41 protein-coding genes, 1 tRNA gene, 4 pseudogenes and 2 riboswitches are annotated in these 47,903 nt (G+C 44.7%); of the genes and pseudogenes, 28 read left to right on the forward strand and 18 right to left on the reverse strand.

Going from position 1 to position 47,903, the window contains the following annotated elements:
• Positions 1–17 precede the first annotated feature (17 nt).
• The 5 genes from GBH70_RS10455 (at position 18) to tsaD (ending at position 2,956) form a co-directional block, all read left to right on the forward strand.
• Positions 18–91: transfer RNA gene (locus GBH70_RS10455), tRNA-Met, on the forward strand.
• Positions 92–326: 235 nt separating this feature from the next.
• Positions 327–782, forward strand: coding sequence for a tRNA (adenosine(37)-N6)-threonylcarbamoyltransferase complex ATPase subunit type 1 TsaE (tsaE, locus tag GBH70_RS10460; protein WP_151680994.1), 456 nt, complete (start codon positions 327–329; stop codon positions 780–782).
• Positions 779–1,480, forward strand: a complete 702-nt coding sequence (gene tsaB / locus GBH70_RS10465) for a tRNA (adenosine(37)-N6)-threonylcarbamoyltransferase complex dimerization subunit type 1 TsaB (protein WP_151680995.1) — start codon at positions 779–781, stop codon at positions 1,478–1,480. Before tsaE ends, tsaB begins: the two co-directional genes overlap by 4 nt.
• A 3-nt stretch (positions 1,481–1,483) precedes the next feature.
• The gene (rimI, locus tag GBH70_RS10470) at positions 1,484–1,939 is read left to right on the forward strand and encodes a ribosomal protein S18-alanine N-acetyltransferase (RefSeq protein WP_151680996.1); all 456 of its coding nucleotides are present in this window, start codon (positions 1,484–1,486) and stop codon (positions 1,937–1,939) included.
• Positions 1,940–2,956, forward strand: a complete 1,017-nt coding sequence (gene tsaD / locus GBH70_RS10475; protein WP_151680997.1) for a tRNA (adenosine(37)-N6)-threonylcarbamoyltransferase complex transferase subunit TsaD — start codon at positions 1,940–1,942, stop codon at positions 2,954–2,956. It abuts the gene before it with no gap.
• On the opposite strand, the pseudogene GBH70_RS10480 reads toward tsaD, so the two are convergent.
• Positions 2,889–4,393 (reverse strand): annotated as a pseudogene (locus tag GBH70_RS10480) (IS1182 family transposase). The gene tsaD and the pseudogene GBH70_RS10480 overlap by 68 nt on opposite strands.
• A gap of 636 nt (positions 4,394–5,029) precedes the next feature.
• The gene (locus tag GBH70_RS10485) at positions 5,030–6,949 is read right to left on the reverse strand and encodes an ABC-F family ATP-binding cassette domain-containing protein (protein ID WP_151680998.1); all 1,920 of its coding nucleotides are present in this window, start codon (positions 6,947–6,949) and stop codon (positions 5,030–5,032) included.
• A 279-nt stretch (positions 6,950–7,228) separates the two neighbouring features.
• Between GBH70_RS10485 and GBH70_RS10490 the strand changes: the two genes are divergently transcribed.
• Together GBH70_RS10490 and tatC are read left to right on the forward strand one after the other, a co-directional pair.
• Positions 7,229–7,903, forward strand: a complete 675-nt coding sequence (locus GBH70_RS10490) for a redox-sensing transcriptional repressor Rex (protein ID WP_151680999.1) — start codon at positions 7,229–7,231, stop codon at positions 7,901–7,903.
• A gap of 160 nt (positions 7,904–8,063) precedes the next feature.
• Positions 8,064–8,828 carry a twin-arginine translocase subunit TatC gene (gene tatC / locus GBH70_RS10495; protein ID WP_151681000.1) on the forward strand — a complete coding sequence of 255 codons (765 nt, stop codon included), beginning with the start codon at positions 8,064–8,066 and terminating at the stop codon, positions 8,826–8,828.
• A gap of 140 nt (positions 8,829–8,968) precedes the next feature.
• Here the strand turns inward: tatC and GBH70_RS10500 are convergent, their stop codons facing one another.
• Both GBH70_RS10500 and GBH70_RS10505 read right to left on the reverse strand, forming a co-directional pair.
• Positions 8,969–9,166 (reverse strand): DUF4305 domain-containing protein, encoded by a 198-nt coding sequence (locus GBH70_RS10500; RefSeq protein ID WP_151681001.1) that lies wholly within the window; start codon positions 9,164–9,166, stop codon positions 8,969–8,971.
• Entirely contained in the window at positions 9,163–9,894 is a 732-nt protein-coding gene (locus tag GBH70_RS10505; protein ID WP_151681002.1) for a CPBP family intramembrane glutamic endopeptidase, read from the reverse strand. The genes GBH70_RS10500 and GBH70_RS10505 overlap by 4 nt, the downstream gene beginning before the upstream one ends.
• A gap of 310 nt (positions 9,895–10,204) precedes the next feature.
• Between GBH70_RS10505 and groES the strand changes: the two genes are divergently transcribed.
• The 3 genes from groES to GBH70_RS10520 all read left to right on the forward strand — a co-directional run bounded on the left by groES (position 10,205) and on the right by GBH70_RS10520 (position 12,580).
• A complete protein-coding gene (gene groES, locus GBH70_RS10510) occupies positions 10,205–10,489 on the forward strand; it encodes a co-chaperone GroES (protein WP_151681003.1) in 285 nt (94 codons plus the stop codon).
• A gap of 53 nt (positions 10,490–10,542) precedes the next feature.
• Positions 10,543–12,165, forward strand: coding sequence for a chaperonin GroEL (groL, locus tag GBH70_RS10515; protein ID WP_151681004.1), 1,623 nt, complete (start codon positions 10,543–10,545; stop codon positions 12,163–12,165).
• A gap of 196 nt (positions 12,166–12,361) precedes the next feature.
• Positions 12,362–12,580: a WYL domain-containing protein gene (locus tag GBH70_RS10520; protein WP_151681005.1), complete on the forward strand. Its 219-nt coding sequence runs from the start codon at positions 12,362–12,364 to the stop codon at positions 12,578–12,580.
• Positions 12,581–12,593: 13 nt separating this feature from the next.
• Here GBH70_RS10520 and GBH70_RS10525 read toward each other — a convergent pair whose 3' ends face one another.
• The 3 genes from GBH70_RS10525 to GBH70_RS10535 are packed head-to-tail and all read right to left on the reverse strand — an operon-like array spanning position 12,594 to position 15,737.
• Positions 12,594–13,037 (reverse strand): GtrA family protein, encoded by a 444-nt coding sequence (locus tag GBH70_RS10525; RefSeq protein ID WP_371862190.1) that lies wholly within the window; start codon positions 13,035–13,037, stop codon positions 12,594–12,596.
• Between the two features lie 4 nt (positions 13,038–13,041).
• Positions 13,042–14,031: a glycosyltransferase family 2 protein gene (locus GBH70_RS10530; RefSeq protein ID WP_151681006.1), complete on the reverse strand. Its 990-nt coding sequence runs from the start codon at positions 14,029–14,031 to the stop codon at positions 13,042–13,044.
• Between the two features lie 29 nt (positions 14,032–14,060).
• Positions 14,061–15,737 carry a DUF6044 family protein gene (locus tag GBH70_RS10535; protein WP_151681007.1) on the reverse strand — a complete coding sequence of 559 codons (1,677 nt, stop codon included), beginning with the start codon at positions 15,735–15,737 and terminating at the stop codon, positions 14,061–14,063.
• Between the two features lie 249 nt (positions 15,738–15,986).
• Between GBH70_RS10535 and GBH70_RS10540 the strand changes: the two genes are divergently transcribed.
• From GBH70_RS10540 to guaA, 6 genes and pseudogenes are all read left to right on the forward strand, one after another.
• A complete protein-coding gene (locus tag GBH70_RS10540; protein WP_151681008.1) occupies positions 15,987–17,051 on the forward strand; it encodes a dipeptide epimerase in 1,065 nt (354 codons plus the stop codon).
• A 77-nt stretch (positions 17,052–17,128) separates the two neighbouring features.
• The gene (locus GBH70_RS10545) at positions 17,129–17,683 is read left to right on the forward strand and encodes a cysteine hydrolase family protein (protein ID WP_151681009.1); all 555 of its coding nucleotides are present in this window, start codon (positions 17,129–17,131) and stop codon (positions 17,681–17,683) included.
• A gap of 27 nt (positions 17,684–17,710) precedes the next feature.
• Positions 17,711–19,177: a nicotinate phosphoribosyltransferase gene (locus GBH70_RS10550; RefSeq protein WP_151681010.1), complete on the forward strand. Its 1,467-nt coding sequence runs from the start codon at positions 17,711–17,713 to the stop codon at positions 19,175–19,177.
• A 99-nt stretch (positions 19,178–19,276) separates the two neighbouring features.
• Positions 19,277–20,104 carry an NAD(+) synthase gene (gene nadE / locus GBH70_RS10555; RefSeq protein WP_151681011.1) on the forward strand — a complete coding sequence of 276 codons (828 nt, stop codon included), beginning with the start codon at positions 19,277–19,279 and terminating at the stop codon, positions 20,102–20,104.
• 108 nt (positions 20,105–20,212) lie between these two features.
• A pseudogene (locus tag GBH70_RS10560) lies at positions 20,213–20,404 on the forward strand (AAA family ATPase); the annotation flags it as partial.
• Positions 20,405–20,553: 149 nt separating this feature from the next.
• Positions 20,554–20,655: riboswitch (purine riboswitch) on the forward strand.
• A gap of 86 nt (positions 20,656–20,741) precedes the next feature.
• Positions 20,742–22,295 carry a glutamine-hydrolyzing GMP synthase gene (gene guaA, locus GBH70_RS10565; RefSeq protein ID WP_151681013.1) on the forward strand — a complete coding sequence of 518 codons (1,554 nt, stop codon included), beginning with the start codon at positions 20,742–20,744 and terminating at the stop codon, positions 22,293–22,295.
• Between the two features lie 241 nt (positions 22,296–22,536).
• Here guaA and GBH70_RS10570 read toward each other — a convergent pair whose 3' ends face one another.
• Together GBH70_RS10570 and GBH70_RS10575 are read right to left on the reverse strand one after the other, a co-directional pair.
• Complete coding sequence (locus GBH70_RS10570) at positions 22,537–23,532, reverse strand: LacI family DNA-binding transcriptional regulator (protein WP_151681014.1); 996 nt, start codon at positions 23,530–23,532, stop codon at positions 22,537–22,539.
• A 16-nt stretch (positions 23,533–23,548) separates the two neighbouring features.
• On the reverse strand, positions 23,549–25,030 hold the full coding sequence (locus tag GBH70_RS10575) for a sucrose-6-phosphate hydrolase (RefSeq protein WP_151681015.1): 1,482 nt from the start codon (positions 25,028–25,030) through the stop codon (positions 23,549–23,551).
• 213 nt (positions 25,031–25,243) lie between these two features.
• Here GBH70_RS10575 and GBH70_RS10580 point away from each other — a divergent pair.
• The 6 genes and pseudogenes from GBH70_RS10580 to GBH70_RS10600 all read left to right on the forward strand — a co-directional run.
• Positions 25,244–26,662 (forward strand): annotated as a pseudogene (locus GBH70_RS10580) (sucrose-specific PTS transporter subunit IIBC); the annotation flags it as partial.
• Between the two features lie 90 nt (positions 26,663–26,752).
• Positions 26,753–27,208, forward strand: coding sequence for a PTS sugar transporter subunit IIA (locus GBH70_RS17595; RefSeq protein WP_269467544.1), 456 nt, complete (start codon positions 26,753–26,755; stop codon positions 27,206–27,208).
• 28 nt (positions 27,209–27,236) lie between these two features.
• The gene (locus tag GBH70_RS10585; RefSeq protein ID WP_151681017.1) at positions 27,237–28,115 is read left to right on the forward strand and encodes an ROK family protein; all 879 of its coding nucleotides are present in this window, start codon (positions 27,237–27,239) and stop codon (positions 28,113–28,115) included.
• A gap of 21 nt (positions 28,116–28,136) precedes the next feature.
• On the forward strand, positions 28,137–29,756 hold the full coding sequence (locus GBH70_RS10590) for a glycoside hydrolase family 13 protein (RefSeq protein WP_151681018.1): 1,620 nt from the start codon (positions 28,137–28,139) through the stop codon (positions 29,754–29,756).
• 434 nt (positions 29,757–30,190) lie between these two features.
• Positions 30,191–30,424, forward strand: a complete 234-nt coding sequence (locus GBH70_RS10595; RefSeq protein ID WP_151681019.1) for a hypothetical protein — start codon at positions 30,191–30,193, stop codon at positions 30,422–30,424.
• Between the two features lie 28 nt (positions 30,425–30,452).
• The gene (locus GBH70_RS10600; RefSeq protein ID WP_151681020.1) at positions 30,453–31,895 is read left to right on the forward strand and encodes a glycoside hydrolase family 1 protein; all 1,443 of its coding nucleotides are present in this window, start codon (positions 30,453–30,455) and stop codon (positions 31,893–31,895) included.
• Positions 31,896–31,932: 37 nt separating this feature from the next.
• On the opposite strand, the gene GBH70_RS17210 is transcribed toward GBH70_RS10600, so the two are convergent.
• The 3 genes from GBH70_RS17210 to GBH70_RS10615 form a co-directional block, all read right to left on the reverse strand.
• A complete protein-coding gene (locus GBH70_RS17210) occupies positions 31,933–32,448 on the reverse strand; it encodes an endonuclease I family protein (RefSeq protein WP_253693748.1) in 516 nt (171 codons plus the stop codon).
• Between the two features lie 57 nt (positions 32,449–32,505).
• On the reverse strand, positions 32,506–32,874 hold the full coding sequence (locus GBH70_RS17215) for a hypothetical protein (protein WP_151681021.1): 369 nt from the start codon (positions 32,872–32,874) through the stop codon (positions 32,506–32,508).
• Positions 32,875–32,965: 91 nt separating this feature from the next.
• Positions 32,966–34,444, reverse strand: coding sequence for a DASS family sodium-coupled anion symporter (locus GBH70_RS10615; protein WP_151681022.1), 1,479 nt, complete (start codon positions 34,442–34,444; stop codon positions 32,966–32,968).
• 187 nt (positions 34,445–34,631) lie between these two features.
• Here GBH70_RS10615 and GBH70_RS10620 point away from each other — a divergent pair, with 187 nt between their 5' ends.
• Positions 34,632–36,317 carry an MFS transporter gene (locus GBH70_RS10620; RefSeq protein WP_151681023.1) on the forward strand — a complete coding sequence of 562 codons (1,686 nt, stop codon included), beginning with the start codon at positions 34,632–34,634 and terminating at the stop codon, positions 36,315–36,317.
• A gap of 146 nt (positions 36,318–36,463) precedes the next feature.
• A pseudogene (locus GBH70_RS10625) lies at positions 36,464–37,545 on the forward strand (TIGR04053 family radical SAM/SPASM domain-containing protein).
• Between the two features lie 51 nt (positions 37,546–37,596).
• Here the strand turns inward: GBH70_RS10625 and GBH70_RS10630 are convergent.
• The 5 genes from GBH70_RS10630 to GBH70_RS10650 form a co-directional block, all read right to left on the reverse strand.
• Complete coding sequence (locus GBH70_RS10630; RefSeq protein ID WP_151681024.1) at positions 37,597–38,742, reverse strand: ABC transporter permease; 1,146 nt, start codon at positions 38,740–38,742, stop codon at positions 37,597–37,599.
• Positions 38,742–39,863, reverse strand: a complete 1,122-nt coding sequence (locus tag GBH70_RS10635) for an ABC transporter permease (RefSeq protein ID WP_151681025.1) — start codon at positions 39,861–39,863, stop codon at positions 38,742–38,744. Before GBH70_RS10635 ends, GBH70_RS10630 begins: the two co-directional genes overlap by 1 nt.
• A gap of 16 nt (positions 39,864–39,879) precedes the next feature.
• Positions 39,880–40,815 (reverse strand): ABC transporter ATP-binding protein, encoded by a 936-nt coding sequence (locus tag GBH70_RS10640; protein WP_151681026.1) that lies wholly within the window; start codon positions 40,813–40,815, stop codon positions 39,880–39,882.
• A gap of 141 nt (positions 40,816–40,956) precedes the next feature.
• Positions 40,957–42,060, reverse strand: a complete 1,104-nt coding sequence (locus tag GBH70_RS10645) for a sensor histidine kinase (protein WP_151681027.1) — start codon at positions 42,058–42,060, stop codon at positions 40,957–40,959.
• A 1-nt stretch (position 42,061) separates the two neighbouring features.
• Positions 42,062–42,700 carry a response regulator gene (locus tag GBH70_RS10650; protein ID WP_151681028.1) on the reverse strand — a complete coding sequence of 213 codons (639 nt, stop codon included), beginning with the start codon at positions 42,698–42,700 and terminating at the stop codon, positions 42,062–42,064.
• Positions 42,701–42,876: 176 nt separating this feature from the next.
• On the opposite strand from GBH70_RS10650, the gene GBH70_RS10655 reads away from it, so the two are divergent.
• Positions 42,877–44,094: an MFS transporter gene (locus GBH70_RS10655; protein ID WP_151681029.1), complete on the forward strand. Its 1,218-nt coding sequence runs from the start codon at positions 42,877–42,879 to the stop codon at positions 44,092–44,094.
• A gap of 68 nt (positions 44,095–44,162) precedes the next feature.
• On the opposite strand, the gene GBH70_RS17520 is transcribed toward GBH70_RS10655, so the two are convergent.
• A complete protein-coding gene (locus GBH70_RS17520) occupies positions 44,163–44,285 on the reverse strand; it encodes a hypothetical protein (protein WP_259370069.1) in 123 nt (40 codons plus the stop codon).
• Positions 44,286–44,727: 442 nt separating this feature from the next.
• Here GBH70_RS17520 and GBH70_RS10660 point away from each other — a divergent pair, with 442 nt between their 5' ends.
• From GBH70_RS10660 to glcT, 3 genes are all read left to right on the forward strand, one after another.
• Complete coding sequence (locus GBH70_RS10660) at positions 44,728–44,874, forward strand: family 1 glycosylhydrolase (RefSeq protein WP_151681030.1); 147 nt, start codon at positions 44,728–44,730, stop codon at positions 44,872–44,874.
• Positions 44,875–45,049: 175 nt separating this feature from the next.
• Positions 45,050–45,151: riboswitch (purine riboswitch) on the forward strand.
• A 136-nt stretch (positions 45,152–45,287) separates the two neighbouring features.
• Positions 45,288–46,616, forward strand: a complete 1,329-nt coding sequence (locus GBH70_RS10665; RefSeq protein WP_151681031.1) for an NCS2 family permease — start codon at positions 45,288–45,290, stop codon at positions 46,614–46,616.
• Positions 46,617–46,756: 140 nt separating this feature from the next.
• Positions 46,757–47,599: a glucose PTS transporter transcription antiterminator GlcT gene (gene glcT, locus GBH70_RS10670; RefSeq protein WP_151681032.1), complete on the forward strand. Its 843-nt coding sequence runs from the start codon at positions 46,757–46,759 to the stop codon at positions 47,597–47,599.
• Positions 47,600–47,903: the final 304 nt, after the last annotated feature.

The following is a 47,903-nucleotide window of genomic DNA, read 5'->3' on the forward strand; positions in this document are numbered from 1 at the left end:
GATATCTTTTATATTATCGCGGGGTGGAGCAGTCTGGTAGCTCGTCGGGCTCATAACCCGAAGGTCGCAGGTTCAAATCCTGCCCCCGCAATTGATTGATAACAAGTCAGGTCTAAACCCTGCTTGTTATCTATATTTTTATCCATGTTTTTTGCTCATTTCATCAAAATCGGTTAAACTAGAATTATGTTCAAGCACCCTTAGGAAAATTCCTAAGGCTTTTTTTATAAAGCGCTGTTTATTGTTGTACATTCCAAATATCGAAATGCCCAACAACATACTTTATAACTGGGCCTTTTATTAAGTTGTAGAGGGGACTCGGCTAAATGGGGATCTATAAACGAATATCCAACAGCCATGACGAAACGTTTTCCTTTGCGGAAAATATGGCCGCACATCTAAAACCGGGGGATGTCATTTTATTGGAAGGCGACCTGGGTGCGGGTAAAACGACTTTTACGAAAGGCATTGCAAAAGGGCTTGGCATTCACCGTACTGTAAACAGTCCGACTTTTACCATTATCAAAGAGTACCAGGGAAAAATTCCGCTTTACCATATGGATGTGTACCGTTTGGAAGATGCGCAGGAAGACTTGGGCTTTGATGAATATTTCGAAGGCGATGGTGTTACAGTCATCGAATGGGCACATTTTATCAAGGACCAGCTGCCCGAATCCTTTTTGGAAATCCGTATCCTCCGCCTTGAAGGCGACCAGCGATGCATTGAAGCGGAGCCGGTCGGGAACCGATACGTATCATTATGTGAGGAGTCTTTTGGATGAATATTTTGGCAATCGATACTTCAAATGAAGTGCTAGGCGTTTCATTAGTGAATGGCAATACAGTTTTGGCAGAATACATTACCAACTTGAAGAAAAACCACAGCGTCCGTGTCATGCCTGCCATTCAGCAGGTCATGGAGGAGTGTGGGGTACGCCCGGGCGAATTGGATAAAATTGTGGTGGCAAAAGGTCCCGGCTCATATACCGGCGTGCGCATCGGCGTGACCATTGCCAAAACGATGGCATGGAGTCTGCAAATTCCTTTGGTCGGTGTTTCCAGCCTTAAATTTATTGCGGCGGCAGGACGTTATTTCGACGGGTATATATCCCCGCTGTTTGACGCACGCAGGGGACAAATCTATACAGGATTATACCGTTATGAAAATGGGAATTTAGAAACGGTGATTGACGATTGCAATATTTTATCTGCTGAATGGGGTTCACGATTGTGTGACCTTAATCAGCCTGTTTTATTTATCGGCCAAAATGTTGCGCTACATGAAGCTGTCCTCGCTGAAAAGTTGCAAGGTAATATGGTTACGGCGGATTGGACGATGCATAATCCGCGGCCGAGCGAATTGGCGAAGCTCGGAATGGACGAGCCCGGGGAAGCAGTACACACTTTTGTTCCAAATTACATACGCTTAGTAGAAGCAGAAGCCAAATGGCTGGAAAAGCATAAACGGGAGAAAAGTTAGGATATGATAAAAATGGGAGATATCATTCTGCGGAAAGCCACGCTTGAGGATTTGGACGGGATTTACAATGTGGAGCTGCACTCTTTTTCGCTGCCGTGGACGCGGGAAGCTTTTTATAATGAACTGGTCCATAACCATTTTGCAACGTATTTGGTGCTGATCGACCAGGAAAGAGTGGTCGGCTATTGCGGTGTATGGGTGATCGTGGACGAAGCCCATGTCACCAATCTTGCCGTGCTGCCGGAATACCGGGGGCGGAAATTGGGGGAGGCCTTGTTAAGGAACGTTATGGAGTATGCAAGGCTCAATAATGCGAAAACGCTCAGCCTAGAAGTCCGTGTCAGCAATGATATTGCACGTTCTCTGTATAAAAAACTTGGGTTCCGGGAAGGCGGCATCCGCAAAGGTTATTATACCGATAATTATGAAGACGCAATTGTGATGTGGGTGAATTTATAAATGGAAAAAGATATATTGGTTTTAGGCATAGAAACGAGCTGTGATGAAACAGCCGCAGCCGTCATCAAAAATGGAACGGAGATCATTTCAAATGTAGTCGCCTCCCAAATCAATAGCCATAAGCGTTTCGGCGGCGTCGTACCTGAGCTTGCTTCGCGCCATCATGTCGAGCAAATTACGATCGTGATAGAGGAAGCGATGCGGCAGGCGGGAGCTTCTTTTCAGGATTTGGATGCTATTGCAGTTACGGAAGGGCCGGGACTGGTCGGTGCGCTGCTTGTTGGCGTAAATGCCGCAAAAGCGCTCAGTTTTACGCATCAGATTCCGCTTGTCGGCGTCCATCATATTGCAGGGCATATTTACGCAAACCGGCTGGAGCATGAAATGAAGTTCCCGTTGCTGGCGCTTGTCGTTTCCGGCGGGCATACGGAACTTATCTTGATGAAAGGGCATGCCGAATTTGAAGTCATCGGCGAAACGAGGGACGATGCAGCGGGAGAGGCTTATGACAAAGTGGCCCGGACATTAAATCTGCCGTACCCCGGCGGCCCGCAGATCGACCGGCTCGCCCATGAAGGTGAACCGAATATTGATTTGCCACGTGCTTGGCTTGAGGGCACATACGATTTCAGTTTCAGCGGTTTAAAATCGGCTGTCATCAATACGCTGCACAATGCAGCGCAGCGCGGGGAAACGATCAAGCCGGAAGACATGGCGGCGAGTTTCCAGCAAAGTGTGGTTGATGTGCTTGTCGGAAAAACAATAGAGGCCGCCAAAGAATTTGAAGTTAAAGAAGTGCTAGTGGCCGGCGGGGTTGCCGCGAATAAAGGATTGCGCGCCGCTTTGGAAGAAGCATTCCATAAGCTGCCGGACGTGGAGCTTAGCATCCCGCCGATCCATTTATGCACAGATAATGCTGCGATGATCGCCGCTTGTGGTACCGTGCTTTTTAAAAAAGGGAAAAGGAGTGCCCTTGATTTAAATGCTTATCCGGGGCTTGATATAGAAAATTTTTAGGGGGCTGTCCCAAAAGCCCCTTCTTAAACAAGAAAAACCGTTGAGAAAATAATTTTCTCAACGGTTTTTCTTGTTTCTGAAACAGGCGGTTCTTTTCCGCCTGTTTCAGAAGATTGTGGACGATGGCACCCAGCCCGAATTCGATATTTACTTTCTCAAGCCCCCGTAAAGAAAATCTGCGGAACGACCGATTGCCTTTGATATGACCGAACACGCTTTCTACCTCGATTTTCCTTCGAGCGTAGATTTGCTCGTCTTTTTCACGATATTCCCAGTTAGAAACATTTCGGATATCTTTTTTGTAAGCCCGCGTCTCTTCTTTCCTCATAGTATTGTAAGGAATCAATGCTTCGAACTCTTCCTCATGCGCATACAAATAGTTGGCTTCCCCGCCATAACCTGCATCCGCAATGATCCGTTTTGGCTTAGGCAGGCCGGATGCTTTCAGCTTCTCCAAATGCGGCACAAAGCATCTTGTATCAGTTGGCCTCTGGTGTATAGTGTATCCAAGAATAAGCTGGTCTTCCGTTCCAATTTGGACATTGTAACCCGGTTTCAGCTGGCCGTTTTTCATATGATCTTCTTTCATCCGCATAAAGGTGGCATCATGATCTGTTTTGGAATAACTGTTCCGGTCTCCAAAAATGCTTCATACTTCTTCAGCCGTGGTAAGTAGTCTTCTTTGAGTTTCTTGTAAATTTTTCGTTTCGACCGATAGACTGCCTTTTTCTCTTTCTTCAGTTCCTTGTCTTTTTCCTGCTCTGCGTCTGTTTCAGCTTCTTTGACTTTTTGCTCCACCTTTTTTGCAATTTTCTCCAGCTGCTCTGCACTAACGCGTTCAGCTTGTTCTTTCATTCTTTTAACTTTTTTTCATCTAATTCGATTGTCGATCAACTGAAACATCTTTTGGAGATTTTAGTGGAGTTTCTCTTCATATTTTTCTGTCACTTTTTTCTAGACAAACGTGTACTTATTGGCGTTTGCCTCGATCTTTGTGCCGTCCATGAAGTAGTTTTCCAGCGTGATATATTTTTGTTCCAATAAAAGATTGATGAGTTCGGTAAAAAGGGGCTCGATCATGTCTTTCATCCGTTCCGAACGGAATCGGTTGATGGTTCGGAAATCTGGCGTTTGTTGCCCAGACAGCCACATCATCGGAAGATTTTCAAGAAGGGCTTTTGCGATACCCCGGCAAGAATAACTTTTTTCAGTGTAAGCATAGAGAATTACTTTTGTCATCATTTTAGGGTGATACGAAGGACGGCCCCCGCCTTTATAATACGAGAAGAAGAAGTCGTCGCTGATTTGATTCACCATATCATTGACAACGCGGGCTACATGGCTTTCTGGAATCATATCACTAAAATCCATTGGAAGAATGAGTTGTCCCATGTTATAATCAATAAAGGTAGCTGAATAGAAAAAAACCGCCTCCATTCAATGTTTGTTCGACACCTACATTATAATGGAAAAGGCGTTTTTTTTTTGCACTTACTTCGTCTATTGCACGTTGATGATCGCGAAATTTACGAGACTCCTGCGGGAAAAGCGAGCAAGAAGAGACCCCGCAGCGAGTGACGTGAGGAACAAGCAAAGAGGCTCGCGACGCGTGCGGAAAGCGAGTGAATCTCGCGATCATCAACAACCAACGATAATAATTTTTTCACAAAGAAAGGGGCGCCCCTTCAGCCAGATTACCGTCTTTTGGGACAGCCCCTTTTTGTCGGAAGGTTATTCAGAAAAATTGTGCACAATCTGTGGAAAAACTGTTTATAATTTATCCGTTCTGTGAAAAACTTTTAAAAAATTTTTTGCACATCCTGTGATTAATGTGGATAAATCTGTTGATAATTGTGGATTTTGTGGAAAAATAAGTTAAAAAGCAAGAAACCAACAAACAAGCTGTGAATAAATCTGTGAATGATCGAGACGACCCGCTATCGAAAATTGTTGATATTTGTTGAAAAAATTCCGGCGTTAAAAAAGTTGTATAAAAAAAACGGTGGGATCATACCACAATTGGTATCAGCCCGCCGCTTTTCACAACTTCTTTTTCCACAGCGACCCGCATGCTTATTCCGCAATTTCCGCCCACTCATCCATCAGGGCATCCAGCTCGTTTTTCCTCTTTTCCAGTTCATCCGTTACTTCACGCATTTTCACATGATCTTGGAAAACATCCGGATCCGCCAGCTTTTCTTCCCACCCGCTGATTTCGGTTTCCAGCGCTTCGATTTTTGCTTCAATTTCTTCGATTCTCCGCTTTCTTTGGCGTTCCAGTTTTTTTGCTTCCTTATCCTGTTGATAAGTGCTTTTGGTCGGCTGCATCGCTTTTTCCGCTTCTTTTTCCGCTTTTTCCAGCCGCTCAAGTTCCAACATTTCTTCCCGTTTTTGCACATAATAATCATAGTCGCCGAGAAATTCCTGTGTGCCGTCCTTCGAAAGTTCGACGACTTTCGTGGCAATCCGGTTAATAAAGTAACGGTCATGCGAAATAAATAAAATGGTTCCCGGGTAATCAATTAAAGCATTTTCGAGCACTTCTTTGCTGTCCAGGTCAAGATGGTTTGTCGGTTCGTCAAGGATGAGAAAGTTGGCTTTTTGCAGCATTAATTTGGCAAGGGCAAGCCGGGCTTTTTCGCCGCCGCTTAAGGAGGAGACAGTTTTAAGCACGTCATCGCCTGAAAAAAGGAAATTCCCTAGTGCAGTACGGATTTCTTTTTCGGATTTAAGCGGGTATTCATCCCATAATTCCTGCAAAACGGTTTTGTTGGAAGACAAGTCCGCCTGTTCCTGGTCGTAATAGCCGGTTGTTACGTTGGATCCGAATTGGATCGTTCCTGATAGAAGGGGAAGTTTATTTAAGATGGTTTTGATGAGCGTTGATTTGCCGATGCCGTTCGGTCCGACAAGGGCAACGCTGTCTTCCCGTTTCACGGAAAGATTGATATTTCGCGCAACAGCTTCCCCACCATAGCCGATGGAAGCCTCCTGCACTTGGAGCACTTCGTTGCCGCTTTGTTTTTCGATTTCAAAAGAAAAATGGGCCGATTTTTCATCACCGAGCGGTCTGTCCATTAATTCCATTTTTTCAAGCTGTTTTCTCCGGCTTTGTGCCCGTTTTGTCGTCGTGGCGCGCGCGATATTTTTTTGGATAAATTCCTGCAGTTTCGTGACTTCTTCCTGTTGTTTTTCGTATTGTTTCAAATCCCGTTCGTACTGGGCAGCTTTCTGTTCCAGGTAGCGGCTGTAATTACCATAGTATTTCTTGATCGAATGCCTTGAAATTTCGTATACCTGGTTGACGACTTTGTCGAGAAAATAACGGTCGTGGGAAACGATCAGGATCGCGCCCTGGTAGCCCTGCAAATATTGCTCAAGCCAGGTGAGCGTTTCGATATCAAGATGGTTTGTAGGCTCATCCAAAATTAAAATATCTGGTTTGGACAGCAATAATTTTGCCAGCCCCAGCCGCGTTTTTTGCCCGCCACTTAATGTATGGATCGGGGTGCTGTAGTCGTACTGATGAAAACGGAACCCGTGCAGGATGGAGCGGATGTCCGCCTCGATCTGGTATCCGCCTTCCTCTTTAAAGCGGGTCTGAAGCTCATCATAAGCCTGTAAAATTTTTTCATATTCAGCCGGACGGTTATAAATGGAAGGATCCGCCATTTTTTGTTCAAGCGCCCGCAGCTGTTTTTCCATATTGAGCAGGCCCTTAAATACGGACATCATTTCATCCCAAATGGAAAGATTGGATTCCAACCCTGAATTTTGGGCCAAATATCCAATTTCGACCCCGTTCGGTTTCGTAATCGTTCCTTCATCATATGACAGCTGGCCGGCAATGATTTTCAGCAGGGTCGATTTCCCTGCCCCGTTTCTTCCGACTAAAGCAATGCGGTCTTTTGTCTGGATTTCCAATTTTATATTCGATAAAATAAGTTCAGCACCAAAATATTTTGTGACTTGTTGAACTTGCAGCAACATCATGGCCATTTTCACCTCTATATTATTGTAAGTGTACAGGATGCAGCTCTGCAACTCAACTGAGGCACGCGAATATTGTCAAAAATCTTTTCACATAAATCAATGAAAAATATGCAAATTTGTGATATATTTAACATGGTTGGAGAGAGAATGGGCGTAAGATTAAATTTTTTCAGAGACGGTTATTTTTTATTTATAAAAACAGGAGTAATATAAAATCATGGATTGGTAGCGCTGCCAAATATCTCGAAAACTAAAAGGAACCAACTTGGGGGATTTCACATGAAAGATGAATCAGCTAAAATACCACAAGCCACCGCGAAACGATTACCATTGTATTACCGTTATTTGAGAAATTTGTACACTCTTGGCAAGCAGAGGGTCTCTTCAGCGGAACTGAGCGAAGCGGTGAAAGTCGATTCGGCGACGATCCGCAGGGATTTTTCTTATTTCGGGGCGCTCGGGAAAAAAGGGTACGGTTATAATGTTAAATATTTATTGTCTTTCTTCAGCAAGACGCTTAACCAGGATGAAATGACAAATGTGGCGCTCATTGGGGTAGGAAACTTGGGAACTGCCCTTTTGAACTATAATTTTTCCAAAAACAACAGCGCTCGGATTGTGATGGCCTTTGATAACGATGAAAGCAAAGTAGGAAAACGGGTCGGCAATGTGCCGATTTACAGCATGAACGATTTAAAGGAGCGGCTTCGTCAGGAAGACGTGACGGTCGTGATTTTAACGGTTCCGGCCATTGCCGCGCAGACTGTGACAGATGAACTTGCGGATACAAACGTGAAGGGAATCTTGAATTTCACGCCTGCCAGGCTAAATGTCCCGCCGAATGTCCGCGTCCACCATATTGATTTGGCCGTGGAACTGCAAGCCCTCATCTACTTTTTGCAGCATTATTCAAATGATGCCGAAAATTCGAAAGAAAAAACCGTCAAATCATAGCCAAAACTCCCTTTTTCCGTTATCATAATGGGTACAGGGGGTGGCCCGAAGTGGGAACGGAATTCAAGGGAAAGCTGTCCGGTAGTTTTGGTTTGAAGGTGTTGCATAGCGGAGCCGAAAATGGGGAGGATCGAAAGGCGGAAATGAAAGGTGAACGGCCTTGAATCCGAAAAACATGACGGTTGCCGAGCATATTCAGGAATTGAGAAAGCGGCTGATTACGGTTCTCGTTTTCTTTGTGTTTGCGATGATTGTGGGATTATTTGCCGCCAAACCTGTGATCCGTTATTTGCAGCATGCTGAAGAAGCCGAAGTGTTAACGATGAACGCCTTCAGGGTGACGGATCCGATTAAGGTTTTTATGGAAGTATCTGTTGTCATTGCATGCTTGCTGACGCTCCCGGTGATTCTGTACCAGCTGTGGGCGTTTGTAAGCCCTGGCCTGTATGAGAAGGAAAGGAAAATCACATTAAGCTATATTCCCATTTCCATTTTGCTGTTTATGCTTGGCATTTCATTTTCTTACTTTGTTCTTTTTCCATTTATGGTGGAATTTATGATGGAATTGTCGGCGGAAATGGGAGTCCATACGGTTATTGGCATCCGTGAATATTTCCAATTTCTTCTGCAAATTACGCTTCCTTTTGGATTTGTGTTCCAGATGCCGGTTGTAGTCATGTTTCTCACCCGGCTTGGCGTCATTACACCAATGCTGTTAAAAAAGGCACGAAAATACGCGTATGTTGCTTTAATTGCGGCGGCAGCCATCATTACACCGCCCGATGTATTTTCGCAGCTGATGGCCGGCGTACCGCTGATTTTGCTGTACGAAATCAGCGCAGTCGTCTCAAAATTTTCATACCTTAAAGCAAAAAAAGGAGAAAAAGAAATAACCATTGATGAGCAAACGATGATTTCTGAATGAGTGCCGGTTTGCACACGGCCGCCAAATTCGTTCCGTTGCTGCGCAGGCGTTCCGCAAATCCGCAATCATCATCAGTGGAATGTGATGCAAAAAAGCCGTTTTTCCCGGACTGTTTGAAGTGTTCCGGAAAAAACGGCTTTTTATTTTTTGGCCGAATGTTTGAGCCTGAAATGGAAAAGAATCAGCCTGATCCCCGATCCCAGATCCAAAGTGGCAATCAAAAGAAGCAGGTAACAAAAAAAGCCCCAGCCGCTCATCTGCACTTGCTGGATGGCAAAATAAGTGAACAATGCCCCAAGCAGGCAATTGACCACACCTGAAAAAAGTGGCTTCATCATATAAGTCCTCCAATTAAGCTGTGAAAATCTTGAAATTGTAATGTCTGTTGAACGGACGGATACAAAAGCTGCATTACCACCACAATGGTGTTCATGGACACGTGTGCAAACATGGAGACAGTAATCCGTTTCGTTTTTTCATATAAAAAAGCAAGCGCCAGCCCTAAAAGAGAATACAGGAACAAGTGGCTGATCTCAGTGTGGGCAAGCCCGAAAATGACGGAGCTGACCACTCCGGAGACGATAAAGGAAAACCGCCTGCGCAGTGTGCCGAAAATGATTTTCCGGAAGACGATTTCTTCCAGAATCGGCCCGGCTATGGAACTGATCAAAATGACAAGCGGAAATCTTTCGATCAGCACCATGATTTGCTGCGTGTTGTTGGAGCTTTGCGGAATGCCGAAAAGTGATTCGATTTTTGCGGCAACAATCTGGGCGAAGAAGCACAGAAAGACGCCGTATACCGCCCACAAGGCAGATGGGCCAGCCGGGAGCACTTCAGCCCGGTTCATTTCATTTTTTGCGGCTCTCCGCAAAAAATGAAGGACGATGATCAAGCCGACAATAAAACTTAATACCGTCCAAAGCGGGGGTGTCAAAGTTTTCATGCTGGCGGGCGGCTCATGGAATAGGTTTACCCCGGCCCAGTAGAGCATCGGGTAGCCGATAATGTTGGACAACAGCATGAGGACGTACGTCACCAGAATATACACATACTCTTTTTTCACGCGTTCATTTCCTTTCCTGGGCAGTTCAGAGTTTAAAGGTTTGCAAAATGGTCCAATATGTACATTGTACTATTGAACGGAGCGGTGTTCAAATGCTTGTGTCCGTCAGCCTTTTAAGTTGCATATTCGGTTGTTGTTAAAGCATACTTATAAGGGGACACCGGAAGCAAAAAAAATAAAAAAAGTTGTGTTAGAGACTTGCAAAAGGAGAATGAATTATTTATTATAATAATTGTGTTAGCACTCATCTATAGCGAGTGCTAATAATGGACAAAATTTTACATAATGCGAATTAAGGAGGTTGTTTCACTTGTTAAAACCACTGGGTGATCGCGTCGTAATTGAATTAGTAGAAACTGAAGAAAAAACAGCAAGCGGTATTGTGCTGCCTGATACTGCGAAAGAAAAGCCGCAGGAAGGCAAAGTCGTCGCTGTCGGCTCAGGGCGTGTGCTGGACAATGGCGAGCGCGTTGCCATTGATGTAGCGGTAGGCGATCGCATCATCTTTTCGAAATATGCTGGTACAGAAGTGAAATACCAAGGCAACGAATACTTAATCCTTCGCGAAAGCGATATTTTGGCAATTGTGGAATAAGCGTGATTGCGTGAACATAGAAAAATATAACGAATATGAGGAGGTTTTTATAAATGGCAAAAGAAATTAAATTCGGCGAAGAAGCCCGCCGCGGCATGCTTCGTGGTGTAGATAAACTTGCGGACGCTGTTAAAGTGACATTGGGCCCGAAAGGACGCAATGTTGTATTGGAAAAGAAATTCGGTTCTCCGCTCATCACAAATGACGGTGTCACCATTGCAAAAGAAATTGAACTTGAAGACGCGTTCGAAAACATGGGTGCGAAACTCGTATCCGAAGTGGCAAGCAAAACAAACGATGTAGCCGGTGACGGTACAACGACTGCTACTGTTTTGGCACAGGCCATGATCCGCGAAGGCCTGAAAAACGTTACAGCCGGCGCAAATCCTGTCGGCATCCGCAAAGGGATTGAAAAAGCTGTTGCTGCTGCCGTTGAAGAATTAAAAGCAATCTCCAAACCAATCGAAGGCAAAGCTTCCATCGCACAGGTTGCTTCCATTTCTGCCGCTGACGAAGAAGTCGGCCAATTGATTGCAGAAGCAATGGAACGCGTTGGCAACGACGGCGTTATTACAATCGAAGAATCCAAAGGCTTCTCAACGGAACTGGATGTTGTGGAAGGGATGCAATTTGACCGCGGTTATGCATCGCCTTACATGGTAACAGATTCCGACAAAATGGAAGCTGTTCTTGAAAATCCATATATCTTAATTACTGACAAAAAGATTTCCAATATCCAAGAAATCCTGCCTGTTTTGGAACAAGTTGTCCAACAGGGCAAACCGCTGTTGCTCATTGCGGAAGATGTTGAAGGTGAAGCCCTTGCGACACTTGTTGTCAATAAACTGCGAGGCACATTCAATGCGGTTGCGGTTAAAGCGCCTGGCTTCGGTGACCGCCGCAAAGCAATGCTTGAAGATATTGCAACCCTTACAGGCGGCGAAGTCATTACGGAAGATTTGGGCCTTGAGCTGAAATCCGCAACAATCAATCAATTGGGTCGTGCCGGAAAAGTTGTTGTCACAAAAGAAACGACGACAATTGTTGAAGGCGCCGGGGATTCTGCAGCCATTTCCGCCCGTGTGAACCAAATTCGCGCGCAATTGGAAGAAACGACTTCCGAGTTTGACCGTGAAAAACTGCAGGAACGCCTTGCAAAACTCGCTGGCGGTGTTGCAGTCATCAAAGTCGGTGCTGCAACTGAAACGGAATTAAAAGAACGCAAACTGCGTATTGAAGATGCTTTGAACTCCACCCGCGCTGCTGTTGAAGAAGGCATTGTAGCCGGCGGTGGTACTGCACTTGTTAATGTGATCAAGAAAGTTGCTGCGATTGAGGCGGAAGGCGATGTCCGCACAGGTGTGAACATTGTACTTCGTGCTTTGGAAGAACCTGTACGCCAAATCGCTGCAAATGCCGGCCTTGAAGGATCGGTTATTGTGGAACGCTTGAAGAAAGAAGAAACCGGAATCGGATACAACGCTGCGAATGGAGAATGGATAAACATGATCGAAGCCGGTATCGTTGACCCTACTAAAGTTACGCGTTCTGCACTTCAAAATGCTGCTTCTGTCGCTGCAATGCTTCTCACTACAGAAGCGGTTGTGGCTGACAAACCTGAACCGCAGGCTCCTGCAGGCGGCGCGCCGGACATGGGCGGCATGGGCATGATGTAATGCTGCCATAAGGGCAAAAGATAAAAAAGCTGCTTCCCGTATTTCGGGAAGTGGCTTTTTTGCATTTGCAGGCAGAGCGCTCCTCCTGTTTTTCGAAAGAGGCGGGATATCCGAATAAATGTTCTATTTTCGCTTGAAAAAGAATGTGTGTTCGTGTTAAAATGAGAACAAACATTCGTGAAGGGGGAGAGTCGGGATGATCAGCCTGCTCAAAAATGCGATGGAAACGGGGGAACGCTTGGAACTGATCTATATGAACTGGTGCGGGGAGATTTCGCAGCGCACGATAAAAGTACTGGCAGTTCATGAGCATTCATTCACTGCTTACTGTGATTTGAGGAGGAAGATCCGGACGTTTAAATTTGAAAACGTTTTGGGCATAGCCCGGCTGCGGAAAATAAAAAAGGGGGCATGAAGGACGGGCCCGGCTATTCCGTATGCTCACGGAATACCCAGAGCCTGCTGCCGATGAAATTGACGGCAATCCCTGCCAAGGTCGCAATGATTTTGGCGTAAAGAAGCGGCCAGCCCCATTGCTGGTGAAACAGAAAGAGGAGAAGGGAGGTAAATCCGTATACGATTAAATTAATGACAACAAAACGAAAAGCTTCATAAAAACTAGGCTTTTTCCTCACTTGAAACGTCCAAAAACGGTTGAAGATATAGCTGTTCACCATGCCTGCCGTATAAGAGCAAGCTTGCGCCGCCAAATAAGGCACATGGACATGCGTTAAAATAAAGAACACGATAAAATCAACAATCGTATTACCGGCACCGACAATACAAAATTTAATAAATGAGGCATATTGTTTTTTACTGCTCATGAGCGTGCTGTACACCTTTCTGTTGTTAGCTTTTGCCGTAAATCCCATTGTATCATTCTTCTTTCCGGGATGCGAAGGAAGACCGGCTTGTTTTGTATAAATTTGTTTCGATCGTATAGCGCGGGCGCCTTTTTACTTCCTTGAAAATTTTTCCGATGTATTCGCCGATCAATCCGACCGCCATCAGTTCCAGCCCCCCAAGGAGCCAGATGGACAAAATCAGAGACGTCCATCCGGAAACCGTACGGCCCATAAGTTCCTGTACAATTGCGTAAATACCGACAACAGCGCTTAAAATAAATGTTATAAACCCAAGTGCAGTCACAAAGCGGATCGGGGCAATGCTGAAAGAAGTGATGCCGTCCAATGCAAAAGCCAGCATCTTTTTTAAAGGGTATTTTGACTCCCCGGCCAGCCGCTCTTTCCTGTCGTAATACACTTTTGCGGAAGGAAAGCCGAGTAAAGGAATAATGCCGCGCAAAAAAAGATTTGTTTCTTTATAATTTAAAAGTTCTTCGAGCGCCCTTTTGCTCATCAGCCGGAAATCGGCATGGTTCGGGATCAATTGGATACCCAGTTTTCCCATTACCCAATAAAACCCTTCAGCGGTTGTCCGTTTAAACCATGTATCCGTTTTGCGGCTGTCACGGACACCGTATACAATATCATAGCCTTGCCAATATTTTTCGACAAACGTCCGGATGACACGGATATCATCCTGCAAATCCGCGTCAATCGAGATGACGCAGTCGGAACGTTCGCTTGCAACCGAAAGCCCTGCAAGAAGGGCGTTCTGGTGCCCGGCGTTGCGGGACAGCTTTACGCCTTTTACATGCGGGTTTTGGGCCGAGGCTGTCTCAATGATTTCCCATGTCCGGTCGCGGCTGCCGTCATCGACAAACAACAGTGTGCTGTCTTCCCTGATTAAATTGGAATTGGCAAGGGATTCCAGCATTTCAGCCAGCTGTTTCATCGTATCAGGCAGCACTTCTTCTTCATTATAACAAGGAACGACAATGGTTAATTTCGGATAATGGTTCATTTTCATATCTCCTCTGCCATACGATTTTGTTATTCTGCTTCGTATAAATAAATAGTCCAGGCCGATTGGCGGTTATGGAAAGCTTTTAAAAACCGCAAATGCTCCTCTTTTGTGTTTAAAATCGGAACGGCGGAAAAAATATAACGGCCGCCGAGTTTTTTAAATGCATTCGTATCAATATTAAGGTGGTGGATTTTGACCCCGCTGCCTTTTTTAAATTCATAGTTTTTGCCCAATTCACTGACAAAAATATAGCAGCGGTTTCCCCATTGGTCAAAATACGTTTTTAATGTCGGGCTTTTATCCAGCTCTTTTGCGATGATTTTCCGGAACTGCCTTTTATAGGACAATGGATAGTAGTTATTGTACGTGTCCAATGTATAAAAACCGTTATACTGGGCGATGGCCGGATGAATCCCGATGCTCGCCACGCGGTAGGAACTTTTCGGCTTCCCGATGTAGCGGCTGATTTCGTTGAACTGCTGCACCGCATAAAACTGGTTAAATGACGGTTTTCCTGCTACACGGTAGTATATTTCAGGATTAAAAGCAAACAGGACGACAATCTGCGCGATTAAACAAACTTTCACAAACTTTTTCCACTTTTCACTTCGCTTCCAGAGAAAAAGCGAGCCTGCGGCAAACATTGTATATATGACGAGCGGCCGCAAAAAGTGGAACCGCGCAAAATTAAAAGTATTGAGCAGGCTAATTCGTTCTTTTAGCGGCTCCCATGCCTTGTTGAACCAAAAAGCATACCAAAGGGATAATACGGCATTTAATACAAAAAGTTGCACATAGCGTTTTTCTTCTTTCCAGGCTTTTGATTTGTAAATCAGCCATAACACGACAAAAGAAAGCGGCAGAATGACAAGTGTATGGACTGTCATATCGTGTGTATGCCCGAAAGAATAGTTCCACAACGCGAGTCGCAATGTATGCCAAAATCCGAGTTTGGAGCTGACAAAATCATTCCGGCTGGTCGGCTCATGGGAAAAGACTAAGGAATAAACAAGACGGTATTCAATCCCTAAATATAGGCATGTCATCCAAACAATGCCGAAAAAGAATTTCCAATTGCATTCCTTTTTCACAAAAACATCCCGCAGCCATAACAGCCCCATCGCTGTTAGGAAAAAGAAAAACCCAAGCACAAAACTGGAATAGAAAGGCAAAAGCGTGAGCGTCAGCCACTCTTTCCAAGTGGCCTGCCTTTCCCTGATATTTAAGAATGCCCAAAGTGCAAGCGGCATTCCCAATGTACTCAACATCCCGGACGGCCAAAAAGGTGTAATGGCAAAGGCAAGCGATACCCATACCCGGATTGGATAGGCATCATTGCTTTTAACAAAATGCCTTTTTAATAAGAGATACATGCCCAAAAATGCAAATACTCTTGTTATTGTCTGGCTGAGCGTATAAGCGGCAACGGGTGAAAACAGCGCGTATAGCCATTGGATCCCGCTGAATTCCGTTCCAAATGCGTTTCTCGGCAGTCCGTTAATAATCTGCGGTATCGTCGCATTCAGAGGGCCGAATAATTCCCCGCTCCGGTCAAGCACACGGTACCACGCGATGTTCGAATCCAAATTGTCATGGACCCGGATATGCATATTGCCGCCAAGAATATACATGGGGGAAAGATAGACGGCAAGGATGATCACTGCCACCCACAATGCTTTTTTTTCTTTAAAACTTGTATTCATCCCATTCGACACCATCCAACTCTTATTTTTTATCCAGGCTTGGTACGGAAGCCTCCAACTCCTTAAAACACTTTTAAATAGACGACTGTATGGGAAAAAAGTTCACAGCATCCGGAAAAACGCCGCGGACGTAACTGGCACAGAATTAAAAATCGTGCGAGGTTTTAAATAATTACTTCCTTATATTAATGATATAATAGGAGAAGCATAAAATGGTTTCAAATGCCAGGATGAAGGGAAGAAGCTGCCATGATCATAAAAGATGTGCAAGTGCATTACCGGAACATTCCGCTGCTCGTTCCATTTAAAACGGCATTGCGGACAGCCAATGATATCGACAGCGTTGATGTGAATGTGATACTGGACAACGGAATAATAGGCATGGGGGCAGCTGCGCCGGCCGTTGCCATTACGGGCGATTCAACCGAAAGCATCATGTCCGCGCTTCTTGGGCCCATAAAAGGAGTGCTTGTCGGGCATGACCTGAATGATTTCCAAACAGCCTTGAAAAAGGTACAGCTATGCTGTATCGGCAATACAAGCGCAAAAGCAGCTGCAAATATGGCGCTTTACGATGCATATTGCAAATGGCTGAATATTCCGCTGTATGCTTATCTTGGAGGCCGGAAAAATCTCCAAACTTCCATGACGATCGGGGTTGATACACCTGAAAAGATGGCCTGGGATGCAGAAAAGAGCGTGGAGGCGGGCTTCCATTTGTTAAAAATAAAGGTGGGCACGCATCCGGAGCTTGATATTAATCGGATAGAGGCGATCCGCCGGGCAGTGCCGCCGGATACAAAATTCCGGCTGGATGCAAACCAGGCATGGGAACCGAAACAGGCAGTCCAAATCCTGCGAGAACTGGAAAAAAGAAAACTTGGCATTGAATTTGTGGAACAGCCGGTATCTGCCCATGATTGGGAAGGCTTAAAATATGTGACGGAAAGAACATGCCTGCCGGTCATGGCGGATGAAAGCCTGTTTACGGCAAAAGATGCATTGAAGCTTGTTTCCGGGCGTTATGTGGATTTAATCAATATTAAGCTGATGAAATGCGGCGGGATTACGGAAGCATGGAAAATTGCAGGTATTGCCGAGGCAAACGGGGTCAAATGCATGGTTGGCAGCATGATGGAACCGTCCCTTTCTGTGGCTGCAGCCGCTCACTTTGCTGCAGCCCATCCAAACGTTTATTATTTGGATCTGGATGCCCCGCTTTGGCTGTCCGAAGAACCCGACCATTTAACGTATGACGGCGAGAATGTATTACTGCCCGGCCGGCCCGGGATAGGGGTCGTCCAGCCGGTCTAGTGCAAAAAGCCTTTGCCACGGAAGAACTTTCATGTAAAATAAAATAAGGATAATTTCAAATGAACGGGGGATGGAAAATGGGTGCCCAGAAAGCATTGATCAATATTGATTATACGAATGATTTTGTGGCGGAAGACGGCCGTTTAACATGCGGCAAACCGGGGCAGCTTATTGAAGAGAATATCTTTGCACTGACGAAATCTTTTCTCGAGAACGGGGATTATGTTGTTTTTGCAATTGACTGCCATGAGGAAAACGACCCTTACCATCCGGAAACGAAATTATTCCCTCCGCATAACATCGCCGGCACAACCGGACGGGATTTATACGGAAAACTGCAGCGGCTTTTTGAAAAATATAAAGGGAGCAAACATGTGCATACGATCGATAAAACCCGGTACAGCGCCTTTTGCGGGACTGACCTGGAATTAAGGCTAAGGGAACGGGGCATTGAAGAAGTCCATTTATGCGGGGTTTGCACGGATATTTGCGTGCTGCATACCGCCGTGGATGCCTACAATAAAGGTTTTAAGCTGGTGATTCATGAAAATGCGGTGGCAAGTTTCGATCCGGAAGGCCACAAATGGGCATTAAGTCATTTTAAAAATTCGCTTGGGGCGGAAGTACGGTAAAACCATCAATAGGAGTGATACGGAATCATGCGTTATCAAGATGACAGTCTAGCTCTTCACACTGACTTATACCAAATCAACATGGCCCAGGCCTACTGGAAAGATGGCATTCATAACCGTAAAGCGGTATTTGAAGCGTTTTTCAGGAAAATTCCTTTCGGAAACGGGTTTGCGATTTTTGCAGGGCTTGAAAGAATCGTGGATTATCTGAAAAATTTCCGCTTTACAGAAGATGATATCGCGTATTTGCGGAGCACCGACAACTACAGCGAAGAATTTTTGCAATACTTATCGGAAATGCGCTTTACCGGAACGCTACGGTCAGTCCGTGAAGGGGAGCTCGTGTTTGGAAACGAACCGCTCATCCAGGTCGAAACCTCTTTAGCCGAAGCGCAGATCATCGAAACGGCGCTCTTGAATATTATTAATTACCAGACGCTGATTGCGACTAAAGCGGCCAGGATCCGGACGGTGGCGGGGGAAGACGCCGCTTTATACGAATTCGGGTCGAGGCGGGCCCATGAATTGGATGCCGCGATTTGGGGAACGCGGGCCGCATACATCGGCGGATTTGACGGGACAAGCAATGTCAGGGCCGGCAAACTGTTTGGCATGCCGACGAGCGGCACGCACGCCCACGCGATGGTGCAGGCGTACCGGGATGATTACATGGCTTTTAAAAAATACGCGGAAACGTATAAAAACTGCGTTTTCCTTGTTGATACATATGACACTTTAGGCTCAGGGGTGCCGAATGCCATTAAAGTCGCGAAAGAGTTCGGCGATAAGATCAATTTTCTTGGCATCCGCCTGGACAGCGGCGACATGGCTTTCCTGTCGAAAAAAGCGAGAGAAATGCTCGATGAAGCAGGATTTCCGGATGCGAAAATTTTTGCGTCAAGCGATCTGGACGAGTATACGATTTTCCATTTGAAAGCCCAAGGTGCAAAAATCGATGCATGGGGTGTTGGGACAAAGCTCATTACTGCGTTCGACCAGCCGGCGCTTGGAGCAGTCTATAAATTGGTCTCCATAGAAGACGAGAACGGGGAAATGCGGGATACAATCAAAATTTCAAGCAATGCCGAAAAAGTAACGACACCGGGTTTAAAGAAAGTATTCCGCATCCTCAATAAGCGGACGAATAAACTGGAAGGCGATTACATTACGATGTACGACGAAAACCCGGCGGAAGAAAAGCGGCTGAAGATGTTTCACCCTGTCCATACGTTTATCAGCAAATATGTCACAAATTTTGAAGCCATTAATATTCATGAAACGATTTTCGACCAGGGTAGGCTCGTGTATGAACTGCCCTGCCTTGATGAAATCAAAAAATATGCGAAAGATAATTTGGAACTGCTGTGGGATGAGTACAAGCGCATCTTGAACCCGGAAGAATACCCTGTCGATTTGAGTCAAAAATGCTGGGACAACAAAATGCGCAATATAGAAGAAGTACGTCAAAAAGTCATGCGGTTTGAAGAAGAATAAATGACACCCGCATTTTTCAGGCGTATAATCTGATTAAAGAAAAAAGTGCGGAATTTATGACATAAAGAGATTATCATGTGAACAAGGAGGAAAACGAAAATGGACGCAATGCAAAAGAGAATCGTGGAAGAAATGAAAGTACAACCTGTCATTGACCCAAAAGAGGAAATCCGAAAAAGTGTTGATTTTCTGAAAAGTTATCTGAAAAAATACCCATTCTTCAAAGGTTTTGTGCTCGGCCTTTCGGGCGGGCAGGATTCCACTTTGACCGGTAAGCTTGCCCAAATCGCCATTAACGAAATGAAGGAAGAAACCGGCAATCAGGACTATAAATTTATTGCGGTACGGCTGCCATACGGCGAACAGAAAGATGCGGACGATGTTGAATTGGCCGTCCAGTTTATTCAGCCGGACAAGGACATTACCGTTAATATTAAACCGGCTGTCGATGCAAGTGAAGCTTCCCTGGCAAAAGCGGGCATCATCCTTTCTGATTTCGCGAAAGGGAATGAAAAAGCGCGTGAAAGGATGAAAGTGCAGTACAGCATTGCCGCGATGGAAAATTGCGTTGTGCTTGGGACGGACCATTCTGCGGAAAATGTAACCGGATTTTTCACGAAATACGGTGACGGCGGTTCAGATCTTGTGCCGATTTTCAGGCTGAATAAGCGCCAGGGGAAAATGCTGTTAAAAGAACTCGGCTGCCCGGAACGCCTTTATATGAAGACGCCGACTGCCGACCTCGAAGACGAGCGCCCGCAGCTTTCCGATGAGGCTGCACTTGGTGTGTCATACAACGATATCGACGATTATTTGGAAGGAAAAGAAGTTTCGCCGGAAGCAAAAGCGAAGATTGAATCGTGGTATTTAAAAGGGCAGCATAAACGCCATATGCCGATTACGATTTTTGATGATTTCTGGAAATAAGGACAAGGCCGGGCACTTAAGAAAGGTGCCCGGCTGATTTTTTCTCTATACTATTTAAAATCTTTCCATTTTTATTTTTCTGAAATTATAGTATGAAGGGGGATCAGCATGCAGCAGACGTTACGGCGGATTTTGGTCAATATTGAAAATATGATGATCGGAAAAACGGAGATATCGGAATTGAGCCTCACTGCATTGCTTGCCGAGGGGCATGTCCTGCTTGAAGATGTCTCGGGCGTTGGAAAAACGATGATGGTCAGGGAGCTTGCCAAATCGGTCGATGCGGAGTTTAAAAGAATCTAATTTACGCCGGATCTGCTGCCGTCCGATGTGACCGGGGTCTCCATCGCCGTCGGATTGGAAAGATTTGATGGATTTGTGGGAAAATTTAATCAAAAAGACAAGCGGTTGACCGTTTCCCTGATTCAAGGTTACAATGGGGACAAATTGAATGACCAGAATACTTTCTTCATATAATTTCGATAATAAGGTTCGAAAGTTTCTACCCGGCCACCGTAAATGGCCGGACTATGAAGGCAGTTTCGTGTACCGTAAAAACCGCTCCGGAATTCTGCCTTCAGCTTTGAAGATCGGATTCCGGTTTTTTATTTGGATCAAAGTTTTTGGGGGAAAAACAATGGCAAAAGCATTAGATGTAAAAGATTTGGAAAAAATTATCGTTTTGGATTTTGGCAGCCAATACAACCAGCTGATTACGCGCCGAATCCGTGAGTTTGGCGTGTTCAGCGAGCTGCACCCGCACACTTTGACAGCTGAAGAAATCAAGGCAATGAACCCGAAAGGCATTATTTTCTCCGGTGGCCCGAACAGCGTCTATGATGAAAATGCCTTCCATGTTGACGAAGAAATTTTCAACCTTGGCGTGCCGATTTTGGGCATCTGCTACGGCATGCAGCTCATAACAAAAGCCTTCGGTGGCAAAGTGGAACCGGCAAACCAGCGTGAATATGGGAAAGCAACGATTCATGTTAAAACCGCCAGCCGGCTGTTTGACGGGCTTCCAGATGATCAAGTTGTCTGGATGAGCCACGGGGATCTGGTGACAGAAGTGCCGGAAGGATTTACGGTTGATGCCAGCAGCCCCGCCTGCCCGATTTCGGCAATGAGCAATGTGGATAAGCAGCTATATGCCGTCCAGTTCCATCCTGAAGTACGCCACTCTGTGTACGGCAATGACCTTTTGCGCAACTTTGCGTTTAAAATTTGCGGCTGTGCGGGGACATGGTCGATGGAAAACTTCATCGAAATGGAAATCGAGAAAATCCGCCAAACGGTTGGCGATAAAAAGGTGCTTTGTGCGCTGAGCGGCGGCGTCGATTCATCAGTTGTCGCAGTTTTGATCCATAAAGCGATCGGCGACCAGCTTACTTGCATCTTCGTTGACCACGGCCTGCTCCGGAAAGGGGAAGCCGATAGCGTCATGAAAACTTTCTCGGAAGGCTTCCATATGAACGTCATCAAAGTCGATGCAAAAGAACGGTTCTTGAAAAAATTGGAAGGTGTCTCAGACCCTGAGCAAAAGCGGAAGACTATCGGTAACGAGTTCATTTATGTGTTTGATGATGAAGCGGCGAAATTGGAAGGGATTGAGTTCCTTGCCCAGGGCACGCTTTATACGGATATTATCGAAAGTGGGACAAAAACCGCTCAGACAATCAAATCGCACCACAATGTCGGCGGCCTTCCGGAAGATATGCAGTTCACCTTAATCGAGCCGCTCAATACATTGTTTAAAGATGAAGTGCGTGCGGTCGGGACCAAACTCGGCATCCCGGATGAAATCGTTTGGCGCCAGCCGTTTCCGGGTCCGGGCCTCGGCATCCGCGTGCTCGGCGAGATTACCGAAGAAAAATTGGAAATGGTGCGCGAATCCGACTATATTTTGCGTGAAGAAATCAAAAAGGCCGGGCTGGATCGCGACATTTGGCAATACTTTACGGTGCTGCCGAATATCCGCAGCGTCGGCGTTATGGGTGATGCCCGCACATACGATTATACGATCGGCATCCGCGCCGTCACGTCCATCGACGGCATGACTTCCGACTGGGCGCGCATCCCGTGGGAAGTACTTGAAAAAATTTCAACTCGCATCGTGAACGAAGTTCCGCATGTCAACCGCGTCGTTTACGACATCACGAGCAAACCGCCGGCAACGATTGAGTGGGAGTAGGAAGCGCGGGACAATTGTTTGTAACAACAACTTTGGCAAATTCTTTTTTAAAGAATTTGCCAAAAAGTTGCCTGACCGATGTTGATTTTACTCTAAATGAGAGTTAGAGCTTTCCCCAAATGCAACTTAAATAGGAAAACCCGTTGAGAAAAAGAATTTTTCTTAACGGGTTTTTCTCTGTGATCTGGTCTTTCCCTCTTTAAACAGCTTAGTCCCCAGCGGAATAGCTCTTCAAATTAATTCAGTCGACAAATTGTGATGTGGACTTGCTGCGGATTAATTTTACCGGTAGCATATAGTGTTTTTCTAATTGCACTTTTTTGTCCGTAATTCTTTTAAGGAGTAATTCAACCAATAGTTGCGCAATGTCTTCGATCGGTTGTTCAATTGTGGAAAGTTCAGGATGATAATTTTGAATAAATTTTGTTCCGTCATACCCGATAACTTTTAATTCTTGTGGAACTTTTATTCCCAACTCTTTTGCCTGCTGCAATACAATAAGGGCAGTCAAATCATCTGTACAAAATATGCCATCGATTTTTTCTGAGCTCAAAATTTGCCTGATGGTTAGCGATTTTACACTTGGTAGCATTTCAAAAGGGATATCTTTTACATGGGGCTCTAAAGATAATTGGGCCATTGCCTCCAAGTAACCGGTTCTCCGTCTGTGTGTCGGGCTGTTCGGCTTATTGCTGCTTGCAAATAAATAAATATTTCTTGCACCATTTTGATAGAGTTCCTGAACTGCAAGCTCACCACCTTGATGATTATCGGAACTTACAATTGGAATATTATCGGATAAATATCGGTCGAAAGAGATAATGGGCAGCCCAAACTGGTCATATTCCTTTATCCCTAAATTATGGGCACCCGCAATAATGCCGTCCACTTGATTGGCAATAAGCATATTAATATAGGAACGTTCCTTTTCTCTATTATCTGCACTATTACATAAAATTGTTTTATATCCGGAAAGGAAAAGCCTATTTTCTATTTTTTCAATCAGTTCCCCGAAAAAAGGGTTGCTGACGGAAGGAAAAATGGCGCCAATCAGATTGGTCTGCTTACCGTGAAGCGAACGTGCAACAGTGTTCGGCTGATAGTTCAGTTTTTTCATAGCCTGGAACACTTTATTTTTCGTTTCTTCGCTTAAATATCCATAATTATTGATGACCCGGGATACTGTTGTTGGGGAAACTCCTGCTTCTTTAGCTACATCTGTTAATTTTGGTCTCAATTTTCATTATCCTTCTCTATTTATTAATAGAATGAAGACTCCAGTAGTTCCCATTATAAGCTAAATGATGGTTTGTTTCCAAGAAGATCTTTGTTTGTTTTTTGCTTGGAAAGAGACGAGATGTTAACACATCGTGTCCATGGTTTAAAAAAATTTCAACGACAGAAGCATCCATAAAAATATGCAGGTTCAGCGGGGTATTTTTTGGAATTTGGACGGTTCTGGAAGTTCCGTATTGCTGTGCAAAAGGGATACCCGCATGGCTGCGGTCCAGGACCAATGTTCCATCAGCAAAGTTGAAAATAAGATTTAACGCTTGATGCCCGTCCGAAGCCAATTGTAATTTACCTTCCCCGTTCCCTTTCAGAATGATTTCCAATTCATAAGCTGTCTCATTTTGATTCAATATCAGCTGGGTCTGTTCTGTTAAGACCCCGTCCAATTCAATTTTCCTTCCGCGAAGGCTCTCTGTTTCTTTTACAGGAAATTGATAAAGATGGCCGTCCTGTATTTTCAATTCTTTGATTAAACTCAAGCAATGCGCCCAACCGTACTGATCTGTCGGATAATCGATTTCAGGAAGGCCGATCCAGCTGACTGCAAGTGTGCGCCCGTCCGGTGCGTTAAAGGCCTGCGTAGCGTAAATATCGAATCCTTCATCCAAATTATGCAGGAGATATTTAGATTCAAAACGGTTTTTCTCAGGGTCGAACGTATCCCCAATTAAGTAAGTGTTGGGATAAATATTTTGATAGTGTAAAATATTTTGGTCGAGGCCTTGCGGGCAGAATATAAGGACCGGCTTTTGATCCACCCATACGATATTCGGGCATTCAATCATATATCCCAAATTCTTTAACGGGAATTCAAGCGGTCCGTTGAATTCCCAGTTTTTCAGGTCTTTGGATTGGTAAACCAAGATATTCCCCTCTTTTTGTTTCGTCTGGGCACCGATCAAAGCATAGTAAGAATTATGATAACGGATAATTTGCGGATCCCTGAAATGGTCCGTGTAATTTTCTGGCTGTTTTGCAATTAATGGAGTTTTTAATTTGGAAATCCGACCTTTTTTATCCATCCACGCTCCAAGCTGGTAAGGGAATCTGTTCCAGTTTTTATCTCGGACGTTTCCTGTATACATGATAAATAAACGGTCTTCAACCGGGATTGCAGATCCGGAGTAGCAGCCGTGACTGTCATACTCTGTATCCGGCAATATGGCCAGCCCCTTCCCTTTCCAATGGATAAGATCTTTTGAACTAAGATGATACCAGCATTTTAAACCATGGACAGGCCCCATCGGATAATTTTGATAAAATAGATGCCATTCATCATTAAAAAAAGAAAATCCGTTTGGATCATTCAACAATCCGCTTTCAGGTTGAATATGGTAATGCAGCCGCCACGGAGAATTTTCTATTTGAAGAAGTAAATGCTTTTTTTCTTCCTCAGACCACTCATTTAGATTTTTATAACGTAATGCTCGATTCCATTCCATATATATAAAACCTCCCCAAATTCAAGGAAAGCGTTCTCCTGGATTTAATGTACTGTAAACAAAGTGATGTGTCAATCGTATAACATACAAAATATCTTAAATGATGGTAAAACATAAAAAAATAATAAAAAATATGATAAACGATTGACATATAATAAAAAGATAGTATATTAGTATGTGAAACGGTTACAAAAATATGAAAGGGTGTACACGATGAACCATGCAAAGGTTGCAAAAGACGTGTTAAACGCTTTAAATGGCAAAGATAATATAAAAGCTGCAGCCCACTGCGCGACAAGGCTGCGCTTAGTTATCAATGATGAATCAAAAATAGACCAAAAAGCATTGGATGCGCATCCGGATGTAAAAGGTACATTTAAAACAAACGGCCAGTACCAAATTATTATAGGACCGGGGGATGTCGATAAAGTTTATGCTGAGTTGATCAAATTAACCGGCCTTCCGGATATGACAACGGAGGATGTGAAAAAAACTTCGAATGAAAAACAGGGAAATGTATTATTAAGATTAATCAAGGTATTATCTGATATTTTTGTTCCAATTATTCCTGCACTTGTTGCCGGCGGTTTGCTGATGGCTTTAAACAATGTATTGACAGCGGAACACCTATTCACAAAGAAGGCAATAGTGGAATTGTACCCGGGACTGAAAGATATAGCGTCATTTATCAATACCATGTCGGCTGCCCCATTTACTTTCTTGCCGGTTTTAATCGGATATTCCGCAACCAAACGGTTTGGTGGGAATCCGTATTTAGGAGCTGCTATGGGGATGATCATGGTATCTCCTGCATTGACAAGCGGGTATGATGTTGTTAGCGCAAAAGCATCAGGGGAGTTGGCTTATTGGCACATTTTTGGATTAAAAGTCGCGCAGGCCGGTTACCAAGGCTCTGTCTTGCCGGTATTGGTAGTTTCATGGATTTTAGCTAAATTAGAGAAATTTTTCCATAAATATATTTCAAATGCATTTGATTTTACGTTCACACCGATGCTTGCCATTATCATTACAGGATTTCTAACGTTTACATTTGTTGGGCCTGTTATGCGTGATGTGAGTGATGGGTTAACCAATGGAATTATGTGGTTATATAATGCAACAGGCGCGGTTGGAACTGCAATCTTTGGACTGTTTTATTCACCGATTGTCATTACCGGTCTGCATCAAAGTTTTCCTGCAATTGAAACCACACTTTTGGCTGATATTGCAAAAACCGGCGGATCGTTTGTATTCCCAATCGCCTCTATGGCTAATATTGCGCAAGGTGCTGCTTGTCTTGCCGTATTCTTTATTACAAAAAGTAAAAAACAAAAAAGCTTATCTTCTTCAGCAAGTATTTCAGCTCTTTTGGGGATTACAGAACCGGCTATTTTCGGGATTAACTTGAAATTAAGGTATCCGTTCTTTTGTGCAATGGTTGCTTCCGGTATTGCTTCTATATTTATTGGCATGTTCCATGTGTTATCAGTTTCAATGGGACCTGCAAGTGTAATTGGTTTTATTTGCATTCGCTCACAATCTATCTTGCCTTTTGTCATGAGTGGCGCAATAAGTTTTGTTATCGCCTTCACAACAACGTATATATATGGAAGACGGGCGGCGGCAAAGGAACAAAATACGATTACGAATGAACGGGTATCTGGAAAAGAACAAATAGGAGAAACGGCTGCTTCGGCTACGGCCCCTGCTGGTAATAGCATCATTTTTGCCCCGGTTGAAGGTGAAACAATTAGCTTAAAAAATGTGAAGGATAAATTATTTTCATCTGAATTAATGGGTAAAGGGGCAGCCATCATGCCGAAAAACGGCGATGTCTATGCTCCTTGTGACGGAATTTTGACCACGGTATTTGATACACATCATGCATACGGCATTAAAACGGAAGATGGAGCAGAAATTTTAATTCACATTGGTATTGACACGGTTAATCTGAAAGGCGAATATTTTACAAGTTACGTAAAAAAAGGTCAGACGGTAAACCAAGGCGACAAACTATGCAGTTTTGATCTGGAGAAAATTAAAGAACTTGGTTATGATCCAACCGTGATCACCGTCGTGACCAACACAGCAGATTATGCGGCTGTTGAAGAATTTAATCATGATAAGGTAAAACAGGGGAGCCAGTTCATCACTTTAACACCGAAAGCTACTCTTTAATTTAAAACGTTTGATAAGGGGGATCGAAATGCTACTTGGGGCAATTGAAACCGGGGGTACGAAATTTGTTGCCGCCGTAGGAAATGAACATGGCGAAGTAATAGAAGAAATTACAATACCAACAACCACGCCTGATGAAACTATGCCAAAAATTTTTCAATTTTTAAATCAATATAAAATAGAGGGGATTGGTGTAGGATCATTCGGACCGATCGATGTGAACCGTCAGTCTCCCACATACGGCTTTATTACAACTACACCTAAACTATCGTGGCGCCATTATAACTTTGTAGGAGCACTGAAGGAAAAATTTTCCGTTCCGGTTGCATGGACAACAGATGTAAATGTTGCAGGATACGGTGAATATAAATTAGGGAATGCTAAAGGAACCGAAAGCTGTCTTTATCTTACGATTGGAACAGGGATCGGCGGGGGGTTTATCCAAAGTGGCAAAATATTAAATGCATACGGCCATCCGGAAATGGGGCATCTTTTAGTGAAGCGCCATCCTGATGACCAATTTGAAGGGATGTGCCTGTATCATCATGATTGCTTGGAAGGCCTGGCATCCGGACCTGCCGTGGAAAAGCGCTGGGGAAAGAAAGGGGTTGAGCTTTCAACCAATCCAAAAGTTTGGGAACTGGAGGCTTATTATATTGCCCAGGCACTTGTCAGTTATACACTTGTGCTCCGGCCGGAAAGAATTATTTTAGGCGGCGGTATCATGAATCAGAAGCAGATTTTCCAATTCATCCGGCAGCAATTTAAGGAAATGCTGAATGGTTATGTGGATGTTCCAGATGTAGAAAAGTATATTCAGCCTGTGGGTTTACAAAATAAAGCTGGAATTATCGGCGGTTTATTGCTTGCAAAAGAGGAAGCGTCAAAAACGAATTTTGTCCTTTAAAGTGGAAAGGTGCGGCAGATGATGGGAAAAGACTGGTGGAAAAAAAGTGTTGTATATCAAATTTATCCTAAAAGTTTTATGGACAGCAATGGCGATGGGATTGGGGACTTAAACGGCATTATTCAAAAATTGCCGTATATAAAAAAATTGGGGGTGGATGTGATTTGGCTCTGCCCGGTTTATGAATCTCCCCAAATTGATAATGGCTATGACATCAGTGACTATTATCAGATCTCCGAATTATACGGCTCCATGTCAGATATGGAAAATTTGATTGAAGAAAGCAGTGCGCTCGGAATCAAGATTATCATGGACTTAGTTGTCAACCATACTTCTGACCAGCATCGATGGTTTCAAGAAGCAAGAAAATCCAAAAATAGCCCTTATCGTGATTACTATATTTGGAGAGATCATCCGAACGAATTACAATCCAATTTTGGCGGTTCTGCATGGACCTTCGATGAAACGACAAAGCAGTATTACCTGCATCTCTTTAGCAAGGAACAGCCGGATTTGAATTGGGAAAATCCGAAGATGCGTCAAGAAATATGGAAAATGATGAATTTTTGGCTGGATAAGGGAATTAGCGGCTTTCGCATGGATGTGATTGATTTATTGGGGAAAGTTCCTGATCAAATGATAAAAGAAAATGGTCCTCATCTGCATGAGTATTTACAGGAAATGCATCAAGCTACCTTTGGTACAAGAAATACAATGACAGTAGGTGAGACTTGGGGAGCCACAGTGGATAATGCGCATCTTTTTACAGATGAATCCCGATGCGAGTTGAATATGGTGTTTCAATTTGAACATATGCAGCTCGATAAGCAGCCGGGTATGCATAAATGGGATTTAAAAGAACTGAATTTAATCGATTTAAAAGATGTTTTGTCGAAATGGCAGGATACTTTTGCTGAAGACGGATGGAACAGTTTATTCTGGAACAATCATGATTTACCTAGAATTGTCTCGCGATGGGGGGACGACAAGGTGTATCGTAAATTGTCGGCAAAAATGCTGGCTACTTTGCTTCATGGCATGAAAGGAACTCCTTTTATTTATCAGGGTGAGGAAATCGGTATGACAAATGCATATTTTGATTCCATTCACGATTATCCTGATATTGAAACACAGAATATGTATAAAGAAAGAATCAGCAAAGGGTATCCTGAAAAAGACATCATGGCTTCCGTCCAGAAGAAGGCAAGGGATAATGCGAGAACCCCGATGCAGTGGGAAGCAAGCAAACATGCAGGTTTTACGCAAGGAGAGCCATGGATGAAAATTAATCCAAATTATAAAGAAATAAACGTAGAAAAAGATTTAAAAGATACTGAATCGGTCTTTTATCATTACCAAAAACTCATACGCCTAAGAAAAGAAAACAATCTTTTTATTGAGGGAACTTATCAACTGATTGACCGTGATCATCCGAATGTTTACGCTTATAAGCGTGTGCTCGGCCGCCAAGCACTGTTGGTTGTTTGTAATTTTTACAGCAAACCGGCCTTGTTTGAGTATCAGCAGAAAGCGCCGCTTGAAATTCAAATTTTGCTAAGTAATTATAAAGATTCATCTAAGAATATTAATCATCTCCAGTTAAGGCCGTTTGAAGCAGTGATTTATCAGTTGAAAGAATAAATATTAGTTGAGCAAATGCAGTTTGGGCATTTGCTTTTTGTTTGGAAATTTTTATATCAAAGTTTGGGAAGCAGTGTTTTCGTCTCCGGCTGCTTTGCTTTTGCGTGCAGCTGGATCGGCATTTTCTGCTACGTCGTGGCTATGAAACAAAATGAAGCCCCGTTCCCAAAATGGTTCCCGCTGCATCGATTTGGACCGGGCTTCTTGCCTTTTTCGGCGTCGCCGCACTAGATCAGTTATGTTACCGTTCCGCTTACAGCCGGGCCTGTTTTTTGTGGACGGTATGGCTTGCAGTGCTGCTTCTCTTCGGCTGTCTCCAATGAGTATAGTTCCTTTTTCCGTTGGCAAAGGAAAAACTGCATCTGCAAATGTAAGCGCTTTTCGTTTACGATAAAAGTGCAGCAAATATCGTAAACGAAAAGGACGGATTCACAATGAATGTACATAAAATAAAAGTTTCATGCGGCCAAATTAAATTTTTGAGCGACTTTTTCAAAGACTACGAGGATGAAAAAGTAGCCTGCACCATCGATGAACTGGGAAAAATCGATTTTACAATGTCCGTTAAAACGGATTTAAGCAAAACAGAGACAGCCGATTATCTGAAAAAGGTTTTCAAACAGACCAAAATGGGGAGCGCCCTTTATTTTTCCGTACAGGCAGTTTGATTTTTTGGTAGAAGAGGGGTGATGGAAAATGATTCATGAGAAATTAAAAGACTTTCCGAATACATTCCTGTGGGGAGCTGCGTCCGCGGCTTACCAGGTGGAAGGCGCCTGGAACGAGGACGGGAAAGGCTTGTCGAACTGGGACAAATTTGTACGCATTCCCGGCAAAACGTTTAAAGGTACAAACGGCGATGTCGCGGTTGACCATTATCACCGTTACAAAGAAGACGTAGCCTTGATGAAAGAAATGGGTCTGAAAGCTTACCGTTTTTCCGTTTCATGGCCGCGCGTGCTGCCAAATGGAAGGGGCGAAGTCAATGAGAAGGGAATCGCTTTTTACGACAATCTGATCAATGAACTGATTCATAACGGCATTGAACCGGTTTTGACGATTTACCATTGGGATTTACCGCAGGCTTTGCAGGATGAATACGGCGGCTGGGAATCGCGGCAAATTGTCGAAGATTTTGCCAACTACTGCACGATTCTCTTCAAAGAATTCGGGAACCGTGTGAAGTACTGGGTGACCTTAAACGAGCAGAACGTCTTCACTTCCCATGGCTACCAGCTCGCCAGCCATCCGCCGGGTGTAAAAGACGAAAAATTATTTTACCAGGCCAACCACCATGCGAATCTGGCCAATGCGCGGGCAATCCAGGAATTCCGTAAATATGTGCCGGACGGGAAAATTGGGCCGAGCTTCGCCTATTCGCCGGCGTATCCTTTCTCTTCGAAACCGGAAGATATTCTCGCTGCCGAAAACGCTGAAGAATTCCTTTCCCATTGGTGGATGGATGTGTATGCATGGGGGGAATATCCGAGAGCGGCCTGGCATTATCTTGAAGAAAAAGGGCTGGCGCCCGAGCTCCGGAAAGGTGATCTGGAATTGTTGAAATCCGCCAAGCCGGACTTTATGGGTGTGAACTACTACCGGACGACGACGTATGAAAAAAATGCGCTCGATGGGGCGACGATGGACGCACATTTCAATACAACCGGCAAAAAAGGGACCGCACAGGACAGGGGGATTCCGGGCTTGTTTAAAACTGTTAAAAATCCGAATCTTGAGGCGACCAACTGGGATTGGGAAATCGATCCAACCGGATTGCGCATCGGACTGAGGAGAATTACGGACCGTTACCGCATGCCTGTTTTAATTACTGAAAACGGCCTGGGTGAATACGACCATGTCGAAGAAAACGATGTAGTGAACGACCCGTACCGCATCGACTATATCCGCTCCCACATTAAAGCCATTCAGGAAGCCATCTCGGATGGTGTCGATGTACTCGGGTACTGCGTCTGGTCATTTACCGATCTGCTCAGTTGGCTGAACGGTTTCCAAAAACGGTACGGTTTCGTTTTTGTGAACCAGGATGAAGAAGGCGGCAAAGATTTGCGCAGAATCAAAAAGCAAAGTTTTTACTGGTATAAAGATGTGATTGCATCGAATGGAAAACAATTAGAGTAAACATACAGGCAGCATCCGGGGGGCGGGTGTTGCCTGTTTACATTTTTCCGAGACAATCGATTATTCTTTTCATTAAGCCGGCATCGTCAATAAAAGGATTGCGATTTCCCTGGATCCGGTAAATGGCCTGGTTGCGGTGGCGTTCATACAGGCCAGCCGGAAACGCTTCGTGCCATCTGGCCAAAAGCGGAACATCCACCTGCTTCAGCTTTGTTTTCGATATCGCTTTTGGATAGCGGAGCAGAAAATACGCAAATGCCCGTGCAATTGTGCCTTTTCCGTATTCCGGCTCGAACCTTTCCTCTATGGCCATGCCGCAATGGTTGAGCACCGGTTCATCTGCAGATTCAGGGTTATAAAAATCAAAATCACCGTACGGAAAATTCGAGCGCTTGGCATTGCAGGAAGGATGGCAGATGAATAAATGGTGCAAATCGCCCTTCATCGGTTCAGCTTGGTGGAACCATGACTGGGGCACAATATGTTCCGTGTTATATTTAAAAGAAGCATCGATTTTTTTGATCTGCTCGGTGGAAATCTCTTTTTCCTGCAAAAGCAGATAGTAATGCTCGCTTCTTTTTTTCTGGTATGGTGGTCTTCCCGGATCACCTTATGCGGATCGCGCACTTCCCCCGAATAAATATACCGTGCCGTCGGGATGCAGATCGACCCACGTATATAAATATTGGTTTTTACTGATGTGATAAGGAAGCTGGTTTTTATGCGTTTTCTGCATAAGGTCGTGGTACAGGTAAAAAAGCATCGGTCCCGCAGCCGGATGCTTTTCCACTTTCCGGTAATAGTGCTTCTGGTCCAGAAGATCTGCCTTTTCATCATAATAATGCGCCGCATCAAGCCGCATTTCTTCTGTATGCTGCGTTAAAATTTTTCTGAACCGTTCTGTTCCTTGTTCATATCGGTACTGATTCGTTCTGATTTTTTCCAGCAGCATATCCCGATTGCCTTTTGGGCGGTTCATTCCTCAACCACTTCCTGGTGTAATCATCAGAGGCCGGGGAAATCCGCCTCCCCGGCAAAGCCGTTCTATTATACTGTTATTAAAGGGATGTTTACAGCAACCCGATCCATTTCCAGTATGTCACGCTGAACAAAAGGATCAGTAAATATCCGATGACCGTCAACGGTAGGCCGGATTTTAAAAAGTCTTTTGCTGTAAAAGCGCCTGTCCCGTAGGCAAGCATGCTTTGCGGTGAGTTGACCGGCAGAAGGAACCCGATGCTGATGACAAATTGCTGGATAAGCACAAACCCGATCCGGTTATCTCCGAGATGGATCGTCGAAGTAAGCGCAATAAAAATCGGGATTAAGGCCGAAGACAGACTGGTTGCGCTTGCAAATCCGAGATGAATCAGAATATTGAACAATGAAACAAGGGCAATCGTTGCAATAATCGGCATGCTGTCCAGCCCCATTGAACCGAATACTTTATTGGAAAGCCACTGGGCGCCGTGTGTATCGAGCAGGACGGTTCCGAGTGAAATCCCAACAGCGAAAACAATGACAGTTCCCCAAGGAATCAGCCGTTCAACTGATTTCCAGTCAAACACGCCGATCTTTGGCGTCAGCAGGATGGCGATCGCTACAATCGTGACAGTCGTTGTATCAAACGGATGGAGCTTGCCTTCCGTTGTCCAGAAAAATAACAACAGCAGGGAAATGATGATGAGACGAATTTCGGATGGTTTTAAATGCCCCAGTTCTTCCAACTGTTTTTGAATCAAATCTTTTCCCATTTCAATCGCTTCTATTTCCGGCTTGATTAAATGGGTCATGACAAAGAACAACAGAACGGACATGATGATGGCCCACGGAGCGGCATATAAAAACCAGGAACTCCATGTAATCGTCTTGCCGAACTCTTTTTCAATAAAACCAAGCGCAACCATGTTTTGGGCAGCGGCCGTTTTGATGCCAATATTCCAAATCGAAACCGCCTGAACGGATGTGATGACCAGAAGCGCTCCCAGCTTGCTGTTGTTCGGCAGCCCGAATGCGGCGACCATCCCCAATAAAATCGGCACGACGGCTCCGGCGCGGGCGGTGGCACTTGGCACAAAAAACGCAAGCACGATGGAGACGAGAATGGCTCCAAAAACAAGGCTGTTTGTTTTTGTACCAACCTTGGACAGAATCCACAAGGCAAGCCTTTTGTGGAGATTGGTTGCCTGTATGGCGGCTGCAAGGAATAAAGCTGCAGCAACCAATGCGACAGCCGAGCTGCTGAAACCGCTGAGCGCCATGGTAAGTGCATTGCTTGTCCCGGTCAGCTGGGAAGGATCGGATACGCTTGGCGCAAGACCGATCAAGAGTGCAATCAGCCCGATTATCATGGCGGCGCTCACCTGATAGGAAACAGCTTCCGTAACCCAAAGAATGAGTGCAAAAGCGAGAATGGCAAGCGCGCGCTGGCCGGCTACCGGCAAACCTTTTGTATGCGGGAGCAGCGTGATGATGATGAGCGCAGCAAAAGCAAGTGCAATCCAAATCCATTGTAAAGTTGTTTTTTTCGATTGAGCCGAATCATTCATGTTATCACTCCTTTTTGTTAAAATGCCAGTCGCCGGCGGCTGCCGGCAAGAGGTAAGAGGTAATCCTTATTATTATTGTAGCAAAGTGATGTGGAAAAATTGTTAAAAATAAGGTACATTTGAAATCGCTGTCAGTTGAAACTTCTTTTTCCCATGATCGTAAATAAAAGGAGAAAGGGTGGTTGAAGTGGCGACATTATTAATTTTTTCGGCAATTTTTGCATTGATTGCGGTAGTATTGGTGTTTCCATTTTCAGAGAAAAAACTTAAAGAGGCAGGCAAGCAAAACAGCACGACAAAAGCGAAGACGTTTTTATCTTTATTTCTGCTTATTTGGGTGATCACTGCAATCTTTTTTTACATCACAAAAAGGGATATGAATGCATCGATCTATTGGCCGGCATTTCTTCTGGCGGCGCTGGGCGGCACAATGACCGCCCGGGGCAAAGAGCGGCTTGCGAAAGGGCTGGTCTTTCTTGCTGCCTTGGGATTCGCCGGGTATATGCTTACGGCGCCGATGTGGAATGCCGGGGAAAAATACGCCTCCTCCAAAATGGCGCAAAAAACGGAAATTGAGCCGTTTGATGAGCGTGAAACCCCGGCAAGTGTACCGCCGAAATTTGCGCGCAATAAAATGAAGAAATCTTTCGGGCAGGTTCCAAATGCGAGCTATTATCAGTTGGGAAACTTGCAAATCCAGAAAGTGAACGGCAAATACGTCTATATCGCGCCGGTTGAGTTTTCAGGGTTTTTTAAATGGCTCAAGGGAGGGGAAACGCCGGGGTATTTTGTGATGAGTGCAACCGATGCCTCTGACAATCCGAAGTTTATTAAACAAAGAATGGTGTATACGCCTTCTTCCTATCTCCAGAAAAACCTGGAACGCCATATCCGCCTGCAATACCCAAAAAAGATTTTTTACGGTGATCCGCAGGTGGAAGTGGATAATAACGGGAAGCCTTATTACATCCGGACATTCGGGCATTTTATTTCGGCCAGGAACGGATTTAAGGCGGACGGGATAGTGCTTATTGATCCGAAAACGGGCGCAATGAAGTCGTATTCGTTAAAAAATGCTCCGGCTTTTATTGACGGGGCTGTCTCTCCGGAAGCAGTCAGCCTGCAAAACAGTTACTTCGGAAAATACGTCCATGGCTATTGGAACAGCCTGTTCGGCAAGCGGGATGTCAAACTGCCGACGGATGAAGGCACAGAAGCGAATGTCAGCCCGATTTTTGATGATAAAGGCACGATGTATTATTTTACCGATTTTACGAGCCCGAAAAAAGACGTTGACTCAATGCTTGGTTATTCACTCACAAACGCGCGCACCGGAAAAGCTGTTTATTATACAGGTGACTTGCAAGAGTCCTATATGGATTCGCAAGGGAATCTGCAAATCGTTGAGAAAAAATTCATCGAGAAAAAATGGAAAGGCTCGATGCCGATCTTGTACAATTTTTACGGTGAAGCGAGCTGGCTGACGCCGGTTCTCGATTCAAACGGCTTTCTGCAGACGTACTTCATCGTCTCAGCGGCCAATCCGGAAATTTCCGTGAATGCGGCAACGCCGAACGCTGCACTGAAACTGTATAAAATTGCCCTCCAGCGCGGCGGCAGCAGTGTCGACGGTTCGTCAAGAGCTGACACCAAAACGGTTTCCGGAAAGGTTCTCCGCGTTTACAAAGAGAAATCAGGCGATTATACCGATATCTCCTTCCTGCTCGACAATAAGCAGAACTTCACCGTTAGCTCGGATACTGTACCGCTTGCGATTTATTTAAAAGAAGGCGACCTTGTGAGGGTGACTTACTTGAATACCGGTGAAACGTTTTTGCCGGTGAAGGGGATGGAGATTAGGGGACTTGAATAATAATAAGATGAAAAAGGCCTTGTTGAGGCCTTTTTCTGCGATTAGAACCATATTACAGTATAATAAATAAATAGGTTGGCAGAATTTACACATCCTTACCTTTGTTCATTTTTTCACATATGTGAGTGGAAGAATGCATTTTGGTGATGAAAATACGGGATTATAAGCAAAATCCGTTTATTGTCATTTGGGAAGTAACGAGGATGTGCCCACTCAACTGCCTGCACTGCCGGGCGGAGGCACAGCTGCACCCGTATCCGGGGGAGCTGACAACGGAAGAGGGGAAGAAACTGATTGACGAGATTTATTCGATGGATAATCCGTTATTTGTATTCTCGGGCGGAGATCCGTTGATGCGGGAGGATTTGTTTGAACTTACCGAATACGCGGTCCAAAAAGGCATGCGCGTGTCTTTAACGTCATCGGCAACCCCGCGCGTGACGGAAAAGGCAGTGCAGAAAACAAAAGAAATCGGAATCAGCCGATGGGCGGTGTCGCTTGACGGGTCCGACGCCGAAACGCATGATTATTTCCGTGGGATGCCCGGCATTTTTGACCGTACAATGAAAATGATCTCTTACTTGAATGAAGCAGGGATGAGCTTTCAGGTAAATACAACCGTAACAGAATACAATGTGGACAAGCTGCCGGAAATTGCCGATTTAGTGGGGAAATTCGGGGCTGCGGTCTGGACGCTTTTCTTTTTGGTGCCGACCGGGCGCGGCAAACATTGAAACCCATCAGCCCCGAACGCCATGATGAGGTGCTGCGCTGGGCATTCCGGCTCCAGGAGCGTGCGCCGTTCATCATTTCGACAACAGAAGCCCAGTTTTACCGCCGGATTGTATTTCAGGAAAACCAGCGCCGGAAAGCAGAAGGAAAAGAACCGATCGGAAGGCATTGTGATGATCTCGCCAGGGAGCCGCGGGAGACGAACGACGGGAACGGCTTTATTTTTATCAGCCATACGGGGGATGTATATCCATCAGGGTTTCTGCCGATTGACTGCGGCAATGTGAAGGAGACGCCGCTTCCCGAGATTTACCGGAATCATCCGGTCTTGAAATCACTGCGCGATCCGGATTTGACAAAAGGCAAATGCGGGGTGTGCGAATTTCGCTATATATGCGGCGGTTCGCGGGCGCGCGCCTATGCGGTCACAGGGGACTATAAGGCTTCTGAACCGTATTGTACATATATCCCGAAGAGCCTCCGGAATGAAATATAATTTTTAAAAAAGCCGGCCGCTTCTCTCCGAAAATGGCCGGCTTTTTTAAGACTATACGAAATTTTGCGTGTTGTGGTCCCTGCTGAACTGGTAAATTGCGAGCAGGAAAAACGCAAGCGCAAAGGCCAGTAAGATCAGATAGTTTAAATATAAGCTGCTAATCGGATGGCCAGTTTGCAACTGGTCAAGGGTTTCCAGCGTCCAGCGCTGGGGCAGAAAATCGGAAACTTTTTGTAGTGCTTTCGGCATGATTTCCACAGGCCAGAAGCAGCCGGCAAGCATGCAAGTCGGCACAATGATTAAGTTTTGCAGTGAATTGGCAGCACTCCGGTTGTTTGAAAATGACACAATCATTAATGAAATGCCGATCGAAATCCAGGCAAACAGGAACATAACTGCGAAAGCCTGCCAGATTGAAATATTCATGGAGATATGGAATACGTATTTCATGGCTACCAATGTCAAAGCGACTTGAACCGCCATAATGATCATGTTACAGATGACATTGGACAATACATACTTACCCGCGTTAATCGGCGAGGATAGCAACCTGAAATAAGTGCGGTTTTCTTTTTCCGCAAGAATCAGTTCAGATAAATTGCAGGCCGACATCAGCATAAACATGATTAAAAATCCCATTGTCTGGTACGACATATCATTGGACTTGGAAAGGTCCTGCAAATTGATTGTTTTGACCTTGTATGCGGACTTTTGGAATCCTTGATACATCGTTTGAAAGGCCTGTTCGTTTCCCGATGCGGCTTTGCTAATGGATGCGATATGATCAATGTATTGGTATAAATAAGATTGGATAAACTTTGTTACTTCCGCCCCCTTGATGGAAGTGATCCGGATATGAGCGGGATTTCCGCTCCGCACGCTATCGGAAAAGCCTTTTTCAAAAATAATCACACAGTCAAGCTTGCCATTTGCCAATTTTCTCCTCATTTTTGACTGCGGAATTTCGGTTAATTTGACATTGTCCAATCCATTCAGGAAATCGACTGTATCGGCAGTAATTTTACTATGGTCCCCATCCACGACCCCAACATGAAGGATATTCACGTTGTTCCCTCCGTAAGCAAGGAAGGCAATGAAAATGCCGATTAAAGGCAACCCTAAATAATAGAGGAAATTTCTTTTTTTACGAAAGGTCATACTTAATGTGTTACGGATAAGCCTCAAAACATCTTTCATTATAAACCCTCCCTTTTTTGCAGCGCTGTAATGGACACCAACAGAATAAGCAGAGCGGCGCCAATATTCGCGGCTGCCACCGGGACGGCGATCGATAAGTTATTATTATAAATGATTTTTGTAATGGCCTGGTTGATCCACGTTAATGGCGACAGGTCCATGATCGCCTGCAGCCATTTGCCCGGATTTTCAATTTTAAAATATGACCCGCCGAAAAAGGCTGCCAGTTGGATAATCAGAATAAGCAGCGACCGGGCGGCAGCAGTTGACTTGCTGAGCATGCTAATGCCGATTCCGATGTTGACAGAAAGAAGGATTTCCGTCAAAATCAAAAGGCATATAAGCCAGAGGTGTTCTCCCCAATTCGCTTTGTAAACCATCTTGCTCACAAGAATAACAAGGGCAATGCAAAGGGTATTTACGATAAGGCTGGCGAAAAGTTTTCCAATTAAAATGTCGCTTTTCCGGACCGGGGCAGCAATGAGCCTGTCAATCGTTTTCCGCGCCCGCTCTCCCTGGATTAATGTACTGGCCCCTAAAGAAGCGTACAAACAAATCATGGTGGTGATGACTGTCGCGTAATAGTCCATCGCACCAGGTTGTTTCTTTGGCAGAAGGGATTCGGTTCGAATATAATCGTCTTTTGGCTTCTCAAAGGCAATCCCTACTTTATCCGGAGCGGTTTTCATGATTTCTGCGGTAAGATTGTATCGATCGGCAAATGCAGCAAATAAGCCTTCCAAAATGCTTCCTTCTATACTGTTTCTTCCGTTCGTATACAGCCGGACTCCTTTATCATCTAAAACAGCGTAACCGTCCGCGTTGCCGAGTTTCACTTCTTTCATGCCGTCTGTATTTTTTCCGGCCTTTTCAAAATAGATCCCTGATTTTTCAGTGTATTTGCGGAATTCATTGAAATACGGTTTGGCATTTTCATTCAAATTGTTTTCGTACAACACATGAATATCACTGACAGAAACCGTCGTTTTAAAAGCATTGGAAAGGGCGGAACCGAGCACAAGTATTAAAACGAGCGGAAATGCAAGCATAAAAATCATGGTCCGCTTGTTGCGGAAGCCGCTGATGATTTCTTTTTTCATGATGTGCAGGACATTGAACAATGTTTTCTTCTCCTTTCTAATCCCTTAAATTACGGCCAGTTAAGGTTAAAAATACCGTTTCCAGGTTCGGCTCTTTTTCCTGCAGTGCCCTGATTTCGATATGGTGGCTGATCAAAAATTCGAGGATGAGATTTAAATTGTTGATGCTTGCATCGGACTGGATTTGGATCATGTTTTCATGGAAGGATGCCATTTCAACGCCCTTAATTTTCTTGATCTCCCCGAGATCAACCGGTTCCTTTGTTTTCACTTCAATCCAGACTTCTTTTTTGTCTGTAATGATCGATTTCAGCTGTTCCTTCGTGCCTTCTGCAATGATTTTCCCATGGTCAATGATCGCAATTCTTGTGCAGACTTCCTCAACTTCTTCCATGTAGTGGCTAGTATAAATGATTGTGCAGCCCATTTCGTTCAGTTTCCGCACTGAATCCAAAATGTAATTGCGCGACTGCGGATCAATGCCGACAGTCGGTTCATCCATAATGATTAATTTAGGCTGGTGGGCAATGGCGCAGGCGATATTAAGCCGCCTTTTCATCCCGCCGGAAAAATTTTTCGGATAATTTTTATGATGGTCCTGGAGGCCGACAAATGCCAAAGCTTCTTCTGTTTTTGCATTCAATTCATTGCCGCGCAATCCGTATAGCCCGGCAAAAAATTTGACGTTTTCAAAAGCGGTTAAATCTTCATAAATGGCAATGTCCTGAGGTACAATGCCAAGATTCATTTTCGTAAAGCGCCTGTTTTTCATAATGTTTTTGCCGAGAATTTCGATTGTTCCATCATTGCTTCTCAGCAGGCCGGCGATCATGTTAATGGTTGTGCTCTTCCCGGCGCCGTTTGCCCCGAGAAAGCCGAAAATTTCTCCTTCTTTTATTTGCAACGAAATATGGTCGACCGCGATAAAATCCCCGAATTTTTTAGTAAGCTCCCGGATCTCCAATACGCTCAATTTTGTTCTTCCTCCTTGGTTTAGGAGAGGTGCACGGCCGCTCCCTTTGTAACTTCAGTATAAAAAAAAGAACGATCCCGGATAAGTGGCATCGTTCATGACTTTTATATGAAAAAATTCATGTTTTACAGGTGAAGCCGTTCATGATTGGATCGGAAGGAGGGTGGTGACAGAAAAACCGTGCGACCCGTCGGTAATGACATGGCCCTCGAGCGATGCGGCCCGTTCTTCCATGCCGGAAATGCCGAGCCCTTTTTTGATTTTAACCGCGCCTTTGCCGTTGTCCCTCACTTCAGCCCTCACCATTTTATTCAATACTTGAATATCGACAGTAATCTGCGTGGCATCGGCGTATTTGCGCGCATTGGTCAGCGCTTCCTTCACATTTTCATGAATGATTTTCCATTGGACAGGGGTGATGATGTCCAAATTTCCATGATGTGTGATAATTGTTTCGATGTTATTCCCGGCGGAAAATTCACCCAAAGCAAGCTGAAGCCGGTGGATGCCGACCTGTTCCGTGGAAGGTTTCAAGCTTTTTAACGTCAGTCGGATGCTTTCAATACCTTCCTTTGTTATGTTAATTGCATTTTGCAGCAAGTTTTGTGCCTGCCGTGCATCTTTTTCCATCAGCCGTTTTGCCGCCTCCATCTGGATAAGCGCGCCGGTCATTGCGTGGCCGATATCGTCATGGATTTCCTGCGAGATGCGGTTCCGTTCTTCAAGCCGGTATGTATATTCGGACTGGCGGATGAATTCCCGGTTTTCATTCAAACTGCGCGTAAGCTTCTGGATTGAAGCGCGCGCCCAATCGAGTTGCTTTTCTTTTTTCTCCATCTGCCCTGTGTAGGTGCAGGCCAGGTCCCAAATGATCCAGCTAGCGGCTGCTGCGAAAACATACTGGCCGGCAATATCACTTTTTATGGAAAAAGCGGGAGCCAGAAGGATGGCTGCAGATATCCATTTTGACTGGATCCACACCTGCAGAAGCACCAAAATCGAAAGCGGCGCCAAGATAGCAAATAGCGGGTGGACATACACATATCCCGAAATGGAAATGAAAATGGAAAGGGCGGAAAAGGCAGCAGGCAACGCCGTTATTTTCCAAATATACATGGCGATATTTACACAAAAATACAGCAGCAGCAGGAACACGGGCTGCGCCATCGGCATATTTGCCTGTATGCATGTAAAAGCTATCCAACACATCAACGCAAGCTTCGTGCAGATCATCCGGATTTCCATCTTACTTCACTTTCCCCGTAAGGTAATAAACAGCGATCTGAGTGCGGTGCTCGAGTCCGGTTTTCCCGAATATCGAGGTGATGTAATTCGCGACCGTCCCTTCTGAAATAAACAAGGTTTTTGCAATTTCCTTATTGGAAAGGCCTTTTGCGATCAGGGACATGATTTCACGCTCTCTTTTGGTGAACAGTTTTGGATCGATTTTCGGTTCCGGCTCCCTGTCGCCCAAATTGGTTTTGATTTTATCGAGGATTACGTCCTGGAAAATACTGTTTCCGGCATAAACACTTTTGATCGCATCGCGGATTTTTTCGGGGTCATTGTTTTTCAGTAAATAGCCTTTTGCCCCGTATTTCAAAGCATCGACGATATATTCGTCATCGTCAAAGGTGGTCAGAATCACGGGTTTTGCGGATGTTTGCTCTGAAATGGCCTTTGTTGCTTCCACGCCGTTCATATCCGGCATCCGTACATCGAGCAGGGCAATATCAACAGCGTGATTTTTGCAATATGAAATAGCTTCCCTCCCGTTTTCCACTGTAACTACTACCTCAAAATCTTCGTAGGAAGATAAAATAATTTTTAAGCCTTCGCGTATAAAGGAATTATCATCTGCTATCAAAACTTTAATTTTGTCCATAATACCTGTCTTCCTCCCCGGCCCCGCTTATGTAGATACTCCCATTATATCTGAAATCCGGCTTGCATCATACGGGAAGTGCGGCAATTATCAAACATTGGAACAGAAAGAAAAAGAGGGGTATCATGTAAGTATGGAAATTTTTCGAATTTGCAACAAAGGGGTAGGTATACAAAATGAATTATATCGAACAGGGGACGCGGGAATTTCGACTGGCAAATCTTGCTTTGTTTGCGGGAGGATTTAACACGTTTGCCATTTTGTGGGGGATGCAGCCGCTGCTTCCCGATATCGCAAAAGAATTCCATCTTTCGCCGACCATGTCGAGCCTTAGCTTGTCATCGACAACCGTGGCGCTGGCAGTTAGCATGCTGATTGCCGGATCATTATCGGAAGTGTTCGGCCGGAAACCGGTCATGTCTTTTTCACTCATTGCTTCTTCAATCCTTTGCATATTGACGGCTTTTTCGCCAAACTACCATTTGCTCATTCTTTGCCGGGTGATGCAGGGGCTTGTGCTCGCCGGGCTTCCGGCTGTGGCAATGGCGTATTTGGGGGAGGAAATCTTGCCGACAAGTTTAGGTCTTGCGATGGGCATGTACATCAGCGGGAATTCAATCGGTGGGATGGCCGGGAGGATCATCTGCGGTGCATTGACCGACTTTTTCAATTGGCATGTTGCTTTGGCTGTAATCGGCGTGATCAGCCTGCTTGCAAGCCTCTTGTTTTGGTTTGTGCTGCCGCCTTCCACTCATTTTACGGCACGGAAGTTTGAAATCGGAAAATTAACCGGAAGCCTCGTCCGGCAGTTTGTAGAACCGGGTCTGATTTATCTCTTTCTGATCGGCTTTTTGTTAATGGGAAGCTTTGTGTCGCTTTATAATTACATCGGCTTCCAGTTGATTGCGCCGCCGTATTCGCTGAGTCAGACGCTTGTTGGATTTATTTTTATCGTCTATATTGTCGGCACGTTCAGCTCCACATGGATGGGGATGCTTGCCGACCGGCATGGGAAGAGGAAAATTTTGCAAGTTTCACTCTTGATCCTGCTTGCGGGGGCATGCATCACCCTCGTGCCGGAGTTGTGGCTGAAAATTATTGGCATTGCTGTGTTCACGTACGGGTTTTTTGCCGGCCATTCGATTGCAAGCGGATGGGTCGGGCAGCTGTCGTCCCATGATAAAGCACAGGCATCCGGATTGTATTTATTTTTTTATTATGTCGGCTCCAGCATTGGCGGGACGATCGGCGGCTTGTTTTACAGCCGGATGGGGTGGAACGGCGTTGTGCTAATGATTGCCGTGCTGATGGCATTGGCCATTGCATTTTCGATCCGGCTGGCGATGATTGCGAAGAAGAAAATGAACTATTCCGCCCGGCATGCTTCCAGTTAATTTCAACATAGGAGAAAACAATGTACCACCGCTTTTTCTCTTACTACCTGGCGCATATAAGCTTTTTATTACGATTTCAGCAGTATTGTAGTGGTTGCCCATTTTGAACTGGTGTTTCCGCTTGCCGTCCAGTGGTTGATCGACAGCCTGCTGCCGGTCGGGAAGTGGGCGAAGATTGTCGGCACTAGCATATCGCTTCTTCGTTTATATCTGCTCAGTAAATATTTGCAATATATTGTGACGTATTGGGGCATAAACTCGACATCAATATCAAATCGGTATGCGGAAAGAATTATTCGAGCATGTCCATAGGAAGACTTCTTCAGTAATGTGAAAACCGGCCATGTGATGAGCCGGATCATGCACAAATTTGTTGCAAGGACCAGCCGGTTTCATAAAGAAAACATAATAGGAAAGACTTGTATCATTGGTGGGGACATCATTGGCTGAAGTCAAGACATTTCCAGAAGTTTTTTATGGAGCGGCGTCATCAAGGCCAACCGGGCGGAAGGGGCCTAGAATGAAGACGGAAAAGGCATGCCAACAACTGATGTGGCCGTATACCGGAAAGATATTGGAAAAGATGAGTACGATAAGCACCATATGGTCACGGATGCGCAGATCTAAACGGCTATGCGGACGCAATCTGATCAAGATGATCCGAAAAGGCGGGGCATTGATTTTTACCACCGTTACCGCGAAGATATTGCCCTGTCCGGCGAGATGGACTTTAAGGTGCTGCGGCTTTCCATTGCCTGGACGCGGAGGCGTAACGGCTGAAAAAAACAGGGGTTTTTCGCGGTTGAAAAAATATAGTGAAACAAATTCTTGTAAGGAATTCTAACGACAAAATCCCACGATTGTTCGTATTTAATTGAATGATGGTAAAAAAATATAATAAAATGTTCGTGTTTTGGGTTGACTTCTCGTGCTTTTCCGGATACAATCAATCTTGTAAATTGAATAGAAATACCATCGTATAAATTCAGGGATATGGCCTGAACGTTTCTACCAAGCTGCCGTAAATAGCTTGACTACGAGGTAATGAGATAGATTAAGAGGGCAAAGTACAGAAAAATAACAATTTTTGCCCCTCCTCATTCCTTAAGTCTGGCGTTTCGGGCGTTTTACGTTCGGAACGTTTTTCTGTTATGGCGACAGAAACGGAAATTCCACAGGAGGGAAAGGGTAAGATGAAGAATTATTATGAATTTGAGAAGCTGGGGACGAGTTACCGCCAGGAATTTATCGGCGGCATGACGACCTTCCTGGCCATGGCGTATATTTTGGCTGTTAACCCGCTGACCTTGTCGCTTGCCAGCGTAAAAGGGCTTCCGGCTTCTATGCATATGGATCAGGGCGCAGTGTTTGTTGCAACGGCAATTGCTTCGGCAATCGGTTCTATCGTGATGGGGCTTCTTGGGAAATATCCGCTTGCACTTGCACCGGGCATGGGCTTAAACGCGTTTTTCGCCTATACAGTCGTTTTGGGCTACCACATTCCGTGGCAGCATGCTCTCGGCGCCGTATTGATTTCGGGCGTGTTCTTCTTCTTGTTGACACTGACAGGGATCCGTGAAAAATTGATCAACGCGATTCCGGTCCAGTTGAAACACGCTGTCGGCGCAGGGATCGGTTTATTCATTACTTTTATCGGCTTGAAAGATGCCGGCATTATTGTAAAAGATGATGCGACGTTTGTTGCGCTCGGAGATTTGTCAAAAGGGCCGACGCTTCTGGCAATCTTCGGCATTGTGATTACTGTTATTTTAATGACAAGGGGCATCAAAGCTGCCGTATTCTTAGGGATGATCATTACAGCTGTTGTCGGCATGATTTTTGGCTTAATCGATGTGCCGCACGCAATTGTGAGCTCTGTGCCAAGCATTAAGCCGACTTTTGGCGCGGTTTTCAGTTCATTTAATGATCCATCCTTCTGGTCGGCGCAAATGATTGGTGTGATCCTGACATTCTTCTTTGTCGATTTCTTTGATAATGCCGGGACACTCGTTGCAGTTGCCAGCCAGGCCGGCTTAATGAAAGACAATAAACTTCCGAATGCCGGAAGGGCCCTCGTTTCCGATTCAATTGCTACAATGGTCGGCTCCGTGCTCGGGACTTCGACGACAACTTCTTATATTGAATCTTCTTCAGGGGTTGCGGCAGGGGCAAGAACAGGATTTGCTTCATTGGTAACAGCGGGATTTTTCATCCTTTCGCTTTTCTTCTTCCCGCTTCTGTCGGTGGTGACTTCTTCAGTAACCGCGCCGGCTTTAATCATTGTCGGGGTTTTGATGGTATCGAATTTAAGGTTCGTTGAATGGGATAAATTTGAAATTGCTGTACCAGCTTTCCTTACATTAATTACAATGCCGCTGACTTACAGCATTGCAACTGGGATCGCCATAGGGTTCATCTTCTATCCGATTACGATGATTGTGAAGGGTAAAATAAAAGAAATCCATCCGATCATGTACTTCTTCTTTGTCGTCTTTTTGCTCTACTTCATTTTCTTAAAATAGTTTTATTTCAATTTTCTGCTTGCAGGCCGCACCTGCAGGCTTTTTTGTATTCTTGTTGCTGCAGGAGAGAAAAATTGAAAACGTACAGTATTTCAGTTACACTATTCGTATTGCATGGATTAGAGCCAAGGGGGATCGAAATGGAATCTTTTAAAGTAAAAAAAGTGTTAAACAACAATGTATTGATTGCCACTCACCCCCGATATGAAGAAACCGTGTTAATTGGCAAAGGCATCGGTTTTAACCGTAAAAAAGATGAAATCATTTCGCAGGAATCGGCAGAAAAAATGTTTGTGCTGAAAAATGAAAAGGAGCAGGAACAATATATCAAATTGATCCCTTCTATTGATAACAAAACGCTCGAAGTCATTATTTCAGCAATTGAAATGATCCGCAACCGGACCGATTCGCCTTTAAATGAACATATTCATGTTGCCTTAACGGACCATATCGCTTTTGCCATTAACCGCATCCGGCAAGGGCTGGCTGTGAAAAATCCGTTTGTTGCCGAAACAAAAATCCTCTACCCGCGCGAATACGAAATTGCACGTGAAGTGGTGGATTATATTAATGAGGCAACGGACGTTTATTTGCCGGAAGGGGAAGTCGGGTTTATCGCGCTTCATATCCACAGTGCGGTAACGGATAAACAGCTTTCCGAATTGAGCAGGCATTCCCACCTGATTTCGCAGCTCATTTCAACCGTGGAACATGAATTTAAAATCACTTTAGACAAAGACAGCACAAATTATATGCGTCTTGTCCGCCATTTGCAGTATACGATTGACCGCGTGCTGACGGGGGAAAAAATGAATGAACCGGAGAAATTAAATTATTTCTTGCAACAGGAGTACCCGCGGTGTTATAATTTGTCGTGGAAATTGATTAAAATCATGCAGCAAACATTGAAAAAACCGGTGTATGATGCCGAGGCCGTCTACTTGACGATGCATCTGCAGCGGATACAGGCTAAGATGGAATAGTTTAAAACTTCATCATATTGTACGTGTTACTGATTCGATCAGGCATGAGTGAAAAAGATGACGGAAATGCATTTATGGGCATACTACCCGTAAATGTTTTCCTTTTTTCCTCATGCCTTTTTCTTTGTGTAAAAAAGTTTGCTGTGCTGGTCGATCTGTTTCCGGCAAAAATTTCTTAACTTAATAAGAGGAGCATTCCTGTAATGAAGGAAATTTGAGGTTTGCACAAAAAAGAGCCTCCTTGGTATGATACGAGGTGTCCAAAGCTTTGAAGCAAAAATGGACCCTTAATTGATACCCAAGT

Source organism: Weizmannia acidilactici (assembly GCF_008974225.1).
Lineage (GTDB): Bacteria > Bacillota > Bacilli > Bacillales > Bacillaceae_C > Weizmannia > Weizmannia acidilactici.

Excerpts from the sequence above, each read along its gene's own strand:
- GBH70_RS10520 (WP_151681005.1), top strand. The coding sequence starts at position 12,362 with ATGATCAGCCTGCTCAAAAATGCGATGGAAACGGGGGAACGCTTGGAA.
- GBH70_RS10545 (WP_151681009.1), top strand. The coding sequence starts at position 17,129 with ATGGGTGCCCAGAAAGCATTGATCAATATTGATTATACGAATGATTTT.
- GBH70_RS17215 (WP_151681021.1), bottom strand. The coding sequence starts at position 32,874 with ATGAACCGCCCAAAAGGCAATCGGGATATGCTGCTGGAAAAAATCAGA.
- GBH70_RS10650 (WP_151681028.1), bottom strand. The coding sequence starts at position 42,700 with ATGGACAAAATTAAAGTTTTGATAGCAGATGATAATTCCTTTATACGC.
- GBH70_RS17520 (WP_259370069.1), bottom strand. The coding sequence starts at position 44,285 with ATGCTAGTGCCGACAATCTTCGCCCACTTCCCGACCGGCAGCAGGCTG.
- GBH70_RS10585 (WP_151681017.1), top strand. The coding sequence starts at position 27,237 with ATGCTACTTGGGGCAATTGAAACCGGGGGTACGAAATTTGTTGCCGCC.
- GBH70_RS10615 (WP_151681022.1), bottom strand. The coding sequence starts at position 34,444 with ATGAATGATTCGGCTCAATCGAAAAAAACAACTTTACAATGGATTTGG.
- GBH70_RS10490 (WP_151680999.1), top strand. The coding sequence starts at position 7,229 with ATGAAAGATGAATCAGCTAAAATACCACAAGCCACCGCGAAACGATTA.
- GBH70_RS10530 (WP_151681006.1), bottom strand. The coding sequence starts at position 14,031 with ATGAACCATTATCCGAAATTAACCATTGTCGTTCCTTGTTATAATGAA.
- GBH70_RS10665 (WP_151681031.1), top strand. The coding sequence starts at position 45,288 with ATGAAGAATTATTATGAATTTGAGAAGCTGGGGACGAGTTACCGCCAG.
- GBH70_RS10595 (WP_151681019.1), top strand. The coding sequence starts at position 30,191 with ATGAATGTACATAAAATAAAAGTTTCATGCGGCCAAATTAAATTTTTG.
- guaA (WP_151681013.1), top strand. The coding sequence starts at position 20,742 with ATGGCAAAAGCATTAGATGTAAAAGATTTGGAAAAAATTATCGTTTTG.
- nadE (WP_151681011.1), top strand. The coding sequence starts at position 19,277 with ATGGACGCAATGCAAAAGAGAATCGTGGAAGAAATGAAAGTACAACCT.
- GBH70_RS10550 (WP_151681010.1), top strand. The coding sequence starts at position 17,711 with ATGCGTTATCAAGATGACAGTCTAGCTCTTCACACTGACTTATACCAA.
- GBH70_RS10485 (WP_151680998.1), bottom strand. The coding sequence starts at position 6,949 with ATGATGTTGCTGCAAGTTCAACAAGTCACAAAATATTTTGGTGCTGAA.
- GBH70_RS10655 (WP_151681029.1), top strand. The coding sequence starts at position 42,877 with ATGAATTATATCGAACAGGGGACGCGGGAATTTCGACTGGCAAATCTT.
- GBH70_RS10645 (WP_151681027.1), bottom strand. The coding sequence starts at position 42,060 with ATGGAAATCCGGATGATCTGCACGAAGCTTGCGTTGATGTGTTGGATA.
- GBH70_RS10540 (WP_151681008.1), top strand. The coding sequence starts at position 15,987 with ATGATCATAAAAGATGTGCAAGTGCATTACCGGAACATTCCGCTGCTC.
- groL (WP_151681004.1), top strand. The coding sequence starts at position 10,543 with ATGGCAAAAGAAATTAAATTCGGCGAAGAAGCCCGCCGCGGCATGCTT.
- GBH70_RS10600 (WP_151681020.1), top strand. The coding sequence starts at position 30,453 with ATGATTCATGAGAAATTAAAAGACTTTCCGAATACATTCCTGTGGGGA.
- GBH70_RS10500 (WP_151681001.1), bottom strand. The coding sequence starts at position 9,166 with ATGATGAAGCCACTTTTTTCAGGTGTGGTCAATTGCCTGCTTGGGGCA.
- GBH70_RS10590 (WP_151681018.1), top strand. The coding sequence starts at position 28,137 with ATGGGAAAAGACTGGTGGAAAAAAAGTGTTGTATATCAAATTTATCCT.
- GBH70_RS10525 (WP_371862190.1), bottom strand. The coding sequence starts at position 13,037 with ATGGGATTTACGGCAAAAGCTAACAACAGAAAGGTGTACAGCACGCTC.
- GBH70_RS10575 (WP_151681015.1), bottom strand. The coding sequence starts at position 25,030 with ATGGAATGGAATCGAGCATTACGTTATAAAAATCTAAATGAGTGGTCT.
- GBH70_RS10660 (WP_151681030.1), top strand. The coding sequence starts at position 44,728 with ATGCGGACGCAATCTGATCAAGATGATCCGAAAAGGCGGGGCATTGAT.
- GBH70_RS10535 (WP_151681007.1), bottom strand. The coding sequence starts at position 15,737 with ATGAATACAAGTTTTAAAGAAAAAAAAGCATTGTGGGTGGCAGTGATC.
- glcT (WP_151681032.1), top strand. The coding sequence starts at position 46,757 with ATGGAATCTTTTAAAGTAAAAAAAGTGTTAAACAACAATGTATTGATT.
- tsaE (WP_151680994.1), top strand. The coding sequence starts at position 327 with ATGGGGATCTATAAACGAATATCCAACAGCCATGACGAAACGTTTTCC.
- rimI (WP_151680996.1), top strand. The coding sequence starts at position 1,484 with ATGATAAAAATGGGAGATATCATTCTGCGGAAAGCCACGCTTGAGGAT.
- tsaD (WP_151680997.1), top strand. The coding sequence starts at position 1,940 with ATGGAAAAAGATATATTGGTTTTAGGCATAGAAACGAGCTGTGATGAA.
- tsaB (WP_151680995.1), top strand. The coding sequence starts at position 779 with ATGAATATTTTGGCAATCGATACTTCAAATGAAGTGCTAGGCGTTTCA.
- GBH70_RS10630 (WP_151681024.1), bottom strand. The coding sequence starts at position 38,742 with ATGAAAGATGTTTTGAGGCTTATCCGTAACACATTAAGTATGACCTTT.